Genomic DNA, 57,671 nt, shown 5'->3' on the forward strand with positions numbered 1-57,671 from the left:
TGTGTTAAGCTGAACCGTATCATAAGTAGCTCAAAATCCTCATATTGTAGGTACCAATCAAAAACCCCATGCTTAGAAGGCAAATTTAGCATTCATGTGGAAGTAGTCTTGAGAGTCTTTCTCGAGAATAATTTCAATAGGGCACTTAATTTTATGATAAAAAGGAGAATGAAGATGACCGCAAAGTTAACCTTGAACTATACGGATGGAGATTTCATTGAGAAGATAGAAATACCCATTTACGATGAGTATCGCAAGAATACCTCTTTTGGGCTGTATCATTTAAATCGCAACCCTGCCCTTACGGTTCACAAAGAGTTATTCGTTATCGATGAATCAGGAATTGCCCCAGAATCGATGTTTCATAGTGTTACAGAATTTTGCGAGAAAATTATTCCTTATTTATTGAGCAGGAAGAATGAGTCCCTATTTCTATATGGGGAGTACTACGATGCAGAAAAGGATAAGATGATAGACATTGATGATATTGAGATACTCTGTTTCATAGGCGGAGAAGCCACGGAACAAGGAGAAAAAAGTAATCTATGATAAAAATCAGAGACGCTGGAGTAATGTCCGTGTCTCTTTTTTTTCTGCACTCCAAAATTGTAAACTTGAAGTTATTCATCTTCTAATAAAATTGACCAGATCTGGCTAGAGGTCCAAAAATAAGAGCGTGAGCTTCTCATCATTTATATCATTCACTTTAACTACTTGTGGTACTATTCGGCGCATTATCGTTTAGAGCGACATCGAAGACACCCAGTAGGGTGCCTTCGACTTTCTTACTATCTCTCTTTGGCGAGTAGGATAAACGAACTCAAATCCATCAACCAACCTTGTTGGGACACTCGTTCACTGTACAGAACGTGCAAGTGCTGCAACAGAGCCGCGGAAATCGGGTCTGCCATCAGCCGTCCACATAAGCTCTGTTACAAATGTATGGCGATTCGGATCGTACAGCGGATCTCCTATAATGTTCTTGTATGTTCTTGCGTGGAACACAAATAGCGTCTTTTCGCCCGTCTCTGACACCGTGAAGGAATTATGACCAGGACCATACATAGAGATGCTCTCATCTGTCGAGAAAACCGCTGTGTGTGACTTGCGCCATGAGGTTGCATCGAGCAAATCAGCATCCGCATCAGCTTCAAGCAGTCCCATGCAATAATTGAAATCAGTAGCGCTAGCCGAGTAAGAAAGGAATACCCGATTACCGTTGCGAAGAAATGCCGCGCCTTCGTTCACTTTATAACCAATGATCTCCCAGTCATATTCCGGCATCGAAATCATCGTTTGCGGTCCAGTCAGCGTCCACGGATTGCTCATTTTAGATATATACAGATTAGAGTTACCTGCGATATTCGGATCCTTTTGTGCCCATACGTAATAACGGCTGCCATTATGCTCAAAGATAGTGGCATCAAGGGAGAAGCTTTCCCACGCGGTACGAATCTGTCCTCTTTCCGTCCAACTGCCTTCGAGCGGATTGGCATTTTCATTCTCTAGCACATACATCCGATGGTCGAACAAGCCTTCATTCGTATCAGTCGTGTGTGCGGCAGCAAAATATACGTACCATTTGTCATCAATAAAATGCAGTTCAGGCGCCCAAATATTGGCACTAAGGATACCCGTCTCGCGCTTTCTCCAGATCACTACTGGAGTTGATGTAACAAGCCCCTCAAGATTCTCAGCTCTACGGATTTCAATTCGATCATACTCCGGAACGGATGCTACGAAGTAATAATAACCGTCCGAATGTCGGTACATAAAAGGATCTGCTCTCTGCTCTATTAATGGTTGAATGTCGTGTAACGCTCGTTGCTGGATTTCCATTTTATCACCTGTTTCATCTTAATTTTTACTACCCTTTAACAGCACCTGCAGTCATACCGTCTATGAAATATTTCTGGAAAGCAATAAACAGGATGAAAATTGGAATGATGGAGAAAAAGGAGCCCACGATCAAGAGGTCATAGTTATTGCCATAAGGAGTTAACAGCGTTTTCAAGCCGATTGGAAGTGTGAATTTACTCTGATCTCCGAGCACCATGAATGGCCACAACAGATTATTCCAGCTATTCATCCCATTCAAAATGGCCATTGCCGCAAAGGATGGCTTCATAATCGGCATAATTAGTCTGAAATAAATCGCATACTCATTTGCGCCATCGACCCGCCCAGATTGAATAATCTCTTTGGGTATGCTTCTTAGATATTGCCTAAAGAAAAATATTGTCGCGGCATTGGCTATACCCGGCAGAATGATTGCTGAATAGCTATTCACCATTTTCAAATCATTAATTAGGCTGTACAAAGGAACCAGCAGTATTTCGAAAGGCACCATCATAATGAGCAAAACACATATAAAGAGGAAGTTCTTACCTTTAAAATCATAGGCTGCAAAACCGTATCCAACAAATGCGCTTACAAAAAGTGTTAAAATCACTTGAACGATTGTTAAAGTCATACTGTTCCAAAACCAAACAAAATAATCATGTTCTCCAGTAAACAGATAGATGAAATTGTCAAAACTCATAATACTAAAATCCAAACTTAGGTTAAGACCATATCTAATTAATGATTCACCTGGTTTGAAGGAAGATAGGGCCACTGCATAGAATGGGATCATAATTATAACGAATAGTAGAACGAAGAAACAAATAATAACTATTCTGGAAATGAAATTATCCCTCGTCTGACTTTTGCCCACTTTAATCCTCCTCCTTTTTGAACATTCCACTAAATTTCAACTGCGTTAAATTAATAATCATAGCAATGATTAACAGAATGATACCAACTGCAGCTGCGTAACCCAGCTTATTTTTCTCAATCCCCTGTCTATATAGATATCCGACAATGGTTAAGCCAATATTTTTAGGTGAATTGTTACCGTTAAACATCATCAGGCTCTCGGTAAACATAGCTAAACCTGCATAAACACTAATGGTCGTAACATATACCGTGGTCGGCTTCAATAATGGCATTGTGATCGTTCTAAACTTCTGCCAGGCAGATGCTCCATCAATTGAAGCGGCCTCATAATATTCATTGTCAATGCTTTTCAAACCGGATAGATAGTAAAGCATATTAACACCTGTCCATCTCCAACATGCGAGGATTAACAGTGCTGCCATACTCCATTCTCCGTCTTTCAAGAATTTAATAGGCTCTACACCAAATAGACCCAGGAAACTGTTCATTAATGAACCTTCCATTTCACCGAATGTAAGGCGGAAAATGGTACCCGCAACTGCGACAGATGTCAATGCAGGGAGAAAGAACGACGATTTAAAAAACTCTCTTCCCATCATTAACTTACTGTTGATCATCACGGCGAATAACATGGGAAAGGGAATTAACAGCACTAAGGTTCCTAACATGTACACAACGCTATTTTTAATAGCCGTCAAAAACACTTTATCTGTAAGCAATTTCGAATAATTCGCTTCACCAATCCATTTAGGATCCTGTCCCAACATCTTATCTTGAAAGCTCATGACGAATGAATTTAGAAGCGGATAAAACCAGAAGATCAGAAATGTAAGTATAAATGGCAATACAAAAACATAAGGCGCGACTTTTTGAGAGTATACAAATTTCTTTATCATATTCTCAATCTCCCTTGACTAAGGTTAAACCTGCCGACCACTATACCTGCCGACAGGTTTAATCAAATCATTTGCTTATACTATTTATTTCAATTCTTGTTCAATTGCTTCTTGTGCTTCATCCAGCGCTTCCTTCACGTCTTGGCCATCTTCAAAGATCGCATTCAAAGTAACCGTATTGAAGACATTGCCGATCGTCGGTGATGCTTTAACGGATTTGATCGCTTGAATTTCGTCTTTGATTTCATTCAAAGTATCAAATGCGTTTGTTTTAAAGTATTGGACGTATTCATTATCAGGGTTTTTCGTTACTGCATCATCTTTCCATACTTCCATGTTGATTGGATCGAATCCAAGCGTATTCCAGATTTCAGTAGTAGCTTCTTTCGAAAGCTTAGCAAAGGCTACAAATTCTTTTGCCAGCTGAACGTCTTTACCATTCTTAGTTACAACTGTGCCAGTACCACCTAAGCCAACAGAACGAGGATTCCCTTCTTCAAATACAGGCAAAGGAGCAATGGCATATTTACCTTTAAGGTCCTTCATTTCGTTTACAAAGCGGGACATGTACCACTCAGGCATCAATGCGCTTGCGTAGTTGCCTTTGTTGTATTCGCCTTTGGCTTCTTCTGTGTCGGGTTGTCCTCCAGGGATCGTATGAATAACATTGTTCTTCTGCAGATCGACTAGCATTTCATACGCTTTAATCATTTCAGGCGAGTTCACTTTTGGATTACCATTTTCGTCTGTAAAATCAGCGTTTTGCTGAGCTAGCAGCAGCGATGCTTGCCACGTAGCTGATGTATCGGCAGTACCTAAGTACTTGCCAGTCTTTTCATAAACCTTGATACCTGCTTGTTTGTAATCTTCCCACGTTTTGATTGTCTTGTAGTCAACACCTGCTTGCTCGAGAATTTCAGTGTTGTAAAAAGCAAGCGTAGCACCTACGTGATAATCGAAGCCATAAACCTGATCGGCTTTGGAGTATATCTCGACACGTGAAGGAACAACAACGTCATTGTAGGGTGTAAATACATCATTCAAAGATTCCAGTGGAACGTTATCACCTTCCAAGAATTTAGGGAATTGACCAAGCTCGATATCCGCGATATCAGGAGCACCTTTTCCGCTTGTAACTGCCAATAAGAGTTTATTGTGCATATCATCGTAAGGCATAACTGTTACATTCAACTTAATCTGTTTGTCTGGGTTCTGTTGGTTCCATAACCCCAGCATTTTATCCAAATGCTTGCCGTGCAAATCTACAAATGTCCAAAATGATAATTCTGTTGCATTCTCACCGGCATTAGTGCCTAATTGCTGTGTTTCCGTTTTTGAATCAGAAGGATTACCACATGCTGTAAAAACAAGTGACATAATAAGGAGTGTAACGATGGAGATTAAAGCACTGCGTTTTTTCATTTGTTCGTCATCCTCTCTTTTTTGTTATGCATTTGAAAAGTCGGCTGACTAGTTAGTTCTGTTAATTTAAGCGGTTTCAATTCACCTTGGCACCACCATCCTTAACATATTTCTAACCGTTCAAAGAAAAGACCCCTTCGCAGCAATTTCTCAGATTTCATATTGTAAGCGCTTTACATGCCGTATTATAATATAGATAAAATATGCTTTATATAACCAATTGATTATAAAATCATAAAGTTTATGGGGAGATGCAACTTTTTGAAAAAGCTGGCGCTCTACAAACAAATTCGAGAAGATATTATTCAAAAAATTAAATCAGGGCGGCTTCGGCCAACGGACCGCATTCCTTCTGAGCAAGAACTAATGGACGAATTCAGAGTAAGTAAAATAACCGTCAAGAACGCGCTAACCTTACTAGCTGACGAAGGATTTATTATACGCGTACAAGGCAAAGGCTCATTCGTCTCTTCTAGTCTTGCTGTTTCTAGCATCAATTCTCCACCTTCCTCACCCAGCGCGCCCTCCATGCCGCTCATCGGCTTCATCATTCCGACGATGAGAACCCGTGTCATTCAGAAGCTCGTTGACTACACGGAACACTTCCTGCAAGAAGCCGGCCTCAGCATGGTACTAAGCATCACGCGCGAGTCCTCCTCTATCGAGTCAAACGTCATTCATACACTAACGGAGCTCGGTGTGAAGGGGCTGATCGTTTTTCCAACCGAAGATGAGAAGTACAACGAATCATTACTCCGTCTGTCGCTCGATAAATTCCCGTGCGTGTTCATCGACCGATATCTGCGCAACATTGAGACCTACACCATTACATCCGACAATTACGGCGGTGCATACAAGGCGGTCTCCCATTTGCTATCCAAGAGACATCAGCAGATTGCGCTCATCTCACCTGAAAATGCCAATACAGCCATAGAGGATCGCACGCTCGGCTTCGAGCAGGCGTACACAAATCAAGGCATCTCGATTGACAAGAGCTTGTGGTGTCACATCCCTCTCGACATTCTACGCAGCGAGCAAGCATTAGACTATGTAATTGACTTCATGCAGGACCACAGTGGAATTTCGGCAGTCTTCTCCTTGACTGAAGAAACAGCACGCCTTACATCGGCGGCTATCAGCCGTCTAAACCTTCACTCAACTATCGAACTACTATCATTTGATAATCCACATCTTTCAGGTGTAACTTATGTACAGCAGGATGAACAGGAAATGGCACGAATAGCCGTAAAGCTGTTACGTGAACAAATGGAAGATATTTATTCTCCCAAGAACGCAGTCATCCCCGTGCAGCTCATCTTCCCTTGACACGACAAACGTTGAAGCAAGGCAATAGATCACTGGGTATATTGATTGGTTTTACTGGCGAGATTGATCATGATTATCTGCCCAGTTATTATAAGATTCACTACCAATTTGGTCGTGCCCCTTGCAAAGACATTTCATCTCAATGACAAAATGGTTTTTAATTCCTTAAAACAAAAAGCCGCTATAATAGCGACTTTGAATGGAACAATGTTCTTGCTACTCGACATTTAATGATCCATTAATGGTATGATTATATTATACTCATTTCGATTTTTTTATTTTGCCGACCGGTCGATAATTTTCAGAGAGGTGCAGCTATGGAGCCTGTTATTCGAGAACTTAAAACCCGTTTTGAAAGTCTGAATCCCCCGGAAATGGAGCAATCCGAATACCTGTCTAATCTAACAAGCGAAAGACTTCGGCTGATCCCATACCCAAACTTCGCTATCGAATTCGACTGCCCTTTATATCTCTTACGGTTTGAAGAACGAAAGCTTGCGATTTTTGGACACGATCTCGGTGGTTATTACGCGCTCGATCTTGAGAGTGGCACTGTGACATATATCCATCAGGAAGACACCATTTACCGGCTGCAATATTGCAATTCCAGCTTTGATTCTTTTCTGCAATTTCACAATTTGTTCATAACGCAGGTACAGCGGCGAATTGAATCTGGCAGCGATCCGCAACACGCGGTCGAAGCCCTGGAAACAGAGTTCAGACGGTATGATTCGCAAGCCATGGAGAACGACGAGTTCTTTTGGCCAATGCGTTTGTACGAGCTTTCCGAGGACCTGTTTCCGCTCAATAATCAGCGTATAAACTTTTACCAATCAATCCTTGATTAAACGAAATGAGTAGTACCCGTTCCGTAAATCGTTTTCCCGTGACGGTTGCTTAAATGTCGTATTTTCATTTTTGTTTTATTGTAAATATTCTTTTCAAAACCGAAAGCAGCGGGCATTTATTATTTATTCCTTAATACCTAATAGTTTTTTACTTTTGGAGATGATTTCAGCATTTTCTTTATTTTCTTTTTTTAACATGTTGTATTTATACACCAATTCTTTCCTTAGTGGACTATCCTGTCTAGTATATAAAACATCTTCGTATCGCCATATATTAAACCAAGGGATAGCCTCATTCTCTACAAATAACAATATTTGATTTGCACATCTAAGGATAGAATCCTCATCTTTATGATATCTAAAGTTGTAATGTATTGAATATTCATTCTTATATCCATTTGCTTGAATTCCGTTTAAAGCTACATAGTCCAGATCATCTAATAGAAATCGTATCCCCGTATGTACTCTGTAGAAAGGACCAGATGTCAATTTATGCAGATGGATAAACTCGATTCTATCCTCGTATAGTCTTGTATAAAAGCTAGGCTTCGTTCTAAAAAAGTCATGAGGCAGTAATAATTCTCTTAGTTTCATTTTTACGAGTTCCCCTTGCTTTTTCTCAAGCAATTTATCTTTCATTGCAGTCATATCCCCTTCTTAAGTGACTCGTCTTGTCTAATTCAAGATTACTTTTAGAAAAAGTATCCTCCAGCATGTAAGTACTCCTGGTTCCATTCGTGTACAGGAACCGGAGTAATGCAATTCATGTAATACTCCTTATACTTATCCAACCCGAAATTAACAGAGTATGACCAGTAAAACCTATGTATCAAATCTTTAGCTGTATGTAACGCGGTTAGTTCATAACCCTCTAAACGTTCAAGTGAATTCGCGGGATAGATATCCCTTTCCACGATGGGATTGCCCATTCCCAAATCGCCAATTTTGGGATCTATGCACACCAGATTGAATCGATGATTCCCAAAATCCTGGCTAATATAATGTTTAGGTAGTTCCACATCTGTTTTAGGGATCATGGCTGTATCCTTCAATCTTTGCTTTGCTGCCAACTTAACAGCTGAATTCAACACACGGATAACTCGAAATTCTTGTATATCCTGTAATTTAACCTCATTCCAGGCAGAGATTGAATTCTCCAAAAAAATATTAAACATGATAATATAAGGCTTTTGGAGTAATTGAACAACTGTTGAAACTGGGTCTGTCACAGGTACAAAGTAAATATCATTTTCTTTCCAGCTGAATCGTTTTAACATAATGTCTCACGCCCCCTTTGATCCATTTTTGTAACTGTAGAAGAGATCCTTTTCTATTAGTACCTCGTCTAGTTTGAAGATATGCCTAGTCTTGTGCACTACGTATAGATTTTCGCTATTGATGTTTACCCTAAATGGTTTTGTAAATGCACTAGCCACATGGACTTCATTCGCTTGTCTTCAGCAATATTCTCATAGAGAATATGCTCCTTCCCTGCTTGATTGAACCAGTTGCGTAATGCTGCAATCCTTCCTTTATTAAAATCAATAAACCGAAAATCCAGTTGTTGTAAGTACTCCATTTCAACTAAAGCCTCTAAATCCTTGGCTTTAATACTTGTGGAAATCTGCCTTAGTTCTAACATTTCAAGAAGCTGTGCTGACCACAAATGATCTATATGTTTTAACGCTTTCATATTATCCAGTTCCAGCTGTCTAAGATTATGCATTTTAGAGAAATCACATAAAGCTTCCACCTTAGACAAAGATAATCGTAAATAAGTAAGATTTTGCATTGAAGCTATATCATCTAGGTTCGTTAAGTTACGTATACCAGCTAAGCTAAGCATTTTAATAGTAGAATTCGCAAGTGCTGCAAGGGATCCTTTCAAGGTACAATCATGTATAAATAGAGACTCCAATTGGGTTAATCGAAGAACAAAATCAACGTCATGAATAGTAGTACTCAAAATGAGTGTATCCAGTTCAGTTGCATCGCCTATCGGCGTTAAGTCTGCAAATTTTCCATTTAACGAGAGATATTGAAGATTTCTAAAGTTTGAAATAAAGTTAATGTTTACAGGCATGGTACTTGTAATTGATAAAAACTGCAATCGCTCTAGTTTACCAAGCATACTCAGATCAATATGGTGAAGAAGGTTTAACTGTAAAGCAGTTATATGCTTTAAATCAGCTATAATCTGTAATAATTCTTCTGTGTAGCATCCTTTCATATCAATTTGACGAACTGATAATACTAAATCCGGGCGTTTAGCAAATACATGCTTATCTAACTCTTCTAAATCTTTGAGCTTATCTATATCAATTACAAATGAAATAAGCGCCCGATGTCCCAGTTGCTTAATCGCTTTATTCATTTTTCCTTTAGTCCAAGGTGCACCATGCATAGAGCTTGTCCATCCTTCTCCCATATTGACTCCCCCAATCCTTTTTTTTGCTACCCATAGTCTATCTAAAAATGATTGTTAATTAAGCTATCAGAATCTCTATCTGAGATAGTTTTAATTTTTACTGCATTTTACAGGGAATCGATATGTGGAGCAAGTTCATGATTTTATTGGTTCTGTAGAGCATCCATCCTTCGGTTATTCTCTCTCTTATTAGATATACGCCTAATCAGCAATAGGAACGTGTTCTTGTCCATTCCGGCAATATAAAAAAGCCGCTAAAAAAGCGACTTCAATGGGAACATGTTCTTGTTTCTCGACAACATAGTTCACCGATTCTTAGACACATTTAATCAATCTTACATGGTCTAAACGTTTCATGTGTAGCTTCATACTCTTCTATTAATTGGATCTTACTTCCATCAAATCTAATCTTTGATATACCATCAAATGAATAAAGTTGTTTTTCTTTTGCTTTAAAATACCATTCTACAAAAAATAAGGTTTCATTTACTTGATGAATATTTTTTATCTTCCACTCTAAGACAACTTGCTTCAGTAACATTTTTTCAATCCACAAATGGACTTCCTCTATACCCACATACATTGCTCCATAACATTCGCGGTAGATAATATCATCAGAAAAATACGTATCTAACAACGTAAAATCTCTAGTTACCCACATAAGGAAATATTTTTTTATAATTTCTTCTTTCATAAGTACTCCTCTATTTTTTAATTAAGTGCTTCTTAACTTGTGTTTTGAATCTATTATATCAAATGAACAGAAAAAAAGGATTTACATAAGTTATAAGAACTCAGTTTCTGCTTTTTTGTCCAATTCTCGGATGGAGGGAAGAGATGCACATAGTATGGCAATTCCGATGATGACAACCCCCGATAACAGAAACCACGTGTTAATGCCAACTCGATCCCGAGAAAATACCGGACACGATCAATCCGATCGGCATGGCAAAGGATACTAGGCTACCCAACAGGCCAAATACCCGTCCCAAATACTCAGGTTGTATCTTCTCCTGTATGAGTGCCATCTGTACACCGTTATAGAACGGACTGGATAAGCCCATCAAGACGCTGCATAGAACAAAAACGAGATAGCCATTGACCGGCAATAGACCAGAAATCAATAAAGCGATCCCCATCAACGAGTTAGAAAACATGACGCTCAGCGCACGGTTTTTGAATCCGCACTTCTACAGTCCTTATATAGGATCCCTTATTATTTATATAAATAATAACCTATAATTAGGGGACCACGTCGGCAGCGAACTATGCACTATCCTTCTGTTAGTTGAACAAAAGCAGCCGACATTCATGACGACAAACCCTAAATCGTAATTGTGGCGGAAAGTTATTTGAACCGCTTAAATAATGCCGTACGTTTTAAAATCAATTTGCTGTATTTGCACAACTTTCTTAGTTAATTATTCATAGATAAGTGCTATTTCTTCTTGGAATCGGGGTTTACCACAAGGTTCATATTTAGATCGTAAGCACAGCTTTGCCTGAAAAACCGCGATTGATTAATTGACGTGCCACGGAATCAATCTGCTCCCAGGATTCTTGGACCGCGATACCCGTCTGCAATTTCCCTGCTTCAACCAACCGAGTGAGCATGGCAAGATCTTGCGAAGGGGCATGGCGGTTCATTTCTTCACCGAGAAAAAAGCTATACAACGTCCTTCCCCCTAAACCGAGCATATGCAAAGAAGAAGTATCTGAAGAAGAATGACCCAGGGATACGCAGACGCCTTGTGGGATCAACTGTGGGAAAAGAGCCGCGAGTGTATCTCCGCCAACGGAATCGATGATAAAATCATACGGGCCATTCGTAGCGATGGCTTTCGTCACGTCTTCCCCAACAAGGACTTCATCTGCGCCAAATGCCATAGCTTGCTCGGCCTTGGACTCGGAACGTGCCACGCCGATTGTATAAGCTCCGGATAAGGCTCCCAATTGATGAGCGAACGCACCGACCCCTCCGGTTGAACCAGTGATTAACACTCGCTTGCCTAGCAAGAGTCCGCCTTTACGCAAAGCGTATAGAGCCGAGAGCCCAGCAACTGGTAAGACAGCAGCTTGTTCGAAGGTGATCTCGTCTGGAATTTCAGCGAGAGTCAGGGCAGGTACCGCGATTTGCTCCGCCCAAGCTCCCGTTAGCAATAAACCGACTACACGGCTTCCTTTCTTCGGACCGTCCCCGTTTAAGGCCTCCTGACGTACAACACCGGAGAAATCCCAGCCGGGCCTGCTCGTTTCCTGGCGCTGGATTGCATCGACGACTTCGCCGCGATTCAGCGAGAAAGCTTTAACTTCCACGATGGTCTCCCAAGGTTGTGCTTGCGGTGTTTCAACTTCCTGAATAGTGAATGGATTTTTGTTGTGCGGGTTGACAAAAATCGCACGTATCATAATAAATCCCCCTTTTTTCAACGCATGATGAATTGGTATACTTTGTAGTATATCCACAGCAATTTCATTTCCCAAGTGCAGAACTACACCTGTTTTTTGAAAGGGGGAGAACACCTTGACGACATCGAATCAAGATAGTAGTGCTGCTGATTTAAAACGTGTACTAGACATGATTGAGCGGCTTCGGATACAGCGGCAACAGAACCCGGGTAAGGTTGCCTCCCGGATCCAGAACATGAAGCGATTTACCCAACAGGAATTGAATGATGAGGCTTGCGGCACATACAAAAACTTGCTGACAGGACGTTCACGGCGCTTGCCTGATCGTCAAACCCTTATGGACATCGCGAATTATTTAGATTGCACAGGCGAAGAACGGAATGATCTGCTTCTTTCGGCAGGGTATGTGCCGATTCCCCTTCCCTTAGCTGGCCGTCAATTGGACCGGGTTCTGGACCAAGCCAGATCCATGCTGCATCAGTTGCCTTATCCGGGGATGATCGTGACCGATATGCTGGATATCGTCGGATTTAATGAGGCTTTCTGTAACTTGTTTGGTCTGTCCGATTTCATTGCCTCCAATCCGCCTAATATGATTGATCTTCACTTCAATGAGGATATGCCTATCCGAGCGGCTTCTTCCTTTGACGAGAAGTCGCAGGCCCGCTGGGAATCCCATGGAATTGTTGGCATTCAAGCCTTTAAGAGCCACCACCCCGCTCTATTTGTCGACCCTAAATATGCGCGTTTTCATAGGATGATGGATAAATACGCAGAGCTGCATGAGTTTTGGGATAGAGAGGCATGGACGGTAGAGCAGGATTTAAATACGGCGAAACATTTCCTTGCTAGGTTGCCATGCTCAGCAGAACGTAAACCTATACGGTACTATCAATTACACCTTGCTGTGACCTATCAAGCTTACCCGCGAATCGAATTCTTTGTACCGGCGGATGAATCCGCACGGCAAGTATTTGCTGCGTGGGGGTGTGCTACTGATTGTTCATTTAAAAGTTGGCACTACGTATGATATAGATGGCGATTTGAATATGTGAAACAGTCCCACACAATCAACTAACTTGGCAAACTTGAGAAGTAACTTTTTTGAGATTTCGTACAAAATTCGAGTCGTTTGATCCATAAGAAATGTGAAAACTGTCCTGCATTAGACTGCCTATCGAGATTTTTTAAATACATTGCTCAGTGTTTAGATAACTATCTAATCGGAAATCGGACTATGTTCTTATCCAGTCCGGCAATCAATACAAGTTCTTGTCCTTGGCTGGGGACAAGGACTTGTACCGTTAACATAAAAAAGCCGCTAAGATAGCGACTTCAATGGGACCATGTTCTTGTCCCTCGGCAATAATGTCTCCCTCCTTTTGATCCATTTTTGTAGTTGAAGAAGCGATCCTTTTCTACTAGTACATCGTCTTCGGAGTTTGAAGACATGCACAGTCTTGTGCATTACTTATAGATTTCCCCTATTTATGTTGCCCTAAATGGTTTTGTAAGTGCATTAGCCACATGGACTTCGTTCGCTTGTCTTCAGGAATATCCTCATAGAGGATATGCTCCTTCCCTGCTTGATTTAACCTGTTGCGTAATGCTGCAATCCTTCCACCCGATACCAACCATTCCAAACAGACCTGTAATCTGACTCGAATAATGATAGGGATACCCTTCGAGCAAAAAAACAAGAGAAGTCCAAAATAGGCTGAATGCTGCAAAGTTCAACGCCCCAATTAAAATAGCTTCGCGTAGAAGGGATTGTTTTCGAAGTAACGCCCAGAAAGATTTCAATAGTTGACTAAACGGTGGTGAATGCTGATGCGATCGCCAACGTTAACAATAATGGCTTACTTAGATCATTAGGCATCTCGGAACTTGCTCATATCAGGCGTTGGCAATTTTTCGCTCTTATTAAGCGAGGCAATTCGTGTGACTTCTTCATCCGAGAGCGTAAAATCAAAAATGTTATGGTTTTCCATCATTCTGATTTTATTGAACGATTTAGGGATGGTCACAAACCCGCTTTGAATGTCCCATCGAAGAATGACTTTAGCGACAGATTTGTGGTGCCTTCCTGCAATTTCAAGCAGTGCCGGGTGGTCATTTAGTAGTCCCTTCATCAGCGGCGACCAAGCTTCCATTTGAATCTGATGCTGTTTGCAATACGTACTCAGTTCATTACGTGTTAGGTGAGGGTGAAACTCGACCTGATTAACCATGGGTTGAATGGTAGCAACTGATTTTAGCTGTTCCAGGTCGGCGATTTCGAAATTGCTAACTCCGATTGCACGAACCTTCTTTTGCCTGTATAGCTCTTCTAACGCCTTCCATGTTTCGTGTGATTTCCCTTCCACGGGCCAGTGTATCAAATACAAATCCAGATAATCCAGTTTTAGCGCTTCGAGGCTTTTGTTAAACGCTGTAAGGGTAGACTCGTATCCCTGATCCCCATTAGCCACCTTTGTAGTAACGAAAATATTTTCACGATTCACACCAGACTCAATAATGGCCTGTCCAACTTGATTTTCATTGCGATATGCGGTCGCAGTATCGATGCTCAGGTACCCATTTTGCAATGCATATTTTACAGGCTCTGTTGCATCTTCACGCTCCGCTGTCCAAACACCAAGACCCATCCAAGGCATTTTCACACCATTTCGCAAGACGGTAAAAGTATCATTCATTATGTTATCCTCCTAAAGTTAGTTTTAACTTTTAATAATGCCCTCAATAATATCAAGATCTTTTTGTGTGAACGTTACATCGCTGGTTCGGCTATTTAGTACCACTTGATCTTTCCGCTTTCCTCCTGGAATCACGGCATCAATTCCTTCCTGGGAAAGCAGCCAAGCAAGCGACAAATTCGTCAACGTTGTTTCTTTCTCTTCCGCAAGTTCCTTCAGGCTGCTCACGATTTTTAGGCTCTTTTTAAATGCTTCCTTCTCGAACAACGGCTGCCCTCGTCTCCAATCTCCTTCTGCTAATTTGAAATCGTCCGTGTATTTGCCCCCAAGTAAACCATAGACAAGTGGACCGTACGGAATAAAGGAAATATTATTTTCTCTAGTGTAAGGTAGTAATTTTTGCTCAGCGGAGCGATCGAGCAGATGGTATGGCGACTGCAGTACGGATATATTTCCATGTACATTTGCCTCTTTAAGTTGCTCCAACGATACGTTGGAAATTCCGATGGCCTTGATTTTTCCTTCCTGCTTGAGTTTCGCGAGTTCACCAATTGCTTCTGCCAACGGTGTTTTAGTATCAGGAAAATGAAGGTAGTACAAGTCCACGTAGTCGGTCTTCAATCGATGCAAGCTTCTTTCTAGTGCACTACGCAGATATTGAGGTGTATTATCTACAACAACAGATCCATCTGCAAACCAACGTCTTCCGCCCTTTGTCGCAACTACAACATCCTCTCTGTTATATCTTGTGAGCACTTCTCCAATAAGTTCTTCCGAGCGGCCTTTTCCGTAAATATCTGCTGTATCTATGAATGTAATGCCTAGCTGTAATGCTGCATCAACCATCTCGATGCCATCAACTTCATTCAAGTCAGTGAATAAGTTGTGCCCCCCGACTGCATTTGTCCCGAGTCCAATTTCAGATACCTTCAGGTCAGTACCACGCAACTTTTGATATATCATGGTTGTTCTTCACTCCTTTGTTAAACGTTTGCCCTTACACCTGTAATTCTAAAGGTTGTAGTTAAAACGAAAAACAAACATAAAAAGAGTTTCTAATAAAGAAACTCTCTAACGCGACTTTAAATGTTCCAGCTCCAAGGATAGCTGTCTGCTGTAACGCTTGACCATGTTGGATAATGAACGTATTGATCTTCTTCTTATACTCTCCGTATCCCCATGAATAGCTAGTGAACCGATAACACGACCATTTATGTAGACAGGAGCAGCCACACACCGTTTTCCAACATTCGTCTCTTCATCATCGACGGCAAATCCTTGTTCTTTGATTACCTCTAAATGATGTTTAAATAAATCCTTATCATTAAAAGTCTTTCTGGTAATGTTGCTTAACGAAAGCTTCTTCAGGATCTCAGCTTGAAGATCAGACGGTAAATTAGCAAATACAGCTTTTCCAATTGCACTTGTATAAATAGGGGATCGACTACCAATGGCGTTCAAGTCAGGCATCATAGAAGGCGTCAAAATCACATTTTTGATTACAAGCTCTTCGTTTTCAAGTATGCCAACGAATACTTTTTCTCCGCTCACTTCAGCCAATCGATAAGGTGTATTAAGGGACGACCACTGAATATCACGGATTATATGTATACGATCGTCAAAGAAAATACTGGGGTTCAAATAATAGTATTTTTCGACTTTTTTGATGTATTGCATTTTTTCCAAAGTAAATAACAGTTTATAGACGGTTGTCTTATTCAAAGATAATTCTTCCATTATCTGACTCATTGAAAGAGAATGCTTTTCACGCAATAAATCAAGAATAATCAGTCCTCTTTTTAACGTCATGAGTTCGTATGACTCCATTTTCATTTCCATCTCGTTTCTCAGTTGAATTATGAAATCTAATATAATGGAATATCAAATCTCTTTCAAATCCTTTGAGGGCAATATGCCAATTAGATATACGCCTAATCGGAAATAGGAACATGTTCTTGCTAATACGGTAATCGGTCTAATTTCTTGTCCTTGGCTCGGGACAAGAACTTGTACCTAAAATAAAAAAGCCGCTAAAATAGCGACTGTAGGACCATTTCGTTTCTTCATGAATCACCTTTTTGTCAAGTTTCATTCGGTTTGCAATAGCTCATTGAATTCGGACAAAGCTTTTTCTATTGTTCTTTTCGTATATTTTTCTAATATGATGTCTTCTTTTACCTCATTCCTTATATTGAAGAACCCAATATTTCGCTCCAGGCTCGCCTTCTTCTACGACAGCCTTCCAGCCTTGCTTTTTATAAAATGTGAGTGCTTTATAATTATCAGAGACACATTTTAATGTAACTGGTGTTCCCAATTCGGCCACAGATTGCTGGAGTAACTGCTTTCCCACCCCTTTGCCGGCAGCACTCGGGTGCACAAACAAATTATGAATAAAGCGGTCAGGTACATAGAGTGACGCAAAACCAAGTACTTCATCGTTTTCCTCTGCCAAAAGAATCTGTTCTTCCGAGGTATCCCGGTCAAAATCGTCAAGCTTCATCTCATTGGCATTAGCCCAGTGAAAGCTCTCCCGCCGGGAATCCAAATAAATTTGTCTCAATTGCGGATAGTCTGTAATACTGGCTTCTCTAATGATCATCCGATCAATCCCCTTTCTTCTCTTATCCATTTAGTTTTTACCAGGAGCCGACGTTTACCATTTGTTTAGCCTGCACACGACCTACCAGTAACAAACCCTCACTGAGGAAGTGTAATAGCAATACAAAAAAATAATACGAGGTAGTACTCCATATCCTTTCCCCCTAATGTAACTAACAACGCTAAAATAAAATAGGTTTTCATAGCATATTTTGATAATCTCAGCTATCATATGCATCCGTTTATTAAGCTTAAAAGAAATTCAATCTTTAGGAAAGTATCTTCGCTTTAAACTCCGATTTCCAGTGATGAGGTACTTTAATATGAACTAAAACACTACTGCACTTTGCATCTCAGAAGCGATACAGTGGATCAACCATAATTATTCCGAGCCTTTAATCATTGAAGAGTTGGCTAAGCCTGTCGTTATTTAGGTTAATCTAGCGTTTCCCGATCTCTTAAGAAATTTAACGTCTTCGCCGTTCAGTGCTCATCCACTCAGGAGTCCAGCTTTGTTCTTTATCATCAATCCGTTTGCCCGGTGGATTAATGGCATCAATAGCATCCAACACATCTGTATCGAGTTTCACCTTAGACCCAGAGATATAGGCTTGTAATTGATCTATGGTACGTGGTCCCCACAGGGTTGATGTGACAAACGGATGACTTTGCGTAAAAGCAATCGCCATGTCCGCTAATGAAATCCCTGCTTCATTTGCTAATTGCTGCAACTTCTCTATGACCTTAAATTTATATTCATTTTCAGCCAATTCGGGATCTAATGTATCTGCATAGCCTTTTAATGTAGCAGCACGTGAATCGCTCTGTGCAGTCTGACCCGCCTTGTATTTTCCAGTTAGTAGGCCACCAGATAAGGGGCTGTATACAAACAGAGATAGGTCATAAAGTTTTGCTATCTCAGCAAGTTCAAATTCCATTCTTCGATTAATCATAGAATATGGCGTTTGCTCGCTTACGAAACGTTGAATATGATATCGATCGCTAATGTTTTGTGCGTGAACCATTTGCCATCCCAGATGATTGGAAGTTCCGATATGATGAATTTTCCCTTCTTTCACCAAGTCGTTTAATGTCATTAGAATCTCTTCGTAAGCAACGAATTCAAAGGGAAGATGAAGTTGATAAAGATCAATATAATCGGTTTGTAAACGTAACAGGCTTTGTTCAACAGCGATTCGTATCCATCCTCGTGATGCACCATTTTGGTTTACTTTATCAGCAGCTTCCGCTCCGAATTTAGAAGCTATTATGACATTCTGCCGTTTATTCTTAATCGCTTTACCGATAATACGCTCTGATTCCCCTTTTCCGTAGATATTGGATGTATCAATCAGATTAATTCCGAAGTCTAAAGCTTCATCAATGATTTTTATGCTCTCAACTTCACTTGCTCTAGTTCCAAAACTGGATCCGCCTAATGCAAACGCACTAACCTTTGTACCTGTCTTTCCAAGATATCGATATTCCATGGTACCCTCCTAAATGTAGTCAGCTCAAAATAATAAACACGTGTTGATTAAAGCTGTAGAACCTATTATAATTTGGCATTATTGGATGATCAATAAACACATAAGGTTACGTGTTGATTAATAGACACGACGTGAAAACTGTTCACAAATCTATACAATTTCATACTAGGAGAAAAATAGTGATCAAGAATAGCACTGATATGAGAGTGATCCGTAGTCGCACACTAATGGAAAATGCATTGATATTTATATTAGAAAATGAAGGTATTAAGGGGTTGTCTGTTAAAAACCTTTGTAAAATAGCAGGAATTAATCGAGGAACATTTTATTTGCATTTTAATGATATTTTTCATCTGATAGAGGAAACTGAGTTTGTTCAAGGATTATTGAATGTATTTGAACCCATCAATATTCAAGAGTTAATGAGCCACGAGTACGATCATGCAGCTTACCCTCCAATCACGAAAGCCTTTCAATATTTGCATGATCATGCTAGCTTCTTCAAAACACTTATTTGTTCGGGAGCCCCAACTGAACTAAGAGAGCGACTCCAATACCTGGTGGGCACACGAATGTTTGAAAATTTAACAAAAGATCCAGCCTATATGTTTTCTGACTATGCAATTGCTTATTTAGGAAATGCACAGTTCGGAATTATTCAGCACTGGTTTATGACAAATCGTGAACTTCCACCAGAAGATATAGCGAGGATACTAACCGCATTTATCCGCAAATCTCCGTGTCTTGTTTATGAGGGTTACTGAGGAATTTCCAATTTGAAGAGCGCCAGTTCAATTTTTTGAACTGGCGCTCTCATTGTGAATGACTTTAAGACTTAGCATTTTAAGCATTGCAGAAACGGTCCCCACATGACTGATTTCATGCATCACACTCGAAAGAACAAACTCTCCTACGGATTCGGCTTTATAAAAGTTTCCCTCTACAGACACTTCAAGGTATATCATGAATCCGAACTTGCTGCTCCCTCAATTGGGCCAATAATAAATCCATTCAGGAGCGTTTTCCCGCCATTCTGTCGGGATCACTTTTACGCACAAGCACACCTTCACGCCATAAAAATGAATTGTTATCTGCCACTTGAGTAGCTCAAAGTTCGAATTAAGCTGACTGTTTCGGTAATAGGATGAAGCAAGCGCGGACAGACTTGCAATGGGTTAAGCTAGCATCAAATCACCAATGTCAATATCGATTGTCTTTCACGGTTCTACGATGACCCTGAGCTTTACTTGAGTCAGTTCTTGGTTCAGATCACGGTCAGGAGACAGATCAAAAACAGGCAACCTGTCCCGGTTAAAGTGTACTCGGCGAAGACCTACAGATCTCTTGCCAACCGGATTCGGACCGATGCCATGGTACACCAGCATTAGATTGCCGTATTCATCCGTAACAAAGGAGTTGTGTCCTGGGCCGTACTCCTTCTCTACCGATAACGAAGATAATACAGGCGCGTTGCTCTTGACCCAGCTGCCGGGATTCAAGAGATCCGTCCCTCTTTTGGCAGTCAAGGTTCCCACGACATAGGTAGGCTCATTAGCAGACCCACCGGAATATGTAATAAGAATATAATCGTCGGTAACGATACAATACGGGCCTTCATTATTGATCGTATGCCTGTTATTTTCCCAACCATAAAGCGGCCGTGTTATTAACACCGGATCACTGGTCAATTGCCAGGGTCTTGCTGGATCGATCGTAGCGATAAACAGCATGGAACCTGAGTCTTCCGGTGACCAGCGGCGCCAGGACCAGATGACATAAGATCCTCCATCGACTTCCAAGTACGTCATATCGAGTGTAATATCCAATGCCTCGCCGTCCTCGCGAACCGCCCCCAGATACACACCATCCTTATTAACCATGCGAATGGGAAGTTCCCAGTCAGATGCATTGAGGATTCGTCCTTGATTCTTCAGCTTCATAATGTGAGCCTGCGGCCCCCATACCGAACTGCTGACCGCAAAGAAAATGTATAGGTCGTTGCCCACGGCATGAAACTCGGGTGCCCAGAAGGTCTGGGTATATCCTCTGAGCTCATCTTTATCCAAAACGACATGCTCAATGGTATCGGGCGCAAACAGGCCTTGAATGGTATCGGCTTCACGTACATACAGTCCGATATTGCCATTATCATCATTCGTTGCGATAAAATAGTACTTATCCTGCCATCTCAATATGTGAGGATCTGCCCGGTCGACCGCGACGGGAAAAGGATAGAACTGCTGTATGACCGTCCCGGTGATCTCATAACTTCCCGACTGATGAAAGTTGATATCGTCTGTATTCCATTTCACCTGCTTGACTGCCTTCGAGCCATCGGTATATATCGCGGTTGCCGTAATGGCGTGAATGTCATCTATCGTTTTAATTACTGCCGTTTCCGGAACTTCAATAGCTTCATTCATCAACGGCGACCGTCGAAGGAGTAAATTTCTGCCGAAATCACCCTCCACCTCGATCACGTTTGCCTCCACTGCGCCTTCTATATCCGTCCGAACCATATCATGCGCTAACAACCTTCCCGGAACAGGTTCAGAGACGGTTTGTACATCATACAGATCTTCCATGTCATTTCTGTAATATTTGCCGCTATAGTCACACCAATGAATTTCATATTTACCTTTGCTGGAATTATATTTGCACGTCACTTCGCGAACATACGCATCCACTCCGAGATGAACCTGACCAATCTCGGTGAACGAGATCAAATCATTCGTTTTCCATAACAAAATGCAGCCTCTACTCTCATGATCAGCACTGCCATCAGCGTTGATACGAACGGCCACTACACCAAAAGTTCCATCAGTGGCATGGAATAGATATGGATTACGCAGCCCCTTCTCCTTGATCGTATTGTTTGTTGAGATCGTGGCGGTAGCATATAAAATACCAGAATTATAATGAAGAGATTGGTATGTTTTGGAGGGATGACTGCGATAAGCCAGATGAAGACTATAAGCCAGGTAAGTGGAATAGAGCTGTTCATCCTCCAATGGTACTCGAGTATAGGCAAGAACACTCCCAAAATCGTTACCCAGAATCCTTACCTCGAAAGTCTTGGATGCAACAATGGAACCATCCATCCTGAATGAAGACACCAACGAAACGGTTTCACTTCCCCCTTCTGGGGCCAGGATATTTCCGGCAGTGTCAACTAATAGACTCCCGGTCCAGTGGATTGTTCCCAAACCGAATTGACGGTGCAGTGTGTTTCCCGGTACAAGCACATAAGGAATGCTGAAGTTATCGCAGAAATACGCAGCCTGTTCATTTTTGGGAACAACCGGAATCACATAGTCCCTGCGCACACTCTGACCCTTACCGGAAATAGCAGCCTGCAAGGTTACCCGTGCCAACTTCTCGGGTAATGTTACCTTGCCTTCGTTGGTAATGATGGCCGGATGACTGGAAACCCATTTTATAGGCATGCCATTCACCAGAGCTGGAAGCTTAAGCTTATTTTCTGTCAGAATGGCTCCCATCGGGATACAGTCGTTTAGTGCCAATTTATCTAGTAATCCATTCATATCCATGATCGCTTCTATCCCACCCTTCATCCTAATATCGGCAACTCGGCATCATCTCGCGTAAACAACGGAATTTGCTCTAAAGGTGCTTCTACAATAATGGTCTGGCCTCCTTGGAATCTCTCGCTACTATAGGCGTTGATCCAAGCTGACCCTAATGGCAAATACACCGAGCGCTTTCGTTCTCCTTCGAACAGAACGGGAGCAACCAGCAAGTCTGGACCAAACATATACTGATCATCAATATTCCATGCCTCTTCATCCTGAGGAAAGTCGTAGAACAAGGGGCGCATTGGAGGTGTCCCTTGTTCATGAGCCGCCCGCATTATATCGGATATGTAAGGCTTCAGACGCTCACGAAGGTGCAGGTATTTCTTAAAGATTTCGTAGGCTTCATCCCCATAGCTCCATACTTCGTTATCCGATCCGCTTCCGCAAACTCCGCCGCCTTTTGTCCCTGATGGAGCAATAAAGGGTACCCGATCCCCATGCAAGCGAAACACCGGGCATAAGGCACCGTACTGAAACCAGCGAATGATACACTCACGAAAAGAAGAATCCTGCGGATCTCCTCCATGAAATCCACCGATATCTGTTGTCCACCAAGGGATTCCTGCAATGGCCATATTCAGCCCCGCTCTCACTTGCATTCCCAGCACTTTAAAACTGGAGTGTATGTCGCCAGACCACACTAAGGCACCATAACGTTGGCTCCCCGCCCACGCTGTGCGCACGAGATTGATAATATGGGTTTGTCCAGCTGCAGCCATCCCTTCGTACAGAGTTTGGCTGAACTTCTGGGGATAAATATTCCCGACCTGCTGGCTGGAGCCGATGTGATAGCGATAGATATCATGGTCATATACGCTGAGTTCAGGCTCTGCCTCATCCAACCAAAAAATACGAATCCCTTTATCATAATAATTTTTTTTGATCATCTCCCATAAAAATGTACGTGCCTGCGGATGGGTTGCGTCAAAGATAGCATTTTCGCCAAGAAACTGAAACTGCGTGCGAACACCACGATCGGAACGGAGCAAGTAGCCTTTTTCTATCATATACAGATAGTTTTCACTCTCCGTTTGAACGGTAGGCCATACAGAAACCATCAACTCAATGCCCATCTCTTGCAGTTCGCGAACCATAGCTTCTGGATCAGGCCAATACTGCGGGTCGAACTTCCAATCTCCCTGATTGGTCCAATGGAAGAAATCGATTACGATGACGTCAATCGGTAATTCACGGCGCTTGTACTCCCTGGCCACTTGCAGCAATTCCTCCTGGGTACGATAGCGAAGTTTGCACTGCCAAAACCCCATGCCATATTCAGGCATCATCGGAACTCTTCCCGTAACGGCTGAATACGTCTCTTCGATCTCGGCAGGAGTATCACCCGCTGTAATCCAATAATCAAGCTGTTTAGTTGAAGGTGCGTGCCATTGTGTTCCATTCAAGCTGAAATGAACCTCACCAATAGCCGGATTATGCCATAAAAAGCCGTAACCTTCGCTGGATAGAACAAAGGGAACGCTGACCTGGCTGTTGCGATGGGTTAGATCCAAGGTACATCCTTTCAGATTCAAAAAGGTATGCTGGTATTGACCCATGCCAAATAATTTTTCGGATGGTTTCGATTCTAATCGTAATTTAACAGAAAAATCACTGCCGCCCGGAACAGCCTTAAGCTCCCTGCCTCCATATTTTAATTGATATGTTTTTTCCGTTTCTTTCAGTAGTAATTTTCCATCCTGGTTGTAGAACAGAATTTGCCCGCTTCTTTTGATTTCAGCCTTAATCTTCCCATTGACAATCGTAGCAGCCTCTTCGTCGATCATAATTTCGGAGCGGTGCTGAGTCGCAGGCATAAGCGCCCAATCATCATATGTTATCTCTGCATAAGAAGCCCTGATGCGAAGGGAATGCTCCCCCCAAGGCTCTATCCAAAGTCTCTCGTGATCATACTCTCTGACCAGTCGACCATTTTCAGTACGAAACATACTAGCAAGTCCCTCCCAAGTATTTACATGAACAGTCTAGAATGTTGCTTCGATAATGCGTAGGGGTGTAACCATAAGCTCTTTTAAAGGTTTCCGTAAACCGATTGACATTGCTGAACCCTGTCAAATTCGAGATTTCAACAATTTTCTTATCCGTGGTTTCCAATAAATTCACCGCTTCCAACAATCGGTGCTGATTCAATAATTCCAGTGGAGTCAGATCGAATTGCTTTTTGACAAAGCGGCAAAAATACGATGGATTCATATTCACTTGGTTCGCCATGTCATGAAGCGATATGCGTTTGCTGTAATTTTCCTGAATAAAAGCGAGTAATTTGATGGCCAGCAAGGAGTGATGACTCCCTCTGGCGCGGCCCATCCCTGAATCCATATCTTTTGCACAAACTTCTAGCCGAAACAGAATATCGAACAGCATGGCTTTGATTTTTAATTCATAGCCGGCGGGTTTATTCCAATATACATGGATGATTTCTCTTAATACCGAAAATAACCCCAACTGAGAATCCTTATCTTTCGGGATGACTGAAGGATACTGCCGCTGCTGCAAAAATAAAGAGGAAACATACTTACTTTGAATGATATCGTTTTCAAAGCTGGACAAAAAATTATAGTGAACCAGTACAGCATAAAAGACAATCTCCCCCTGATCCACTCGGCTGGCAGAATGCAGCATATTGGGGGGGATGATTAAAACATCCCCGCTGCTTATCTTTATTTTTTCCTGTCCGATATAGAATTGAGCACTACCCTCTTCGATGATTAAAAATTCCAATTCTTCATTCCAGTGAGAATACAACACAAGGTTGCTAAAGCTTGGCACATACGTCTTGTGAACACTCATACGAAACTGCTTATCGCCATGCTGTATTTTCTCCTTCATGTCCTTTGTTACAAATTTGCCGTTCGAATCTTGTGATTCATAACCTTGATGCTTTTTCATGTGTCACCACTCTCGCAGGATATGCGACTTTAACCTTTCACCGCACCAATCATGACACCCTTCTCGAAGTACTTTTGGATAAAAGGGTATACGACTAGCAGCGGTACTGTAGATACGATAATTACAGCAAATTTGATTTGGTCCGCATACTGCTGCGCATAGCTGCCCGCACCCGCTCCTGCACCGGATCCTGCTCCATCAGCAAACGCTTGATTGGATAACAGAATATTTCGCAGAATGATCTGCAGCGGTTGCAAATGATCAGAGTTAAGATATAACAAAGGGTTAAAGAAGTCGTTCCAATGTCCGACAGCATAATACAAGGCAATGACTGAAATAACCGCCTTTGAAAGCGGAGTGACCACAGAGGCCAGGTACCGAAAATGTGAGCAGCCGTCCAAAAGCGCAGCCTCATGCAGATCATCCGGGATGGAGCTTTCAAAAAAGGTTCTTGTAATAATGAGGTTATAGACGCTGACTGCGCCATTGATAATCATGACCCAAGGCGTGTTGAGTAAGTGCAAATCTCTGAACAGCAGATAAGTAGGAATCATGCCTCCGCTGAAGTACATAGTGAATACAAACAAAGGCATAATGACTTTTCTGGCCCTGAACTCCCTGCGTGAAAGGGAATATGCAGCAGGAATCGTAACCACCAGATTCAATAATGTGCCGAAAACCGTATAAATAATCGTGTTCAAATACCCCTGCCAAATTCGGCTATCCACAAATATTTTCTCGTACCCGTAAAAATTGATTCCTTTGGGGAAGAAGATCACATCACCCTGGTTCACCATCGTTGAATTGCTGAATGAAGCAATAACGATGAAATATAAAGGATACGCTATAACGACAAAGGTAAAGATGCTTATGACGATCACGACCAATCTATATAGCCGATCAGCTATGCCGCCACCCGAATCTAGGACATGAACTTTTTTTGAAGTTTTAACGGGTACCACTCCGTCCCCTCCTTTACATTAGACTAATGTTCGAAGACTTCTTGGCGACAGAGTTCGCGAGCATCAAAAACATGAAGTTGACGACCGTATTGAACAAGCCGACCGCTGAACCGAAGCTGTACTGGTTGGATTTCACCCCTACATTAAATACATAAGTAGAGATGACTTCTGATACGGGCTTGTTCAGACTATTCTGCATTAGAAAGGTTTTTTCAAAACCCACACTCAGCATGCTGCCCATATTCAGAATAAGCAGAATAATAATCGTTGGCATAATGGCGGGTATTTCTACGTTCCATACAATTTGCCATCGATTAGCACCATCAATTTTGGCCGCATCATACAACTGCGTTTCTACTGTGGAAAGTGCAGCGATGAATATAATACTGTTCCAACCGCAAACTTGCCAAATGCCTGATAAGACGTAAACCGGTACAAATGCGGAAGGGTTTCCCAAGAGATTAACATCGGCAGGAACCAAATGAAAAGTTTTCAGAAATAAGTCAAGAACTCCTGTAGAAGGTGAAAGCAGGATTTGAAGCAAAGCCACCATAACTACCGTCGAGATAAAATAAGGCATGTAAACCGTGGTTTGGAGAATGCGCTTGTACTTGTTGTTTTTGATCGAATTAATGACTAGTGCTAACAGAATCGGCATGGGAAAACCAAGCAAGATGGAGAAAAAAGCAATGACGAATGTATTTCTTAGCGTTGGCCAAAACATGGGACTGTTAAAGTATTGTTCAAAATACTTGAATCCGGCCCAATCACCTCCGGTAAATCCCTTGCTGAAGTCAAAATCCCGAAAGGCGAGCTGTATACCGTACATTGGACCATAGGCAAACACAGCGATATAAATCAAAGCGGGAAGAACCAGTATCCATAATTGATAATTGCCCTTTTGCATCGATTTCATCAAGCGCCCCTCCTACTTAAGCGTAGTCAAATATTCATTGTACGCTTTTTGGCGAATCTCTAAATTCTGGGTAAGTCCAGAATCTTTGACGGACTTTACGTAAGCGTCCCATTCGCTTTCGATGCTCGCGCCGGTGGTCATCCATTGCGCCCATTTCTGATCGGTAATGTTATTGATGTTGGCCTGATTTAAGGCCAAGGTATTAATATCTTCTGTTGTATATTTCATAAAATCCTGTGGATAAACATTGGATTTCGGGTCTGCTTTTTTCAACAGCTCGTCGTATACCGCTTTCTCATCAAGTACGCTTCGCATGTCTGTACCTAAGGTGATTTTATCTTGAATACTGTCAGCAATATAATAAGGGCCGAGATCGGCGAATGTATTGGTCCATTTCCATGATCCGGGGTCTATAGAGGGATCCGCAGGAGGCAGAATTTGATAGGTACCATCACCTTGTTCTTGAATCCCTTTGTCTGTGTCATTCATGCCGCCGAATAATACCTGAATACTGACCTCAGGGTCGTAAAATTCGTTAATGAATCGCATCGCGGCTTCTTTATTTTTGGATTTGGCGCTGATGGAAACTGCGTTGTCTCCATAATTTTGCGTGTAATGGTCATAACTCCAATAAAGTTCATTTGTAGAATCGGCATGATGCTTTAATTGCGGCAGCGTGATATATTGATCTTTCAACACACTGCCAAACCGATCTCCCGTCTCCCATCCCCACGTAAATCCAATCTTCGCCGCGTTGCCATTACCTCTGCCCAGCGATTGATATTTTGAGTAATCCTGTGTAATGGTTTCTTTGTTGATCAGATTTTGACTGTATAAGCGTTGAAGAAACATAACCAATGTCTTGAAGCGTTCATCGACAAAAAAGTTCTTGACCTCGGCATTTTCCACGAAATAGCCGTTTGGCGAATCTTCAGACAGCGGTAATCCCAGACTTCCCAGCAGAAGCTTGGCAGAGAAACCTACCGGCATGCCGCTAAAATCCATAGGTATTTCATCTGTTGAATCACCGTTCTGATTGGGGTCCCCATCACGGAAGGCAACGAGTACACTTTCGAGCTCGTCCCAGGTTGTTGGAGGCTCCAGTCCGAGATTGTCCAGCCACGTTTTATTAATGAACATGGACGCGATACTATCGGGCCAGATCCCTTTATATCGCGGAATACCGTAGATTTTACCGTCACTTTCAGCCGCGAGCGTCTTTAGCTCTGGATGCTCATCAAACATTTTATTAACATCGGGGGCCTCTTGCTCAATCAATGAACTCATATCTTCAAATAGTCCGTTGAATTGTACGAAATCACTGTCGGCTGTTGCATTGAACAATAGATCCGGAACTTGCCCGCTGGCAAATAGTGCGCTTTTTTTCTGATCCCAATCCGCAGTAATCTGCTGCCACTCAATTTCTACATTCGCTTTATCTTCCAGATCTTTAAGCCATTTCATCTGATTGACGTCCTTTGTCAGTGAATGCTTCACAATAATAGCCGTTAATTTGGTCTTGCCTGATGAACCATCCTCACCAGAATCCGTACGATTGCTCTGACACCCTGCCAGTACCAAGGACACCATGGAAATTGCCAATAAAACATGCCTAAAAATCCGCTTTTTCATTACATTGACCCCTCTCTTCATGAATAGCAATATTTGAGCTCATCCGAAAAGATTTTTTCGTACAGACCATCTAAAAAAGGTTCAATTATATGTTTGCGCTTTCAATTAGGTGATTCATTGACAAATGTCTGGCCAGATCATTTACCCAACGTTATCATCATTATAGAGTGCCATAATCTAGTTTGTCTCATTGTATAATAGCCAATCATCATCGTATTTTGACTTTTTTTGCATGTTAAAGGTGAGCATTAAGGGAATAGGATTTTAGTTTGCAAAAGCCACTCTAGTTCTCCCATGCCACCGACTATGCTTAAATTTCACACTCCTATATAGGCAGCAGCATAGAATAAACTAAATACTAGGCCATAAAGGAGAATGAGTATGAACCAGAAATTCCCCCTTTATGACCCGTTGTACAGTTCCATGAAGAAAGGTTGGAATGTCAACGATTAGGGTTATCAGCCTCAGCATGATCACAGGCATCATAACGTTAATTATTCTACTGAATAATTAGAATTAAGAGATTATGGACCACGACCACTTGTCATTAATATTGACCAGGCAGCTAAATATAATCTGACGTACCGCACTGCTCTATGGACAGAAAAAAACTTCCAGATTACTCTGATGAGTGTTCAGGTTGGTGAAGATATAGGGTTGGAGGTACATCCGACGACTGATCAGTTCATCCGCATTGAAGAAGGCCGGGGACTTGTTCGAATGGGAGATCAGAAAGAGAGGTTGGACTTTCAAGTGATGGGCTATAATGACTAAGCGATTATGATTTCTGCTGGAAAATGGCATAATGTGACCAACATGGGCCGAACACCGCTCAAATTATAGTGATATACGCTCCGCCTCAGCATCCCTATGCAACAGTTCAGTGATACCAAACAAAGCTGTAAAGGTAGACCTGACTTGACACATCTCATCCGCGTTTCCAGTGAGCCAACTTCAATGAAGTTCTTTTGCAAAATTCCCGCACTGTCAAGCCACTCCTCCAGCACCTTTCGGAAAGGGCAATAACCGTGGAGAAGTCATCCACGATCCGGGTTTACCGATGCAGCCTGCTGAGCAACTTGGTCGTGACTTATTCGTAAGCAAATATACCGACTACTGTCTCGATATGAAAAGAAATGGGAAGGTTTGTCCGGCCGCGGATTGAACGACACGGCTACAGAAGCGCCTAGTGGGACCTAGACCGTTGGCAAGAATTTAAAGTACACTCGGTTCATTATTATGTGGGTCCCCTATTTATGACGTTTAAGAGGTGACGGAAGCACAACAGGCTTTAAGTTCTCACTGATGCTAACCTTCAAGGGGAACTGGGACAATTTTTTCTCTCCTTCTTTATTGCTACCATTTTTTTAGAAGGTACTGCTTATTCCTGCAAATGATATTGAAGTAATTGCCCATTTCAAAAAAATTCGTAGGGGTTGCATATCGTTCATAGAAAAACCCGGCTCTTCAAATTTCCATTGAAGGAGGCCGGGTTTCTTTGTTAAAGCAGGCTTGTAAACGTTCGCCAGAGTTTGGCATATCATATCCTCAACGCTTAACTGGTTCCATAATAATCAATTCTTGCTTTGAGCAGGCATTCCTCAAGTCCGCCAATGACAATATCCATCGGCACCGCAAGCATCAGATTCAGCGGCAGATCAAAATTCTCCACATGCATGCCGTCACTATACAATTCTGTAGTCGGATCTATAGAGGCCCTAAGCCGTTCACTCATACTCCGGCCATCCGCAATATATCCATACAGCTTTTTCCCGAGCGCATATCCAAGTCCGCATTCGAATACCGTACCGGAATCCGGCTCAGCACCGCGAAAAGGGTTCAGATTGGCCATAACAATATCCGCCTCACGGATCAGACCATCATTAGCGTGAAAAATCATTGCAGCCGTTTCCTTTTGCCCCAGATTGTCATAGTTCTCTTTATCCAGTGGAAAAAGCCCTTCAAACCCATATCTGCGGCAGCTTTCCCGCATCCTCCGCCCCTCCTCTACTGCATCGGGACGGAATACGTGAAAGCCAGCCAGATATATGGACGGCAGACCGAACGCCTGCCAGGTCAGCGCACAAGGATACAGAGTCTTTCCCAGAACAGCCTGCTGTGCGGCTTCCTTACTGCCGAATACGTAGCTCTCTACATCAGCAATGCCTCCGGACTCCCGGTTGACAGCCCTGACACTGCCATCGTAAGGATACTGTAAATAAAATGTCTGTCCGCCAAAAACGCGGGCCTTGCACCTGGCAACAACGCCTGCAATGACAATATATTGTTCAGATTCCCCAGAGACCTGCTCTTCCATTGATAAAACTCCTTTCGGACTACTTCTGCTCCAGCAGTGAAAACACCATTTCTCGGAACAATTCCAGATCTGCCTCCATACATACTTCCGCATTAGGCTCTTTGTTCAGAATGCCGTTCTGGTCGACCAGGCTGTATCCTTTGGTCAGCTCACTTTTATGTTCGACATCAATATAAAAACGGTTCGAACGTGCCATAACCCGGTTGTCGATCGCCATAGCTACCGTAAGTGTATCCGGGTGGGAGATTCTGCGTCCGCCGCCCCGCTTCAGTCCCAGCTCCATGCCTGTCTTCAGCACCTTCATATAAAAGTCGGCAAAGCAGGTATTCATGGCCTCGATCTTCCGAAAATGCTCCTCTACCATCACCGGATTCCGCTGACATACATCCCATCCGACCATTGTGAGATTAAAGCCGGCGTGAACAACAATATGAGCGGCCTCGGGATCCACTAGAAAATTAAATTCGGCAGCCGGACTGTCATTACCCATGAAATTGTTCGCCCCGCCCATCACCCATAAATGCTTCAGCTTTCCGGCAATAGAGGGATCGAGTGAATAAGCTAGTGCCAGGTTAGTAAGCGGCGCCTGTGCAATCATCTCGATTTCACCGGGGTACTCATTGATCAGACGGACAATAGCCAGAGCTGCATGCTCTTGCTCGGGCTTAAGCCCAGGTTCAGGAAAATTTGCTCCGCCCATTCCGTCTGAGCCGTGAATATGCTCTGCGGTGAACAGTTCCCTCATCAGCGGCTTGGCTGCTCCGGAATAGACTTTGACACCCGGGCGTTCCGCGATCTCCAGTGTGGTCAGCGCATTACGTGTGCACAGCGACAGGGGAACATTTCCCGCTACAGTTGTAATCGCTTTAACTTCAACATCCGGCCAGCGGAGCGCCAGCAGCAGTGCAGTACAATCATCGCCGGCTGTATCGGTATCTATCATAAGAATTTTACGTGTACTCATTTCTCACACTCCTGTTGATGATCTCATTCTGCACTCTGGATAGCCTATATTCCCGCTCTGACAGCTACATGGGGCAGCGCCCTGCCACTTTCGTAGAGAATCTTCTCTTCATCCATGGTCAGGATTTGACGATCCTTCATCACGATTTCACCGTTAATAACCGAATCGCGGACATCACTGCCGTTCACGGATTCGACAATCGTAGGGATCATCCGATGAGTCGGACTGATATGAGGCTGATTGATGTCAATTAGGATCAGGTCCGCTTTTTTGCCGACCTCAATCGTGCCGATTTGATCCTCAATTTGCAGCGCCTGTGCGCCGCCGATCGTAGCCATCCGGATCAGCTCATGTGCAGGAATAACAACCGGATCAAAAATCGGCAACCCCCAGAAGGCATGAAGTCCGGAACGGAATACACGCATTTCATCAAACAGGCTGAGGCTTGAGCCTGCCGCTCCGTCGCTGCCCATTCCAATGGAAAGCCCCTGCTGCATCAACGTAGGTGTTTTTGGAAAGCCATGACTGCCAAAATTGCTCCTCGGACAGTGAACAACCTTGACTCCACGCTCCTTCATCAGGGCAATCTCGCCGTCGGAGAGGACAACATTGTGTGCCGCCAGCATATTAGGGCCGAGTGCGCCGAACTGGTCGAATACCTCTGCCGGTCTCTTCTGGTAGTTCTGCAGACAGTAGCTGACCTCATCCCGGTGTTCCGCGAGGTGAACATGCAGCCCGGCGTTATACTCTCTGGCCTTATCTGCCATTAAAGTGATTAAAGCCGGTGTACTCGTCATGACCTGCCGCAGTGCAAACCAGATACGCAGCCGTCCTTCCCCGGCACCATTATAAGCACAGTACAGCTCTTCGATCCGCGAAGCGGCCTCCTCCGGCGAAGATGCCAGCATCGAGTCAGGTATGAACGGGCCTGTATCCATAGTAGAACATGTAATAGCCGCTCTGAGTCCTGATTCAATCGTCGCTTCGGCCACCTTGTGCATATGTACCCCGCCGGACTCGGCGAAGGACGTGGTGCCCGATTTGAGCATCTCCAGACAGCTTATCTGTGCACCCAGGTAAGTAACCTCTTCACTGAGGCTGCTCTCAAACGGCACAAGAATCCGCGACCAGATCATCGGATATTCGCCGAGAGTCCGGCCCCGCAGGAATTGCTGGCAGGTATGCGTATGGGCATCCACCAGTCCGGGCATAAGCAGCTTGCCCCTACCTTTCAGAACCTCCTTCGGCTCGTACTTGTCCTTGATCTCTTCTGCCTTGCCAATCGCAATAATCAGGGTATCCCGGATGGCAACGGACTGGTTGTCCAGAATATCGAATTCAGGTGTCATGAAGCTGCAATCTGTAATTAATAAATCTGCCAGTTCTCTCATAAGCAATCCCTTTCTTGTTCAGAATATTGAGCTTACATCAGGACTTCATTACTTCACTCCGCCTTCCGTCAGGCCTTGCACAATATATTTCTGGAAATACAGCACCAGCACCAGAACAGGAATGCAGGAGATTACCCCGGCCGGGAACATCAGTTCATAGGCGATGCGATCCTGGCCGATAAATTCGCTAATACGGGACGGAAGCGTTCTGCTTCCGGAATCGGTAAGGACTGAAGCGAGCAGAAATTCATTCCACGCTCCGATGAAGACAAATACTCCAGTAGCTGTAAGGCCCGTCGCTGACAGCGGCAGCATAATCCTGAAGATGGACTGCAGACGTGTACAGCCGTCTATCCGGGAAGCCTCCTCGATTTCATGCGGCAGAGACTGCAAAAAGGAGTAATACATCCATACGACATAGGGCAGCGAAAAAGTAATGTACGCCAGTACGAGGCCTTGGAAGGTGTACAGCAAGCCGCTCATCCGCATCAAGATAAACAACGGAATCAGTAAAGCCATCTGCGGCAGCATTTGCGAACCGAGTATTGTCAGAAACACAGCCTTTCTGCCGGGAAACTTCAGTCTAGCGAATACATAGGACGCGAACACGCCCAGAACGAGAGACAGCAGAGTTGTAAACCCGGCAACGATCAGACTGTTCCATACCGCAGTCATAAACGAACCGTTCTCAAACAAGTTGGCATAATATTTAAACGTAAGCTTCTCCGGGATGATGACAGGCGGGCGCGACAGCAGTTCTACAGGCAGCTTCACGCTGGACAGCACCAGCCACAGAAAGGGAAAAAGCACATATAACATCAGACTGAGCGAAATGACCCGAACCAGAATGCCTTTGAGAGCACGCCGGAGGGTACGTCTGGGCGTTGCTGTGTAATTCATGTTCTGTACCTCCTCGTTATTAGCTGTGCAGTCCGTTACTTCCCGATCATCTTCAGCACGTTAGCTTCGGCAGCTTTCAGTGCTTCTTCAGGAGTTTCCCGGCCGGCAACGGCAGCCGAAATATGTCTGGACACTTCAGTGGAAATCGCAGCGGCCTTTTCATGCTTGAACATTCCGTAAGGGTACTCCATTTGCTCCGCTACAGATGCAAAATGAGGATTAGCTTCCTGCACCTCAGTATCCTGGAGCGCAACATTATCCGCAGGAATCCGGCCTATGCCGATTGCCATCGCTTTTTCCTGTTCCGTAGAAGTTACGAATTTGATGTATTCCATCGCCTGCTCCTTATTCTTCGAGCTTGCCGGAATCGCAAGGCCGCCTGTCTCGGCATAGGAGGCAGTCTTAAGCTCCGCTCCAGGTACCAGGGCTACCCCAACCTGTCCTGTAATCTTGGAGGTTTCCGGATTGTTGGCCAAAGGATAGGTATGCGGGGCATTCATCATCATGGCAATTGTCCCTTGTGCAAAAGCATCGGCTAATGGTGCTGTGCTGTCATACTGCACTGATTGCGGACTGATGATCTTGCTTTTCAAATTCATATCCGCCATGAACTGAAGTGCCCGCACCCCCTCCGGACTGTTAAAGGTCGGAATATCCTGTTCCTCATCCCAGAATTCCCCGCCCTCAGATCGCAGATGAACAATAAACGGTGTATAGGAGAAGGTTTCGCCCCAAGGTTCGGCATACGGTGTGATTCCCTTGGCCTTCAGCTTCTCGGCAACAGCGGTAAATTCGGCCCAGGTTGACGGAGGATTCTCTATGCCTGCCTCAGCAAACAGCTCCTTGTTGTAGTAGAACTGCCACGGCCACAAGTAGCGGGGAAATCCATAGATTTGTCCGTCATTCATCATTGGAGTGAAATAGTTATCGGAAATGTTAGCTTTCATATCTTCTGTAATGAGATCATCCAGTGGCGTAAGAAAGCCTTTCGGAGCAAATTCAGCTACAAAATCATCACGGACATGTACAATGTCATATTCTGTGCTTCCGCCCGCGAAGGCGGTGGCCAACTTGTCATGCTGCTCGGTAAAGTTAACCACTTCATAATTGACTTTAATGCCAGAGACCTGCTCAAATTCCTTAGCCTGATCCTGCCAGAACTGGTCTCCGACGTACAAAACGGTAATCTCTCCTTTGTCACCGTCAGCCGCTGCGCCTGCTTCGCCGTTCTCTCCAGCATTTGATCCGCTGCAGCCCGAGACCACTGTTACCAATGCCAATCCTGCAATTGCCAGGGATTTCTTCAGTTTCCACCATTCCTTTTTCATCCTGCAATCTCCTCTCGTATCCATGAATTCTTGATTAATTCTCTACTTTCAGTGTTTTCATATAGAAAAAGGTGAATATCAGAGTCAAAATCGTAATGCAGTAGCTGATTGCGGCTCCATAGCCTAGATCGAAGTTGCGGAATGCCTGTTCATAAGCGAAAACGTTAAGGGTCATAGTGCTGTCCTGAGGCCCGCCTTTGGTAAGCAGCCAGATCAGGTCGAATACCCGTAAGGTCCACATCGTCTCAATGACGAGCAGTACCATGATGACAGGTTTGATATGAGGCAGAATGATATGATAGAAAGCGGTTATTGGGCCGCCGCCATCCACTTTGGACGCTTCGTGCAGCTCTCTGGGAATGGATTGCATGGCTGCCAGCAGCAGCAAGGCGACATAGGGGACACTTTTCCATATATCCGCGAACAAAACTGCCGACATGGCTGTATGTTCGTTGACCAGCCACATTTGATATTCATCAATAAAGCCAAGCTTCAGCAGTACCTCGTTAAAGATGCCGTAGTCTCCGCTATACATCCATTGCCACATCAGGGAATTGACAACATTGGACAGTGCCCAGGGAATCAGGAAGATCCTTTTGAAAAAACCTGCCCCCCATAACCCGAAATATATCGTCAGTGAGATGCCGAAGGCGATGGCCAGAGTGGCTACGACCTTGGTGACAGTGAAGAACACTGTGTTGGATAGTACATTCAGAAAACGGGCGTCGGAAAGAAGCTGCATGTAATTACTCAGTCCGACAAAATCATAGGTCATATTGCCTTGCGTAAAAGCTACCTTGCTGAAGGAGATGAACAGTGCGTAAAGCATCGGCACAAATACTGTTAACAAAATAAGTGTTAACGTAGGCATTAAATACAGATAGGCTGTCGAAGTGTCACTCAGACGATCCAGCCTGTCCAGCAGTCCGCCTTTCCTCATCCCTCTATCCTTCTTCTCCTGTTCCCGGCCTCGTCCAAAAATCATCAGAAAACGGTTTGCCTTATCCATATGTTCTCCTTCCTGCTGCAGCCCCTGTATCCTCCGGGAGCAGTTCTAATTTTCCGTGATTTGGGCCTCATAAACCCACTTGGAGCCTAACTTCAACGAAAGTGTCTGGGCAGCCTTTCTGCAAAATTCATGACATTTCTTCATCTTGTCCTCCATCCGGAACTGGGGGCCAAGCACGGATATCGAGGCAACAACCTGGTTCTCATGATTTCTTACAGGAAAAGCGATGCCTACCGAGCCCATATCCACTTCCTGAAAAGTCCAGCTGTAGTCCTGCTTACGGATTTGAGCGAGGGCTTCACGAAGGGTATCCGGGTCGGTCTCCGTGAAAGGAGAAAATGCATGAAGGCCGGCGGCAATGATCTCCTCCTGCTCCGACTCTGGTAAAAAGGCCATAAGCAGCTTGGTCGGGGCTCCGCCATAGAGCGGAACTCTCTTTCCAAGCTGGGAGGTTGACTTGATCGATTCGTGACTCTCGAATTTCTCTATACATACGCCTGAGTGTCCGTCCACTACCGTCAACAGCACGGTTTCTCCCGTCTGTTCGGCCAGCGTTTTCAGCTCCGGCTTGGCCAGGGCAGGAAGGTTCATACCGCGGGCTACCACCATTCCCAGTTCGAACAGCTTCAAACCGAGGGAGTATTTTTTGTTCACAGAATTCTGGGTAACATATCCACGTTCCTCCAAAGTAGAGAGCATGCGGTGAATCACACTTTTATAACAGTCCAGTTCCTCGCTCAGTTCTGTTACTCCCCATTCCGGCTTGGCATCAGTAAAACATTCGAGCAGCAGCAGCATACGGTTCGCTGTTTCGAGCTTGGGCTTCGTTTTTGGCTTAGATTCTGCTTTCATCAGTAACCACCTCTTTACATTCTATTGTTCTCATTTGCAGAACATCGTTCTTTTTTATAAAGAAAAAAATTTGAAACGAGATTTTATGTAACTTAATATCACATAAAAGTGATGCTTTAGTTATATTTATTCTGATTTGTTCATAATTATAGCAAGGAATAAGCACTTTGCAAGCTTAAAATTTAAAATTAATTAATAATTTGTAAATATAGTTGACATGCTAATAACACATAACGATAAATGTGACTTTATTACTGATAGTTATGTTTAATTTCATTTAATATCAAGGCTTAATCTCAACTCCGGTCGCGACCCATTTTTTCTCTCTTAACTTTAAAGCATTAAGGCAACCCTTTCGCGGAATCCCCAGTCTACCTGATCATATTGATGAGTAACATACACTTTGGCGTACAGGTACAGATGCAACGGCAAGTGAATGCCGATTGAACTATGTTCGGGTTGGTAAGTGTAGTCCGAGGCTCACAACGGTCTCTGAACAAGATTAATCGAATGATATACATTTTCAATCATGTACCTGGGGTATTCCGCCTGAGTATCAACGCGATTGACGTGCTCTCAAACCCTCAGTGACTTGCCGCACATTTATAATGTTTTATACGGTTCTGAGAAGCACAGTTTTTTAAAACCCTTACAGCTGGGCTTACTTCCATGCTGACATTTCTGGTTTTCTGCTAAGCGTAATTTTCGGGATAGAAGAACGTTATTTTGTTTTTTTAGCAGCATGGCGGTAATATTTTATGACTCTTCTATACATTGTCTTGTCCTTTAATTGGTTGAAAATATAAGGGTCCGGTTTGGCGTTCACTTCAATAATCCAAGGCTTCATTTTCCGGTCCAGCCCAATATCAACGCCGATCTGCTTAAGATAGGGGTATTTTTTCTTCATGTGGCTTGCAATACGTAATCCAAGCTCATTCATCTCCTGGATGAGTTCATTTCTGCGTTTCAGAGATGCATGAGATTCCAGCAATGTGTGAACATCCATTGGTTTACCACCACTGTGATAATTGGTCACGATTTTTTTGGGATGACCGAGCCGACCGATGATTCCCGTAGCCTCCCACTGATTATTGGGACTTAACTGTATCATGACTCTGATATCAAAACGCCGCTTGTTATGCTTCAGAAGGTCAATTCCTCTCTGAATGAGATAGCTTCTTTTATGCATCAAACGTACAAGACTTGCATGGAACGAGTCAAAGTTATCAAACGACAGTCGTTTTTGTTCAATCTGATAGGCAAAGTTCTGAGGACTCAACATTTCCGCCTTTATGACACCCATTCCGTAAGTGCCAATCTCGGGTTTAATATAAACCATACCGTATCTGCTGATCATGGACCACAGGTTGGCTTTGTTATATCGCTGCGTATCAGGTATGAATGGTTTGATAGAACCATTATTGAGGATCACTTTTGTTTTCAACCATTTGCTGCTTAACGGCTTCAATTTATCAACCCCCATATATCAATTCTTCCTTCAACAACTGAATCAAGCCCTACTGTATCATCAAGATCATGCATTATATGTAGTACCGATAAAACAACCCTAAACAATTGCCCTTGTTCGTAAAAATGGTGTATTCGCACATGCCCTGACCAAACCATTTTTGCACACATATCATGAACAAGATGAAACCAATTGTCCAAGGAGTTGAGAAGATGCCAGTTCAGCATGGAATAAATCGTGCGCCTATGATCGATGTTCTAATACCTGCGATCGAAAAAGATTTGAGCACCCTCCCTCAAGTTATCGATAGTATTCGCCGTTATGTGCGACACCCGATTGGGCAGATTTATATTGTTTCCCCGACCAGCAACAAAATCAGAAACCTTTGTTCCCGCAAAAACTGCATTTTTGTTAACGAGCGATCAGTCCTGCCTATCACCAAAAACGATATAAATTATCAATCATCCCGCTGGGATCGCTCAGGCTGGTTATATCAACAACTGCTTAAAATGAACGGGGATCACATTGTGAGTGCGAAGCACTTTCTGGTGATGGATGCGGATACGGTGCTCATCAAACCTCATTCATTTATTGTTGAAAATAGGACGGTATTTTACTGTCGCGACTGGAGTCAGCCAGAATATTTCAACACCTATCGCAAGCTGTTAAACATGAAAGCGCCTCGCCCACGCTCTTTTGTCACCCATTATATGCTGTTCGAAAAATCGAAACTCTCTGCTTTGAAAAAGAAAATTGAAACGATTCATAAACTGCCATGGTACAAAGCGATTATCTCAACGATCAATAAGAAGAAGCAGTTTGGATTCTCTGAATATGAAACCTATGCCAATTTTATGTATTCGAAAAACCCGGCCAGCATGATCCTAAAGAGTTCCATGAATAAAAGTCTGAACATGAACGCTTCTTCGTTAAAAGAACAACAATTTCGAAATTTTGCGCTTAAATACCGATCTCTTTCCTTTCACAAACGTAAAATCTATAGCAAAACTCCCCGAGCTTAAGGAGGAAGGCAATGCATATCGTACTGCTATGTGGCGGCGCAGGCAAAAGGCTTTGGCCGCTGTCCAATGAGCTTCGCTCCAAGCTGTTCGTGGATATACTTCCGTCACCTGCAGGTGGAAGAGAATCCATGATCAGCAGAGTATGCCGCCAGCTTGACAGCTCAGGCCTACTGGACTCAACGCTCATCATTTCCCATCAGGACCAGACTGACATTACCACCCGTCATACCAAAGGCAAGATACCCGTCATTGGAGAACCTTTTAAGCGTGGGACTTTTACTGCAGCTGCCTTGGCGACCTTGTATCTGAAATCCTCCGGAGAGGCTAAACCTGACGATATGATTTGTATCGCGCCAGCGGATGTGTTCGCAGATGAGGACTTTTTCATGAGCTTCAAATTACTTCCCGATATATTGAAACAGACTCAGGCCGATATCGTTTTAATTGGGACAAGGCCCACATATGCCTCAGAACAATATGGATACATCCTGCCAGGAAGAAAAGAACCTAATGGTTATGCACCGGTTACAAAATTTATAGAGAAACCTGAATTGCATGTCGCTGAAACCCTGCTGCAGCATGGCGCATTGTGGAATTGCGGGGTGTATGCCTTCTCTCTTGCGTTTATGTTGTCCCACATTGAAAAAAATGGCCTTCCGGTTCATTACGAGCAATTGTTAACCCTGTATGAACAGTTGCCTGAACGCAGTTTTGACAAACAAGTTGCTGAACCAACGCAACGGGCTGTTGTACTGCCATATGAGGGTGTATGGCAGGATGTCGGGAGCTGGGATGCTCTATGTGATCAGTTGGATTCCAATGTATTGGGACACGGCAGAATTTCCGAATCCTCCCCGGATTCCTACATCGTTAACGAACTCCCCTACCCAATCCACGTCATCGGAGTCCCTGGTATTATCACTGTCGCAAGTCCGGACGGAATTCTCATAGCCAACAAAAAAGATTCAAATGAAATTAAAGAGCAATTGGGCAGTATTCCACTGCAACCGATGTACGTTGAGGCAACTTGGGGCAGTTATCGCGTCATGGAGAGATCGGTCGAAGACGAAAATACAATCGTAACCACATTGAATATGACGCTTTTGCCTGGCAAACATATCGGATTACGCCTGCATCGATTAGGGTGCCGAGCATGGACTGTAATTTCAGGCAGTGGGCAGGTGCTTATTAACGGGCAGATCAGGCAGGTAACCCCAGGCAATCAGTTTGCGATTACCTTGAATAGCCTCTTTTCTATCCTGGCCGAAACCAGGATGGTAATTCTTGAGGTCCAGCTTGGTGTACCGGAGAATGAGGAACGAATGATTTATGAAGCAGAGGATTGGAAGGTAATGATAGATCGTGCTGGATCTTATAAACCAGCGGATTAATGCAAGATGAAGAAAAAAGCCGCCCATATGGCGACTTCGTATGCTTTCAGTGCTTGTCATGAATAATACTTCGTTTACCTTTGAACCTGCTTCTTAATTGCAAGCAAAAAGAGGGTGTCCCCAGCGGCCTGAGCCAGCTCCAAAGGAACACCCTCCCGTTTAATATACTTCTTAACACTTCCGAATCATCGATTCCGAGGAATGCTTCTACTTCCATCTCTCAACACTCATAACCGGAACTGCTGAATTACGGGAATGGAGCTAAGAATCGCTTTGCGGACCTCGAGAAACTGACGTTCCTGTCTAAATATATAATTAATAAGGACGGTCACCAATAATGGAAATCCGCTCCGCTACGCGACGGTTTGGATAATAATCGGAAGAAGCGTAATGCTGGGTTGAACGGTTATCCCAGAGCGCAATTGAATTTTTCTCCCAATGGAAGCGCACTTGGTATTCCGGAATTTCTGCCTGACGGAACAGGTACTGGAGCAGCTCCTCTCCTTCCTCCTCATCCAGACCGACAATTCGAGTCGTAAATACCCGATTAACAAACAGGGTTTTTCGCCCCGTCTCCGGATGCGTGCGAACAACCGGATGCTCGGCTGCAGGGAATTCCGCCTGCTTCTGTGCCAGCAGCTCAGCCGGCATTGACCGCCCGAAGGTTGGCGTGAAATCGTGAATGGCCTTCAGCCCGTCAATGCGCTCCTTCACCTCATCTGGAAGGTTGTCATAAGCAGCGCCCATATCCGCCCACAGCGTATCCCCGCCTTGCGGCGGCACCTCGGACAATCGAAGAACGGCACCCATGGAAGGCTCAAGACGCCAGGTGACATCTGCATGCCAGTTGTTCTCCTGCCCCTTCATATTCGCATCTTTCTCAAAACGGGTAATCTCCGCTGCCGCACCTTTTGGCAGGAACGGATGATTCTCAAGTTCTCCCCATTGTCTCGCAAAATTCAGCTGCTGCTGGCTAGTAATGTCCTGGTTGCGGAAGAAAAGAACCTTCCATTCCAGCAATGCACGGTGCAGCTCAGCCTTAACCTCTGGCGACACATGCTCCCTTAAGTCAACGCCTTCAATCTCGGCGCCAATAACAGGACCAAAAGGCTTGAGCGTGAATAACGTGTAAGGACGGTCTTCCAATCCTTCAGCCAAACGCTGCAGGAAACGCGGCCCTCCTTGTATCGTGCGTTTCGCTAAAAGATCAATTTGTCGGGATGTGTCTACGGTTAATTGAGTCATGGTTAATCGCTCCTTTTTAGATCAATTGATTTATTGGGACAGCTTCTCAAGAAAACTCATCTGGACATGACCCTGGAAGCTAATCTTATTCTTAATGAGCCACCACCGTTACCCGCGCTATAACTGATACGTCTGTCAGCGTGAAAGCCCGAAACTTGTTTCTTTTCATGTGCTCCCTTTTCTTCAACTAAACTTTACCTATATGCTTGATCGGATTTAGAGAATAAAAGAAAGATTCGATTGCCTATCCTCCCCTGTGATCAGGTAAAAGGTTAGGAAATCGAATCTCTGGTCGTCCAGTCGATTCTTCATTCTTTTTGTTCGACAAATTGACATATTGATCAATTTGTCATTTTATAACTGTGATAATACCAGCTGATTATTTTGCTGTCAACCATTTTTTGGATTATCCCAACCCGGTTGGTTTACTTTCTTACAACAAGCCTCAGCATAATATCGGCGGCATGATCGGAAGGCTCGCCGAAGCCGCGGTAACCCCATATCGATGTGCTTTGAAACAGCGACAGCAGCAACGTAGCTAGTTCAACCGCATCTCCTTCCACGATTGTACCCTCCGCCTGCCCGTCACGTATAATGTCAGCGAGCAGGTCACGGTTAGCCTGTGCTTTCTGATTGATCTCCGCTTTATCCTCCGGATTTAACACTTCGGTCGCCTGCGCCTGCAGTACGATCCAGAAATTCGTGGACGTACTGCCCTTCTGTATGTATTGTTCGATGAGCCAGCTAAGTTTGTCCAATGCTGTTCCGCTGCCGCCGCGGGCTTCGAGCAGCAGCTCGGTATATCTCTCCTGTGAAGACTGTACAAGCGCCAATAGGATCTTCTCCTTGGATTCAAAAAAATTATAAACATGACCGTAGCTTAATCCCGCTTCGGTCGCAATATCGGATATTTTCGCTACGGCTACGCCGCGCACGGTAAATACGGAAGCCGCTGCCGACAATATCTGATTGCGGCGCAGTTCCCTCTGCTGCTGGTCTTTGATGACGTTCCTGGCCATAATATCTGCTCCTTCGCCATGGTCTGTTTAGCTCTTGAAGTTAGATGCGGATTCCCGCTCGGGTTATTACAAGTGAAGAAAAAGCATAGCAGCGACAATTATACATCCGAATAGGCCCTATTTAGTTACAGCAAGATTTGAAAAGTGCATTTTTAACCTCTGTGTTATCTTGAGATCATTCAACATAATTCAAAAAGAACGGAGGGCATGAAGTCCATTATGGTAGTTAATATGCTGAATCAATCGGCAGTTTTTTGATAGGTGCATAAATGTGGAAGGCAGATTGGAAATTGTGAATATCATCAAAAGCTTGAATGAGCTCAATATGTGAGTCCTCTGTTTCCTGTCTGGAAATTTTCAAAAATCTTGCATAATCAGTTTTAAGGATATCTCCAATTTCAAGGAGATCACCGAAATACTTGAATTTGGCACAGAAGAGTTGTGGTACGTCAATAGTAAAGTAAGAATCTTTATTGATCTGAATGTCATATGGGATTCCAAACAGGACTCTAAAACGGGTTGAATTAGGCAGGCAATTTGAATAGATGATATAACATGGGCCACTTACTGTTTCATCAATTGACTGCAATAATTTGTCGGAATGAGAGCGAATTTTTGACTTATAATCATCGTCAGCCAGATCAACTTCAAAAGCTATTCCGGTAACCCGTATGGATTCAAAGTCTGTTAGGGTGAAGTCCGTGACAATATCACCATTGATGTTCTTTACAGGTCTTTTGACCACTGAAGGCATTGGTGTTTGTGGGATTTTCATATTCTGTACTCTTAGAGCGCTCGGGGTTATTCCATATTGGCGTTTAAAAGCTCGAGTAAATGATGATTGGGCTCCAAAGTTAAGCAGGTACGAAATATCTGTAAGGGATAATTGATCGGATTGTATGAATTGTAGTGAAGCGTTCAATCTTCTGGAAAGTATGTAATTGTTTAAGGAAGAACCTGTTATGGCAGAAAACAGTCTGTGAAAGTAATATTTCGACATGTTGGCTGTATCCGCTACAGAATCTAATGATAAGGGCTGATCTAAATTTTTCTCAATATGGAGTAGAGCGCTCTCTATGACTGCATAATGGTCCATAATAACCTCCAATCCATTTTTCAGGGTATCTCTGCAATGATATTCCTAGACAGTAACTAATTTAAGGAGGTAAGGTAATGACGCAAGACAGAAGGAATGCAATAATAATCGGGATTTTTTATATTGTGGCTGCAGTCACTTCAGTTATCGCTGTTATCTCTTATGAGCCGGTATTATCTGAACAATGGTACTTGTCCGTAGCAAATGGTTTTAAAACAAAGGTCTTGCTCGGCGTACTTAACGATCTCATACTCGTTCTAACTGCAGTTGGTACATCGGTTATGCTGTTCCCTTATCTTCGTCGTTGGAATGAACAACTCGCGTTAGGATATCTATGCTTTCGATTCATGGAAGCTGTGCTTATTTCCGTTGGTGTGGTAAGTATACTAGGTTTAGTTCAGCTTAGTATATATTATGAAGGAAACAGCTTAGCAAGTATAGAAAATCTTAAAGAGCTCGGTTACATGCTGCAAGCTTTTCATCGATGGACATCAATGTTAGGTCCTAATTTTATGCTCGGTATTAATACCGCACTGTATAGCTATTTACTTTTCAGAACAAGGTTGGTTCCTAGAACGTTAGCGCTATCTGGTATTGCGACTTCTACACTTGTATTTGTAGCGGGTCTTTTAGAAATGTTCGGTATTATCGAACCTCTTTCTGCAGTAAAGGGAGTGATTGCTCTTCCCGTTGGCGTATATGAGTTGAGTTTGTCTGTATGGTTAATTGCAAAGGGATTTGACAAGAAAAATCTCAAGAAACTAGAAATGAACTAGGGATGCAGTCCTCCATATTTAACTTATCCAGCTCACCTTTGCGACACTTAAATCTTTTGAATTGCCATTTCAATTGGTTTGTTAAATTTCGCATTGTTCGAATGGTCTACGGTTTCATGATGCCAATAAAGAATAAGAACATTTTTGTATTCGTAGATGTTCGGTATTTGTATATCATACGTTTCCTTTTGATGATTGAAATCATGTAGACCTTCTTTTCGATCTGTCTCTGAATTAAAAATGTAAACCGAAATGTATTCTTTATAAACTTCTTTTACAGTTAGTCGAGACACAGAAAACCTGCTGGCGTTAACGTTATTTAATACCCAACCATTATTCAATTTCTCTTCAAACATATCAATTCCCTCCGTTATTAAGGCGGCTTTCACTTTTTCCAAAGTAAGCTTGTTTTCGTTTTCCGTCAAAAGTCTCACTTGATCATTCACATTCACTGGCTCATTTCCGGTTTGATTAGAAAAGCATCCAGTTAGAACGAAGCAAATGCTTATCAGTTTAAATATCATCTTTGTCAAAATAATAATCCCCCTCATCATCCGTTATCGACGTTTAGAAATGGAGGAAGGTTGCTAAGATAAGTAATTATAATCTTATGTCTATCCTGCCCGTTAACTTGAACAATAGCAGCCAATCAAAGTGATTAGCTGCTTTCTTGGTATCATCCGAGCTATATGTTAATTTGAAAAACTCTCAAGCCCTTACTCTGAATGAAACATCTAAGAATGGAACAGGTTGTTTTTAGTATGTTCGCAACATAGCTCCAAGAAATCCTCCCTGACTCAAAACTTGCCTTACTTATTATTGTCCAGATCGGAAATTCATGTTGGTTTACATAGGTCATATCATCAACTCTTCGTCTATCGGATATTCCCATAGTCCCAGTTTCCCCTTCGCTGGAATATAGGGCTTCAGTTGACGGAAACCCGCTATTTCCCAGGCAAAATAACCTGGACTGTAATCACCTAACATTAGGTCCTCACCCGTCACAACCTTCCCGCAATCCAGAATGGCTGACGAAGGATTAGCGTCGATGACTTGATAACAATTGGAAAGCTCGCAAGTTGCAAGGATAACCCCCGTAGGGAGGTTTTGCTCCGTATAGCCATTCTTGGCAAGTAAAAAACGTACGGGTTCATATTTGCAGGCCGGTTTATCGACTTTCCGGCTTGCATGAATGGCCAACGGACCGCGATATCGGGTCTTCCAGGATCTTGTTTCATAGAGAGTCTCGCCCTGGACAAGCAGAGTAGCCCATGGTTGAATCATGGATAATACTTTCATTCCTCTACCGCTCCATTCCTGTTCATAATGAATTACTATTCCCCAAACATCCTCGAGACTTTCCATCCCCGTATGATGCGACTCTAGAAATAAACCGAAAACTACCTGCCTAAATAACATTAATTCAAAATAACAACAAAAAACCGTTGATCCTCATTATGCAGATCAACGGTTTGTTAATAGCGGACACAGCAATTTTATTACTGTTCTTTATACACGCGTACATAATCAACTTGCATCGTCGCCGGGATATCAGAGGCGTTCGGAGTACGGCCACCGTCAAAGTTTCCGCCGATTGCCAGGTTCATAATGAGGTAGAATGGCTCATCGAAAGGTGCATTCGGATTATTCGGTGCAGCTGCGGAATACCACTGCTCGTTGGTCACTTTATAGTAAAACTTGCCGTCTACATACCATTTGATATTGTCCTCTTCCCAGACTACCGAGTATACATGATAATCGTTGGCAAACGTTTGCCCTTCCGGGAAGTGATAATCGCCGCCCGAATACTGGTTTCCGGGCCATTGTCCACCAAAGTGAATGGTACCACTTACTGATCCTGGCAGACGGCCTCTCGCTTCCATCACATCAATTTCACCTGACGCCGCCCAAGTGCCGTATACCGAGTCTTGTGGAAGCATCCACAGTGCTGGCCATACACCATCACCTGTAGGAAGCTTGGCACGAAAATCGACTCTGCCGTACTTCAAGGACAGTTTATCCTTGGTGTTAATCTTGCCAGAAGAATACTGGGCATACCGATTCGGATCCTGTGGGAAAGATTTGCTATCGTTCATGGCTTTGATATTGAGCTTTCCGTCCTGAATATATACATTTTGCGTGCTGTTCGTGTAGTGCTGCAGCTCTGCATTACCCCATCCCCATGTAGCTGGATCGTCATTAAGATAATAGCCTGTTTCATAGTTCCATTTGCTTGTATCCAGCGTAGTTCCGTTAAACTCATCCTGCCAGATGAGGTTCATGCCCGGGATTGCCGGGTCAGTTGGCGTTCCGATGGAGATATCCTCTTGATCGGATACATCCGGACGCGGAGCATTTGGATTGCCGATAAAGGTATAGTTGACGAAGTTGTTGCCGATATTTCCGCCCGCCTGTCCGTTCAGTGGATATCCAATACGGATCTGCATATTTTCTTGGATGGGCTGGAACCACAGACCATAGATATAATCGGCCCAGTAACCCCACTGGTTGGCATCAGACATATTGTTGTACCCATTACCGGAGTATGCAAATTTGCTCTGGCTGGTGTTACTCAGATCAACCCATTGCCCATTGATGTTAATCTGGTATACAAAATTGCCAAGCTCCTTGGCGATGGGTGCCCCACCATCAATTTTTGGAAGCGGAACCCCAATGGAACCATTTGCATCTGCGGTGAAGGTTGTTCCTTCATAGGGTGTAATCACATATGAATTTCTTGTAGGTTCATTAAACGTAATGGTATAAACAAGATTAGCCGAAGAAGTCTTTGATTCCAATTTGACATTGATTGACTCCGTTACGTTAAACCAATACCCGCCTCCGCCATCCGTGAATTGGCCAAAATTGTGATCGTAGATCCAGCCGCTGGCTGCATTATTGTCAATATCAATCCAGGTGCTGCTGTTAACAGGTTTGACATATACCTTCAAATCATCCGCAACAGCTTCATAAGTGACCGCAGGATCATTGTTGAACGTTGGATATGTAAAGCCTGCACCTCCTGTGAAACTTGCTGTGATTTGTGGACCTTGTGTCGCATTCATCGCTGTGATGGTCGTTTTGTTAATGTTTTGGAATACAAGCTGATACTCCAGCTTCACACCATTCGCCTTGGAGTACAGTTGAATCTCGGTTGTTGCGGAGAGGGTGAACCAATAGCCATTGAAGCCACCATCACTCCAGTGCCCCCAGTTTTGGTTATAGATATAACCGCCTGCCTGGTCGATATCAACCCAGTTGCTGCCCACTTTTACATTAACGCCTACATCATTGTAAACATCATTCCATGTCGCGGAGCCTCCATTGAACTTAGGCATAACAAATCCGTAGCTGGCCTTGCCAACCCCTGATTTTGAAATGACTGGCCCGTCTGCTGGTGAGAAGTACTCCATTGAGGTTACGGTAGTTCCCGCAGCCTGAACCTTTGAAGCTGGGAGTATGCCCACACTAGCCAGCATCACAACTACAAGGAACATACCAAGTAGCTTTTTCATATACCGTTTCTCCGTAAAGTGAGATGGTTTCATCATTGCCCTCCTTTTAATGAAATAATAGCTTCTCCCAATCCATGCGCACTTAAGTAATCGCTTACATGTGGGATATCCTTATTCTATCGAATAGGTTATTTTGCTGAAAAGGTACAATTGTTTTTGTGGTATCCCAATTTTTTGGATTTGGATTCAATCCGCATGTTTAATAAGGGAGATAATCCGTATGATTATGCTGTTTCATGGTATAGCGTTATCGTATTGAGCTTCGTGCTCTGCCTTCTGCCGCATCATCTGTCGGTACTCTGTGGGTTGAATCTGCATCACAAGTCGGAATGCACGTGTGAAGCTTTTGTAGCTTTCATAGCCAACCATGGCAGCCACCTCAACAATTTTATGATCGGTTTCAGCGAGAAGCCGACGTGCTTTATCCAGACGCACATCTCGTAGGTATTCAGCAAAACCTTTACCAATATTCTTCTTAAACAGATTTGAAAAATAAGCATAATTAAGCGATACATGATTGGATACCATCGCGAGGTCCAGCGGTTTGTGGTAACTCTCGTGGATAAAACGAATGGCTTCATTCAAATCCTGCGAATGGCGATAGCTGCACTTATAGTCATAATAGAACTGATTCAGCCGAAGCAGCTGCTGCTGCAGTGCTTGTATATAATCACGCATCCCTTGATAATCAAAGAGATTACGCAATGATTCAAGGTCAAGCTTTTCTTCCCCCATATAAGGGCGGATAACTCGTTCGTATTCCTCCATCATCTGAACGGTGGCGGCGCAGAGGTGTTGAGTATAGCGAATAGGATAGCGTTGCAGAACCTTTTTGTGAAATATTGCAGAAATACCCTGTGTAATGGTTCCACTGTTATCTGTTCCAACTGACTGGAAAAGTTCATATAAGTCTTCATAAGGAAGCTGCCACTGCTGCTCCATATGCTCAATATGTGCTGGGAAGATACTGTACTGATCAGGAAACAGGTAACTGTGGCGATAGAGCTCAAGCACTTGGGTATAGCTGTCTGGTAGTTCTTTCAACCCCTGAATCGGGTTAGTCATAGCCGTTATGGCAGCGATCTTTCCTTCCTTGAGCGCTTCAGGCAAAACACTTGGATCTATGGATGCATCCACCGCAAGGATCAGGTATGGGCGGTGCTGCAGGCATATACAACCTTCTCTGCCAAACACACGATAAGCAATGGCTTCCATGCTATGGGAGCTGCTGGCTCCGGGCTGGTTTATGCAAGCTTCCTCCCGCAGCAGCGCCAGACGATAATAACGCCATAATGCATCATTTTGTTCCTCAATCTGAAGAATCCATGCATCATCACTTAACGCACCTTGCATAAACATTCTTAATTCTTTGCGATCTGTCTCTTGGGCTAGACGGGATACATGCTGCATATTGTGCGTAAGTGCCTGCCGTATCTGGATCTCTTTCCATACCTGCTCCAGGGAATTTTGCAGATCCTCTCGCTTCAAAGGTTTAAGCAAATAGCCCTTTGCCCCAAGCCCGATCGCTTTCTGGGCATATGTAAAATCACTATAACCGCTGATAATGAGGAATTCCACATCCATGTATTCCTCTTTGGTTTGAGCCATGAGTGCCAACCCATCCATATCCGGCATCCTAATATCGGTAATAACGATGTGAAACTGGTGCTGCCGCAATAGGTTCAGCGCCTCCATCCCGCTCGCGGCACAGTATGTGTTGTTCAGCTCCAGAGGAAATTGATTCAGCATGGCCTGCAGGCCGTTACGAATGTGTTTTTGATCGTCCACAATCAGGATATTCATCATGCTCTACCACCCTCCAAGATTACCATTTTTCCAAGGCAACCGTATCGTTACACAGGTATATGCACCTTGCACACTATCAATCCAAAGACCGCAGTTCTTGCCATAATGAAGCTGCAACCGCTTATTTACATTTTCCAAACCAAGTCCACTCCTGCTAGGTACCTTCGGCGTATCCGATTCGCTCCGCAGTACCGCCTGAAGACGGTGTAACATCTCAGGCTCCAACCCCTCTCCATCATCTCTTATGTTAATGAACAGCTGATTGTCATCCTCTACAGAAAAGGTAATCTCTATAGCTACCTTGCCGCCTGAAGGTGCCCCGTGATGTATTGCATTTTCAACGATGGGCTGCATACACATCTTGGGAATGGCGTAGCGAAGAATCTCCTGAGGAAGATCTGCCGTCATAACGATACTGCCGCCTTCCATAAAGTTCATAAATTCAATATAACTCTGGATATTGGCAAGCTCCTCACGAAAAGCAACGGTATCACTGCGCCACTGCATGCTGTAGCGAAGCTGGGAGCCCAATGACACCAATGAATTGGCTATAGCAGGCTGCCTCTGTACCTCTGCCACCATGCGGATCGATTCCAGCGCGTTATATAAAAAATGGGAGTTAATCTGCGAATGCAGGGAGTGCAGCTGTGCGTTTTTCGCAATTAATTGCTTATCCACGACCTGTGTCATTAGACGTTTGACCTCATGTAACATTTTATTGTAATTCACGGCCACCTCATCAATTTCATCTCCTCTTTCATTCTCATCAAGGCCTGTATCAATCAATGCATCCAGCTCGCCTTTCCGTACCTTACGCATGGATACCAGTACGTTGTCCAACCGCCGGAAAATACGCCGCGTCGTTTGGGATACGAGTAACATTATCAGCAGCAATACACATAAGGTAATCGTTACCACAAATGCATACCAACTGCGCGGCCCCTTCATCAATGTCTGATGAGAAGCAATATCGACCACATAAGTGTTCAACGGAGCGATGTATCGATATAATGCATAGTAGCTCTGATCTCCTACCTTAACCTGAAGTGGGCTTTCCTGCGACAATACATCCAGCTGGCGATGAATACTGCCAAGAATCTCCTCCAGCCCCTGCCCGTACTTCTCAGAAAACTCATGCTGCGGATTGTAAACATACTGGGGAGGATCGCTTGCGTTCATCAACACCGAAAAGAACTCCCCCTTGCTCTCCTGGAGCAGGTCGCTGAACAACATGCTGTGCGGGACTCGCACTTCCATAATACTAGGGCGTTTTTGTTCCTGTCCTTGAAGGCGAACCAGACGATAGTAGGATAAGGTGTGTTCACCATCCCTAAATGAAAATAAACGGTAAGCCGAACCACCTTCATCCCGAAGCTTCGCCCAATAATCCTGCGGGTAAAATTTCTTATAATGATAGATTTCAGGCCAGATTTCATACAAGTTTGGGTTATCGACGTAAAAGCTAAGCTCACTGATCATCGTATTGCTTTGAATAATATTGAGCATTTGCTCAAATTGGTTTTGCTTAAACTTTACCAGGCGCAGTCCATCCACTAGCATATTGGAATGAATAAAATCCACAAATGACTTTTGAGTGAGGGCCGTATTGGAAGCGTTCTCAATCATATCCATTCTTCTGCGCAATTGTTCATTCAGCCATGAAACGTGGCTGTTGCCCGTTGCCATAGCGTCCTTATATAGCTGCGTTTCTTGCATGCGGATATAGACAAAGGATATCAAAATAACCGGTATGGCAATCATCAGGCTAAATGCCAGAAACAGTTTCTGGGATATACGGGCATTGCGATAAAGCTTCCTCAATCTCTTCATCAGGTATTTCATCTAATGTATTCACCACCTTTGTTATCCCATATATTACGAGTGTAATAATGTATTAGGAAATGGTTAACTGGTTATCTGGCTAACTTGGCTTTCCGCAGTTCCAGTTCAGCCTGGCGATATTCCATCACCTGGTTAAAGCCGTAGTTCACACGACGGATCAGAAAATTTTCGAAAATTTTGTCAAAGGCTGCTTCATCCTTCGCTGTAATCAGTTCTGGCAGCACTTCTTCCCAATTCTGAGAAATACGTGACCAGGCTAACGCTATATCAGAATCACCTACAGGGTCTAGTCCCTTATAGATGCCGCTGTCCAGATCAGCCTGTTGGTTGGCGAACGCCTCCATTTGCTTAATGGATGGGGTATGCTCTGGTCTCCACGGGTTAACGAAAGCAGGATTTCGCAGCATCCAGTAGGTATCCATTATGCCATATTCCTTTTCCAACCGCTCCTTATCCGTGTCATGCAACTGGACCATTGCCTCCGTCAACTGCGGTTCGCCGTTCTCCATCGTCCAGGTTTCACCTTCCTTGCCCAAAAATAAATCCCGTTGGCCTTCTTCGCTGGCCAGATAGGTCAAAAATCGGATGGCTCGTTCAGGGTTTTTCGTGGATCTGCTAATCATCGTAACCATCCAGCCGTCCATGCTGCCGGGGAACAGTTTGGCGGATTCTCCCCTGCTGTTCCGGGGTCCATCTACAGCGATATAGTATGAACTCTGGTTTGTGAGGACTTCCAATTTCGCATTGAGGTCCGATATGTCTGTCCATTCCCGGATCATCATAAAATATTGGGCATGGTTGGTTTTTTCCTGCACCTGTGCACTGGAGTCGACCAAAAAATCAACATTAATCAGGCCCTGCTCGTAAGCGGTACGAAATGTTTTCAGCCACTCAATATAATCGGGATCTGTCATTCGATCGTATACTTTACCGTTCTGCTCATGGGGGATCGCAAGCAGATTTTGCAAATATTCGGTCATCCCATAGGATGCATTCCCCTGTGCCCAGAATGGACTGATCAGCTGTCCTTTATAAACCGAATATTGATTCTTCAGTAATTGCAGTGCATTTAGAAACCCTTTCGGCGTGCTAAGGTCCGGTTTGCCCATCGACTCATACAGATCTTTGCGTACGAGAAAGGTTTGGTTCGCTCCCGTCAAGCCGGTTGAACGCATCTGTTCGGGACTGTACGCATCATTGGGAATGACATAGGTATGGCCGTCTTCCTGCCGATACCATTGTAGAGCACCATCACCTGCTACCTTGAAAAAGTAAGGATCATACTGATTGGCTAACTCATCCAGAGCATAGACGAGATTACTCTCCCGAAGTTTGTTAACCGCACTCTCCCAGGAGCCGATGGTTATCAAATCCGGCAGACTACCAGTCGTCAACATCCGTGATAACATCTCGCTTGGTTCACCAGCTGCTGCTTCAAAATCGATATTGACCCCTGTTTTTTCGGTGACATATTTGGAAGTCAGACTCTCCCCCCAAGTGTTCCCGTACCATTCGGCTCCAATGAACCACGTTAGATTTACAGGGGAGGTATCCAGTTTCCATGACGGTTCTTCCATATTCAGGCTCTGTATCTGCTCCTTGAAGTCAGCCTTTGTCAAAGTATCCCTATCTTTCGATGGCTCTGGCTCAGAACAAGCGGTCAAGTCTAACATCAGACACATCATCAACAAGGCTAAAATATATGGACTCCGAAACATAAATATCTATGCGCCTCCTTTCTTTACTTGCCTTCTTCAATCCCCATCTGTCCCATCATTTCTACTAGTGGTGGTACAACGATTTTACTATCCTTGGATTAAAATGGAAATGGTTTAGTGGTCGATTCTCATATGATCCGCATCATTCGCCTAACGGAACATCACTTGTACTAAATTTTACAATCGCGATAAGACTGTGAGAATGAACCTGCGTTGGTTTATGATAGAATCACAATCAGAGGAATTAATGACTACACAGAAAATGCGAGGTTTTATATATGGAGAAATCAAAGGAAGTATATTGCGTTTCCGATCATCTTGTTATTCGAAAGTTCGGTCTGCAGGATGTACATGCATTCTATCAATACCGGGTTAATCCAGATGTTTCCCGTTTTCAATCCTGGGAAAATTATACGCTCCAAGAAGCAGAAGCATTTATTAGCAAACAAATACTACATGCCCCTGATCAGCCAGGGACTTGGTTTCAATACGCAATTGCTCTAAATGAATCGGATCAATTAATCGGTGATTGTGCCATACACACACTCGCAAATGAACCTCAAATTGTCGAAATCGGATTCACTCTCGCACCTGAGTTTCAAGGAAAAGGATACATGCATGAGGCACTTTGTGCCCTGATTGACTATGTATTTGGCTCTCTAAATAAACATAAAATAATCGCTTTTACCGATGTGAGGAATACAAAATCAATTCAAGTGCTAGAGCGTTTAGGGATGAGACGTGAAGGACACCTGCTTGAAAATTACAAGTCCAAAGGCTTTTGGATAGATGAGTTTCAATATGCAATGCTGCGATCGGAGTGGTTGAACAAACAACATCAATGATCTTTTAAGAAATGTACATGGCATGCCAGTTTACCATTCCATGCGTAGATGAAAACAATTTATTTTACATCCAAAACCGATTACATAAGAAACTTAACGACCGTTCCCCAGCAGAACAACTGGAAACGGTCGCAGCTTATACTTTGTCTTTCTTCCACTGTCTTCTTGACAAGGGATGACTATTTTAGCGGCTTTTATGTGAGTACGAGGAGACGACATATTATCCTTTTCGACGGGCTACCCGTTCAATTCCAGCAACGACCGTTTCAAACAGTTGCGCCGGCAGATCATGTCCCATCCCTTCAAGTAACATAAACTCTGCACCCGAGATGGCTTGAGCCGTGTCTTTACCACATGCAGGGACGAACATAGGGTCATCCTTACCATGAATAATTAATGATGGAACCGTTACTTTTGCCAGATGCGGACGTCGGTCGCCCGAAACGGCAATTGCTGCGATTTGTCGCCCAACACTTCCCGGGTCATAGGCTCGCTGCACTTCCTCTCGAATGAGCGAACGATACTCATCCGCTTCGAACGGATAGCCGGTGCCGCTAATGCGTTTGGCAAAAGCCAGACTATGAGCCAAATACCCTTCCTCATCCTCCATCGGATTCGGTGCAGGCTGAGTCATTAACGCCATGACTTCCGGGGATGTTGGTGGAAGGTCGGGATTTCCTGTTGTCGACATGATGGAAGTAAGGGACAGCACCCGTTCCGGGTATCTGCTGGCTGTAAGCTGGGCAATCATGCCGCCCATCGAGCGTCCAACCAAATGTGCCTTTCTTATCCCAAGGGCGTCGAGCAGACCGATCGCATCGTCAGACATATCATTAAGTGTATATGGAATATCTGGGCGTTGTCCGGACATGAGTGTGTTTGCAAGTGCTTCGAAATTTAACGTAGGGTGATGACTAAAGTGTGTGGATAGACCCGTATCCCGATTGTCAAATCGAATAACTCTAAATCCTCGGGCCACCACCATCTCACAAAATGGAACGGTCCAACGAATCATTTGCGTTCCAAGGCCGGCAATCAGAAGAATGGTTTCGTCCGTTTTGTTGCCATAGCTCTCATAGGCGAGATCAATACCGTTTACTTTCAAGATATTCATTGTGGTTTTCTCCTTCAAATGAAATGAATTAAGCATGCAATCCTTTCTATGTTTCCTCTGATATTGCCAATAAATCGATTTGACGTTGTTCTTAGATCTCTTCCTTTATGAATGCATTCTCGGCTAATGTTTTGATATGGTCTCTGATATCGGGTGCCCAATCGTCAATTAATTGGTAAAAACGATCCTGATTTCCGGCATATAGTGCTCTCAAGGCCTCTTCGTGCTGTGGGAAATCGCCCGCCATAGCTGTCATAAAATGATAACTTGCTTCTTGGGCCAGGCGAATTTTACTCTCACTTGTCCCCGAACGACGAGCTTCATCGATCAGTTTTCGCAAAGTTACAGAGGCTCCTCCAGGTTGGGATTTAAGCCAATCCCAATGTCGAGGAAGTAATGTAACCTCTCCAGATACCACCCCCAGCTTGGGACGACCAACCCGTTTTGTTGCTTGCTTGCATTCTTCCTCAGCTGGTGCATGGTCAGCGGGGCTACTCAAACGTTGAAGTACCTCGGCTGTATTTCCCCGAAAATCAACATCGATTGGTTTTCCCGTCAAATCGTTAAAAATAAGCAATTGGGTCAATTTCGTATCATCCAGGCTTTCCTTTACAAAAGCAACAACGTGCTGCAATGTCCCTTTCGCAAAGCGCACTCCCCCCACAAAGGCAGTACAGGTTATTTGAGTTAGTTCAGTCTGCATGTTATACCTCCTTACAGCTTCTTGCAACAATTATACCCGGGTAAAATCAAAAGATCAATATTACCCGGGTTAAATTATTTAATCTTTAATTCTCAAGCCTTCATACGCCAACTGATGAATAACGAAAAGGGAGCTCGATGAGCTCCCTCCTCTACACGAATGACATCTATTGGATAATCAAATTGAATCCATTTTGAATCTGATGTACATTGGGGTTCGCAATGTTGCTCGTAGTCAGATGGTTAAACGTTGCTGAACCATTGCCGGTATACGTGTATATCGCTGCTCCTTTATGCGGCGTTGTGAAGCGTGATGTCTCAATTCCATCTAGACCGGTACCATTGATATTGATGTTGTTAAACACAATGTTCTCAAATCCACCGCCGTAGCCGAATTGAATGGCACTCCGCTGTGTATTGAGAATATCGATGTTCGTAAAGGTTACATTCTTAATGGCATCATTGGAAGCTTCCAGATCGATCGCTCCGCGTTCCCCGTTATAC

The 57,671-nt window shown here is 43.7% G+C and carries 49 protein-coding genes and 2 pseudogenes (1 of these 51 running past the window's edge); 10 read left to right on the forward strand and 41 right to left on the reverse strand.

Features of this window, described 5'->3' with window-relative positions:
• Positions 1 to 174 precede the first annotated feature (174 nt).
• The gene (locus tag GUA98_RS06825) at positions 175 to 549 is read left to right on the forward strand and encodes a hypothetical protein (RefSeq protein WP_167301671.1); all 375 of its coding nucleotides are present in this window, start codon (positions 175 to 177) and stop codon (positions 547 to 549) included.
• Between the two features lie 306 nt (positions 550 to 855).
• Here the strand turns inward: GUA98_RS06825 and GUA98_RS06830 are convergent, their stop codons facing one another.
• The 4 genes from GUA98_RS06830 to GUA98_RS06845 form a co-directional block, all read right to left on the reverse strand.
• Positions 856 to 1,839 (reverse strand): family 43 glycosylhydrolase, encoded by a 984-nt coding sequence (locus tag GUA98_RS06830; protein ID WP_153978599.1) that lies wholly within the window; start codon positions 1,837 to 1,839, stop codon positions 856 to 858.
• 28 nt (positions 1,840 to 1,867) lie between these two features.
• A complete protein-coding gene (locus GUA98_RS06835) occupies positions 1,868 to 2,716 on the reverse strand; it encodes a carbohydrate ABC transporter permease (RefSeq protein WP_193722503.1) in 849 nt (282 codons plus the stop codon).
• Between the two features lies 1 nt (position 2,717).
• Positions 2,718 to 3,614, reverse strand: coding sequence for a carbohydrate ABC transporter permease (locus tag GUA98_RS06840; protein ID WP_153978600.1), 897 nt, complete (start codon positions 3,612 to 3,614; stop codon positions 2,718 to 2,720).
• A gap of 84 nt (positions 3,615 to 3,698) precedes the next feature.
• A complete protein-coding gene (locus GUA98_RS06845; RefSeq protein WP_153978601.1) occupies positions 3,699 to 5,036 on the reverse strand; it encodes an ABC transporter substrate-binding protein in 1,338 nt (445 codons plus the stop codon).
• Positions 5,037 to 5,297: 261 nt separating this feature from the next.
• Here GUA98_RS06845 and GUA98_RS06850 point away from each other — a divergent pair, with 261 nt between their 5' ends.
• Both GUA98_RS06850 and GUA98_RS30250 read left to right on the forward strand, forming a co-directional pair.
• The gene (locus tag GUA98_RS06850; protein WP_193722504.1) at positions 5,298 to 6,362 is read left to right on the forward strand and encodes a GntR family transcriptional regulator; all 1,065 of its coding nucleotides are present in this window, start codon (positions 5,298 to 5,300) and stop codon (positions 6,360 to 6,362) included.
• A gap of 374 nt (positions 6,363 to 6,736) precedes the next feature.
• The gene (locus GUA98_RS30250) at positions 6,737 to 7,210 is read left to right on the forward strand and encodes an SUKH-4 family immunity protein (protein WP_227779524.1); all 474 of its coding nucleotides are present in this window, start codon (positions 6,737 to 6,739) and stop codon (positions 7,208 to 7,210) included.
• Between the two features lie 123 nt (positions 7,211 to 7,333).
• Here the strand turns inward: GUA98_RS30250 and GUA98_RS06860 are convergent, their stop codons facing one another.
• From GUA98_RS06860 to GUA98_RS06885, 6 genes and pseudogenes are all read right to left on the reverse strand, one after another.
• On the reverse strand, positions 7,334 to 7,849 hold the full coding sequence (locus tag GUA98_RS06860; protein ID WP_193722506.1) for a hypothetical protein: 516 nt from the start codon (positions 7,847 to 7,849) through the stop codon (positions 7,334 to 7,336).
• A gap of 53 nt (positions 7,850 to 7,902) precedes the next feature.
• Positions 7,903 to 8,487: a hypothetical protein gene (locus GUA98_RS06865; protein WP_193722507.1), complete on the reverse strand. Its 585-nt coding sequence runs from the start codon at positions 8,485 to 8,487 to the stop codon at positions 7,903 to 7,905.
• A gap of 125 nt (positions 8,488 to 8,612) precedes the next feature.
• Positions 8,613 to 9,638: a leucine-rich repeat domain-containing protein gene (locus tag GUA98_RS06870; protein ID WP_193722508.1), complete on the reverse strand. Its 1,026-nt coding sequence runs from the start codon at positions 9,636 to 9,638 to the stop codon at positions 8,613 to 8,615.
• A 325-nt stretch (positions 9,639 to 9,963) separates the two neighbouring features.
• Positions 9,964 to 10,332, reverse strand: coding sequence for a nuclear transport factor 2 family protein (locus GUA98_RS06875; RefSeq protein WP_193722509.1), 369 nt, complete (start codon positions 10,330 to 10,332; stop codon positions 9,964 to 9,966).
• Between the two features lie 90 nt (positions 10,333 to 10,422).
• Positions 10,423 to 10,783 (reverse strand): annotated as a pseudogene (locus tag GUA98_RS29435) (MFS transporter); the annotation flags it as partial.
• A gap of 334 nt (positions 10,784 to 11,117) precedes the next feature.
• Positions 11,118 to 12,047 (reverse strand): zinc-binding dehydrogenase, encoded by a 930-nt coding sequence (locus GUA98_RS06885; RefSeq protein ID WP_193722511.1) that lies wholly within the window; start codon positions 12,045 to 12,047, stop codon positions 11,118 to 11,120.
• Between the two features lie 115 nt (positions 12,048 to 12,162).
• Here GUA98_RS06885 and GUA98_RS06890 point away from each other — a divergent pair, with 115 nt between their 5' ends.
• Positions 12,163 to 13,077, forward strand: coding sequence for a hypothetical protein (locus GUA98_RS06890; RefSeq protein ID WP_193722512.1), 915 nt, complete (start codon positions 12,163 to 12,165; stop codon positions 13,075 to 13,077).
• 841 nt (positions 13,078 to 13,918) lie between these two features.
• Here GUA98_RS06890 and GUA98_RS06895 read toward each other — a convergent pair.
• From GUA98_RS06895 to GUA98_RS06915, 5 genes are all read right to left on the reverse strand, one after another.
• Entirely contained in the window at positions 13,919 to 14,743 is an 825-nt protein-coding gene (locus tag GUA98_RS06895) for an aldo/keto reductase (protein ID WP_193722513.1), read from the reverse strand.
• Positions 14,744 to 14,767: 24 nt separating this feature from the next.
• Positions 14,768 to 15,706, reverse strand: coding sequence for an aldo/keto reductase (locus tag GUA98_RS06900; protein WP_193722514.1), 939 nt, complete (start codon positions 15,704 to 15,706; stop codon positions 14,768 to 14,770).
• Positions 15,707 to 15,814: 108 nt separating this feature from the next.
• On the reverse strand, positions 15,815 to 16,552 hold the full coding sequence (locus GUA98_RS06905) for an IclR family transcriptional regulator (protein WP_193722515.1): 738 nt from the start codon (positions 16,550 to 16,552) through the stop codon (positions 15,815 to 15,817).
• Between the two features lie 370 nt (positions 16,553 to 16,922).
• Entirely contained in the window at positions 16,923 to 17,345 is a 423-nt protein-coding gene (locus GUA98_RS06910; protein WP_193722516.1) for a GNAT family N-acetyltransferase, read from the reverse strand.
• A 466-nt stretch (positions 17,346 to 17,811) separates the two neighbouring features.
• Positions 17,812 to 18,834, reverse strand: coding sequence for an aldo/keto reductase (locus GUA98_RS06915; RefSeq protein ID WP_193722517.1), 1,023 nt, complete (start codon positions 18,832 to 18,834; stop codon positions 17,812 to 17,814).
• 179 nt (positions 18,835 to 19,013) lie between these two features.
• On the opposite strand from GUA98_RS06915, the gene GUA98_RS06920 reads away from it, so the two are divergent.
• Positions 19,014 to 19,598: a TetR/AcrR family transcriptional regulator gene (locus GUA98_RS06920; protein WP_321573841.1), complete on the forward strand. Its 585-nt coding sequence runs from the start codon at positions 19,014 to 19,016 to the stop codon at positions 19,596 to 19,598.
• Between the two features lie 453 nt (positions 19,599 to 20,051).
• Here GUA98_RS06920 and GUA98_RS06925 read toward each other — a convergent pair whose 3' ends face one another.
• The 6 genes from GUA98_RS06925 to GUA98_RS06950 form a co-directional block, all read right to left on the reverse strand.
• Entirely contained in the window at positions 20,052 to 22,379 is a 2,328-nt protein-coding gene (locus GUA98_RS06925; RefSeq protein WP_227779459.1) for a family 43 glycosylhydrolase, read from the reverse strand.
• 26 nt (positions 22,380 to 22,405) lie between these two features.
• Positions 22,406 to 24,376 carry a TIM-barrel domain-containing protein gene (locus tag GUA98_RS06930; protein WP_193722519.1) on the reverse strand — a complete coding sequence of 657 codons (1,971 nt, stop codon included), beginning with the start codon at positions 24,374 to 24,376 and terminating at the stop codon, positions 22,406 to 22,408.
• 1 nt (position 24,377) lies between these two features.
• The gene (locus GUA98_RS06935; RefSeq protein ID WP_153978615.1) at positions 24,378 to 25,337 is read right to left on the reverse strand and encodes an AraC family transcriptional regulator; all 960 of its coding nucleotides are present in this window, start codon (positions 25,335 to 25,337) and stop codon (positions 24,378 to 24,380) included.
• Positions 25,338 to 25,366: 29 nt separating this feature from the next.
• Positions 25,367 to 26,245 (reverse strand): carbohydrate ABC transporter permease, encoded by an 879-nt coding sequence (locus GUA98_RS06940; RefSeq protein ID WP_236146809.1) that lies wholly within the window; start codon positions 26,243 to 26,245, stop codon positions 25,367 to 25,369.
• A gap of 67 nt (positions 26,246 to 26,312) precedes the next feature.
• Positions 26,313 to 27,215, reverse strand: coding sequence for an ABC transporter permease (locus tag GUA98_RS06945; protein WP_153978617.1), 903 nt, complete (start codon positions 27,213 to 27,215; stop codon positions 26,313 to 26,315).
• Between the two features lie 12 nt (positions 27,216 to 27,227).
• Positions 27,228 to 28,847, reverse strand: a complete 1,620-nt coding sequence (locus GUA98_RS06950; RefSeq protein WP_193722520.1) for an extracellular solute-binding protein — start codon at positions 28,845 to 28,847, stop codon at positions 27,228 to 27,230.
• Between the two features lie 513 nt (positions 28,848 to 29,360).
• Between GUA98_RS06950 and GUA98_RS06955 the strand changes: the two are divergent.
• Positions 29,361 to 29,734, forward strand: a pseudogene (locus GUA98_RS06955) (cupin domain-containing protein); the annotation flags it as partial.
• A gap of 668 nt (positions 29,735 to 30,402) precedes the next feature.
• Here the strand turns inward: GUA98_RS06955 and GUA98_RS06960 are convergent.
• From GUA98_RS06960 to GUA98_RS06995, 8 genes are all read right to left on the reverse strand, one after another.
• Positions 30,403 to 31,164: a nucleoside 2-deoxyribosyltransferase gene (locus GUA98_RS06960; RefSeq protein ID WP_201281152.1), complete on the reverse strand. Its 762-nt coding sequence runs from the start codon at positions 31,162 to 31,164 to the stop codon at positions 30,403 to 30,405.
• 19 nt (positions 31,165 to 31,183) lie between these two features.
• Positions 31,184 to 32,128, reverse strand: a complete 945-nt coding sequence (locus GUA98_RS06965) for a nucleoside hydrolase (protein WP_153978619.1) — start codon at positions 32,126 to 32,128, stop codon at positions 31,184 to 31,186.
• Positions 32,129 to 32,172: 44 nt separating this feature from the next.
• Positions 32,173 to 33,519, reverse strand: a complete 1,347-nt coding sequence (locus tag GUA98_RS06970) for an amidohydrolase family protein (protein WP_153978620.1) — start codon at positions 33,517 to 33,519, stop codon at positions 32,173 to 32,175.
• A 48-nt stretch (positions 33,520 to 33,567) separates the two neighbouring features.
• The gene (locus GUA98_RS06975) at positions 33,568 to 34,419 is read right to left on the reverse strand and encodes a carbohydrate ABC transporter permease (protein WP_153978621.1); all 852 of its coding nucleotides are present in this window, start codon (positions 34,417 to 34,419) and stop codon (positions 33,568 to 33,570) included.
• 35 nt (positions 34,420 to 34,454) lie between these two features.
• Positions 34,455 to 35,747, reverse strand: a complete 1,293-nt coding sequence (locus tag GUA98_RS06980) for an ABC transporter substrate-binding protein (protein WP_162009941.1) — start codon at positions 35,745 to 35,747, stop codon at positions 34,455 to 34,457.
• A gap of 34 nt (positions 35,748 to 35,781) precedes the next feature.
• On the reverse strand, positions 35,782 to 36,756 hold the full coding sequence (locus GUA98_RS06985; protein WP_153978623.1) for a carbohydrate ABC transporter permease: 975 nt from the start codon (positions 36,754 to 36,756) through the stop codon (positions 35,782 to 35,784).
• 45 nt (positions 36,757 to 36,801) lie between these two features.
• A complete protein-coding gene (locus GUA98_RS06990) occupies positions 36,802 to 37,608 on the reverse strand; it encodes an IclR family transcriptional regulator (protein ID WP_153978624.1) in 807 nt (268 codons plus the stop codon).
• Positions 37,609 to 38,329: 721 nt separating this feature from the next.
• Entirely contained in the window at positions 38,330 to 39,091 is a 762-nt protein-coding gene (locus GUA98_RS06995) for a YheC/YheD family protein (protein WP_193722521.1), read from the reverse strand.
• 197 nt (positions 39,092 to 39,288) lie between these two features.
• Between GUA98_RS06995 and GUA98_RS07000 the strand changes: the two genes are divergently transcribed.
• Positions 39,289 to 40,098: a DUF6492 family protein gene (locus tag GUA98_RS07000; RefSeq protein ID WP_153978626.1), complete on the forward strand. Its 810-nt coding sequence runs from the start codon at positions 39,289 to 39,291 to the stop codon at positions 40,096 to 40,098.
• Positions 40,099 to 40,109: 11 nt separating this feature from the next.
• The gene (locus tag GUA98_RS07005; RefSeq protein WP_193722522.1) at positions 40,110 to 41,489 is read left to right on the forward strand and encodes a sugar phosphate nucleotidyltransferase; all 1,380 of its coding nucleotides are present in this window, start codon (positions 40,110 to 40,112) and stop codon (positions 41,487 to 41,489) included.
• 315 nt (positions 41,490 to 41,804) lie between these two features.
• Here the strand turns inward: GUA98_RS07005 and GUA98_RS07010 are convergent, their stop codons facing one another.
• From GUA98_RS07010 to GUA98_RS07020, 3 genes are all read right to left on the reverse strand, one after another.
• A complete protein-coding gene (locus GUA98_RS07010) occupies positions 41,805 to 42,734 on the reverse strand; it encodes a TauD/TfdA dioxygenase family protein (protein ID WP_193722523.1) in 930 nt (309 codons plus the stop codon).
• A gap of 425 nt (positions 42,735 to 43,159) precedes the next feature.
• The gene (locus tag GUA98_RS07015) at positions 43,160 to 43,753 is read right to left on the reverse strand and encodes a TetR/AcrR family transcriptional regulator (protein ID WP_193722524.1); all 594 of its coding nucleotides are present in this window, start codon (positions 43,751 to 43,753) and stop codon (positions 43,160 to 43,162) included.
• A 226-nt stretch (positions 43,754 to 43,979) separates the two neighbouring features.
• On the reverse strand, positions 43,980 to 44,849 hold the full coding sequence (locus GUA98_RS07020; protein ID WP_193722525.1) for an AraC family transcriptional regulator: 870 nt from the start codon (positions 44,847 to 44,849) through the stop codon (positions 43,980 to 43,982).
• A 77-nt stretch (positions 44,850 to 44,926) separates the two neighbouring features.
• Here GUA98_RS07020 and GUA98_RS07025 point away from each other — a divergent pair, with 77 nt between their 5' ends.
• Entirely contained in the window at positions 44,927 to 45,625 is a 699-nt protein-coding gene (locus GUA98_RS07025) for a DUF4386 domain-containing protein (protein WP_193722526.1), read from the forward strand.
• A gap of 47 nt (positions 45,626 to 45,672) precedes the next feature.
• Here GUA98_RS07025 and GUA98_RS07030 read toward each other — a convergent pair whose 3' ends face one another.
• The 6 genes from GUA98_RS07030 to GUA98_RS07055 form a co-directional block, all read right to left on the reverse strand.
• A complete protein-coding gene (locus GUA98_RS07030) occupies positions 45,673 to 46,158 on the reverse strand; it encodes a hypothetical protein (protein WP_193722527.1) in 486 nt (161 codons plus the stop codon).
• Positions 46,159 to 46,480: 322 nt separating this feature from the next.
• Complete coding sequence (locus GUA98_RS07035; protein ID WP_193722528.1) at positions 46,481 to 46,924, reverse strand: ASCH domain-containing protein; 444 nt, start codon at positions 46,922 to 46,924, stop codon at positions 46,481 to 46,483.
• A 200-nt stretch (positions 46,925 to 47,124) separates the two neighbouring features.
• A complete protein-coding gene (locus GUA98_RS07040; protein WP_227779460.1) occupies positions 47,125 to 49,173 on the reverse strand; it encodes a family 16 glycosylhydrolase in 2,049 nt (682 codons plus the stop codon).
• A 201-nt stretch (positions 49,174 to 49,374) separates the two neighbouring features.
• The gene (locus GUA98_RS07045) at positions 49,375 to 50,943 is read right to left on the reverse strand and encodes a response regulator (RefSeq protein ID WP_227779461.1); all 1,569 of its coding nucleotides are present in this window, start codon (positions 50,941 to 50,943) and stop codon (positions 49,375 to 49,377) included.
• 6 nt (positions 50,944 to 50,949) lie between these two features.
• A complete protein-coding gene (locus tag GUA98_RS07050) occupies positions 50,950 to 52,776 on the reverse strand; it encodes a sensor histidine kinase (protein ID WP_227779462.1) in 1,827 nt (608 codons plus the stop codon).
• 83 nt (positions 52,777 to 52,859) lie between these two features.
• Positions 52,860 to 54,365, reverse strand: coding sequence for an extracellular solute-binding protein (locus tag GUA98_RS07055; RefSeq protein ID WP_227779463.1), 1,506 nt, complete (start codon positions 54,363 to 54,365; stop codon positions 52,860 to 52,862).
• Between the two features lie 419 nt (positions 54,366 to 54,784).
• On the opposite strand from GUA98_RS07055, the gene GUA98_RS07060 reads away from it, so the two are divergent.
• Positions 54,785 to 55,351, forward strand: coding sequence for a GNAT family N-acetyltransferase (locus tag GUA98_RS07060; RefSeq protein ID WP_193722532.1), 567 nt, complete (start codon positions 54,785 to 54,787; stop codon positions 55,349 to 55,351).
• A gap of 220 nt (positions 55,352 to 55,571) precedes the next feature.
• Here the strand turns inward: GUA98_RS07060 and GUA98_RS07065 are convergent, their stop codons facing one another.
• From GUA98_RS07065 to GUA98_RS07075, 3 genes are all read right to left on the reverse strand, one after another.
• Entirely contained in the window at positions 55,572 to 56,465 is an 894-nt protein-coding gene (locus GUA98_RS07065) for an alpha/beta fold hydrolase (RefSeq protein ID WP_193722533.1), read from the reverse strand.
• A 91-nt stretch (positions 56,466 to 56,556) separates the two neighbouring features.
• Complete coding sequence (locus GUA98_RS07070; protein ID WP_193722534.1) at positions 56,557 to 57,168, reverse strand: DUF2239 family protein; 612 nt, start codon at positions 57,166 to 57,168, stop codon at positions 56,557 to 56,559.
• 166 nt (positions 57,169 to 57,334) lie between these two features.
• Positions 57,335 to 57,671 carry the 3' portion of a discoidin domain-containing protein gene (locus GUA98_RS07075; protein WP_193722535.1) on the reverse strand. Its footprint extends 3,035 nt past the window's final position, so the window shows 337 of its 3,372 coding nt (coding positions 3,036-3,372); its start codon lies off the right edge, out of view — the gene reads right to left on this strand; the stop codon is at positions 57,335 to 57,337.

This window comes from Paenibacillus sp. P13VS, from assembly GCF_015143645.1.
GTDB lineage: Bacteria > Bacillota > Bacilli > Paenibacillales > Paenibacillaceae > Paenibacillus > Paenibacillus xylanilyticus_A.

What these genes read in the sequence shown, in the direction of transcription:
- GUA98_RS06840 (WP_153978600.1), bottom strand. Translation starts at nt 3,614, where the DNA reads ATGATAAAGAAATTTGTATACTCTCAAAAAGTCGCGCCTTATGTTTTT.
- GUA98_RS07040 (WP_227779460.1), bottom strand. Translation starts at nt 49,173, where the DNA reads ATGAAACCATCTCACTTTACGGAGAAACGGTATATGAAAAAGCTACTT.
- GUA98_RS07065 (WP_193722533.1), bottom strand. Translation starts at nt 56,465, where the DNA reads ATGAATATCTTGAAAGTAAACGGTATTGATCTCGCCTATGAGAGCTAT.
- GUA98_RS06995 (WP_193722521.1), bottom strand. Translation starts at nt 39,091, where the DNA reads ATGGGGGTTGATAAATTGAAGCCGTTAAGCAGCAAATGGTTGAAAACA.
- GUA98_RS06895 (WP_193722513.1), bottom strand. Translation starts at nt 14,743, where the DNA reads ATGAATGATACTTTTACCGTCTTGCGAAATGGTGTGAAAATGCCTTGG.
- GUA98_RS07070 (WP_193722534.1), bottom strand. Translation starts at nt 57,168, where the DNA reads ATGCAGACTGAACTAACTCAAATAACCTGTACTGCCTTTGTGGGGGGA.
- GUA98_RS06925 (WP_227779459.1), bottom strand. Translation starts at nt 22,379, where the DNA reads ATGAATGGATTACTAGATAAATTGGCACTAAACGACTGTATCCCGATG.
- GUA98_RS07060 (WP_193722532.1), top strand. Translation starts at nt 54,785, where the DNA reads ATGGAGAAATCAAAGGAAGTATATTGCGTTTCCGATCATCTTGTTATT.
- GUA98_RS06825 (WP_167301671.1), top strand. Translation starts at nt 175, where the DNA reads ATGACCGCAAAGTTAACCTTGAACTATACGGATGGAGATTTCATTGAG.
- GUA98_RS07005 (WP_193722522.1), top strand. Translation starts at nt 40,110, where the DNA reads ATGCATATCGTACTGCTATGTGGCGGCGCAGGCAAAAGGCTTTGGCCG.
- GUA98_RS06910 (WP_193722516.1), bottom strand. Translation starts at nt 17,345, where the DNA reads ATGATCATTAGAGAAGCCAGTATTACAGACTATCCGCAATTGAGACAA.
- GUA98_RS07010 (WP_193722523.1), bottom strand. Translation starts at nt 42,734, where the DNA reads ATGACTCAATTAACCGTAGACACATCCCGACAAATTGATCTTTTAGCG.
- GUA98_RS06965 (WP_153978619.1), bottom strand. Translation starts at nt 32,128, where the DNA reads ATGAGTACACGTAAAATTCTTATGATAGATACCGATACAGCCGGCGAT.
- GUA98_RS06945 (WP_153978617.1), bottom strand. Translation starts at nt 27,215, where the DNA reads ATGAAATCGATGCAAAAGGGCAATTATCAATTATGGATACTGGTTCTT.
- GUA98_RS30250 (WP_227779524.1), top strand. Translation starts at nt 6,737, where the DNA reads ATGGAGCAATCCGAATACCTGTCTAATCTAACAAGCGAAAGACTTCGG.
- GUA98_RS06950 (WP_193722520.1), bottom strand. Translation starts at nt 28,847, where the DNA reads ATGAAAAAGCGGATTTTTAGGCATGTTTTATTGGCAATTTCCATGGTG.
- GUA98_RS07020 (WP_193722525.1), bottom strand. Translation starts at nt 44,849, where the DNA reads ATGGACCATTATGCAGTCATAGAGAGCGCTCTACTCCATATTGAGAAA.
- GUA98_RS06860 (WP_193722506.1), bottom strand. Translation starts at nt 7,849, where the DNA reads ATGAAAGATAAATTGCTTGAGAAAAAGCAAGGGGAACTCGTAAAAATG.
- GUA98_RS07000 (WP_153978626.1), top strand. Translation starts at nt 39,289, where the DNA reads ATGCCAGTTCAGCATGGAATAAATCGTGCGCCTATGATCGATGTTCTA.
- GUA98_RS06845 (WP_153978601.1), bottom strand. Translation starts at nt 5,036, where the DNA reads ATGAAAAAACGCAGTGCTTTAATCTCCATCGTTACACTCCTTATTATG.
- GUA98_RS06985 (WP_153978623.1), bottom strand. Translation starts at nt 36,756, where the DNA reads ATGGATAAGGCAAACCGTTTTCTGATGATTTTTGGACGAGGCCGGGAA.
- GUA98_RS07050 (WP_227779462.1), bottom strand. Translation starts at nt 52,776, where the DNA reads ATGAAGAGATTGAGGAAGCTTTATCGCAATGCCCGTATATCCCAGAAA.
- GUA98_RS07025 (WP_193722526.1), top strand. Translation starts at nt 44,927, where the DNA reads ATGACGCAAGACAGAAGGAATGCAATAATAATCGGGATTTTTTATATT.
- GUA98_RS06935 (WP_153978615.1), bottom strand. Translation starts at nt 25,337, where the DNA reads ATGAAAAAGCATCAAGGTTATGAATCACAAGATTCGAACGGCAAATTT.
- GUA98_RS06870 (WP_193722508.1), bottom strand. Translation starts at nt 9,638, where the DNA reads ATGGGAGAAGGATGGACAAGCTCTATGCATGGTGCACCTTGGACTAAA.
- GUA98_RS07035 (WP_193722528.1), bottom strand. Translation starts at nt 46,924, where the DNA reads ATGAAAGTATTATCCATGATTCAACCATGGGCTACTCTGCTTGTCCAG.
- GUA98_RS07045 (WP_227779461.1), bottom strand. Translation starts at nt 50,943, where the DNA reads ATGAATATCCTGATTGTGGACGATCAAAAACACATTCGTAACGGCCTG.
- GUA98_RS06990 (WP_153978624.1), bottom strand. Translation starts at nt 37,608, where the DNA reads ATGAAAGCAGAATCTAAGCCAAAAACGAAGCCCAAGCTCGAAACAGCG.
- GUA98_RS06900 (WP_193722514.1), bottom strand. Translation starts at nt 15,706, where the DNA reads ATGATATATCAAAAGTTGCGTGGTACTGACCTGAAGGTATCTGAAATT.
- GUA98_RS06885 (WP_193722511.1), bottom strand. Translation starts at nt 12,047, where the DNA reads ATGATACGTGCGATTTTTGTCAACCCGCACAACAAAAATCCATTCACT.
- GUA98_RS06975 (WP_153978621.1), bottom strand. Translation starts at nt 34,419, where the DNA reads ATGAATTACACAGCAACGCCCAGACGTACCCTCCGGCGTGCTCTCAAA.
- GUA98_RS06960 (WP_201281152.1), bottom strand. Translation starts at nt 31,164, where the DNA reads ATGGAAGAGCAGGTCTCTGGGGAATCTGAACAATATATTGTCATTGCA.
- GUA98_RS06875 (WP_193722509.1), bottom strand. Translation starts at nt 10,332, where the DNA reads ATGAAAGAAGAAATTATAAAAAAATATTTCCTTATGTGGGTAACTAGA.
- GUA98_RS06905 (WP_193722515.1), bottom strand. Translation starts at nt 16,552, where the DNA reads ATGACGTTAAAAAGAGGACTGATTATTCTTGATTTATTGCGTGAAAAG.
- GUA98_RS06830 (WP_153978599.1), bottom strand. Translation starts at nt 1,839, where the DNA reads ATGGAAATCCAGCAACGAGCGTTACACGACATTCAACCATTAATAGAG.
- GUA98_RS06930 (WP_193722519.1), bottom strand. Translation starts at nt 24,376, where the DNA reads ATGTTTCGTACTGAAAATGGTCGACTGGTCAGAGAGTATGATCACGAG.
- GUA98_RS07015 (WP_193722524.1), bottom strand. Translation starts at nt 43,753, where the DNA reads ATGGCCAGGAACGTCATCAAAGACCAGCAGCAGAGGGAACTGCGCCGC.
- GUA98_RS07055 (WP_227779463.1), bottom strand. Translation starts at nt 54,365, where the DNA reads ATGGAAGAACCGTCATGGAAACTGGATACCTCCCCTGTAAATCTAACG.
- GUA98_RS06915 (WP_193722517.1), bottom strand. Translation starts at nt 18,834, where the DNA reads ATGGAATATCGATATCTTGGAAAGACAGGTACAAAGGTTAGTGCGTTT.
- GUA98_RS06865 (WP_193722507.1), bottom strand. Translation starts at nt 8,487, where the DNA reads ATGTTAAAACGATTCAGCTGGAAAGAAAATGATATTTACTTTGTACCT.
- GUA98_RS06980 (WP_162009941.1), bottom strand. Translation starts at nt 35,747, where the DNA reads ATGAAAAAGGAATGGTGGAAACTGAAGAAATCCCTGGCAATTGCAGGA.
- GUA98_RS06970 (WP_153978620.1), bottom strand. Translation starts at nt 33,519, where the DNA reads ATGAGAGAACTGGCAGATTTATTAATTACAGATTGCAGCTTCATGACA.